The 57,671-nt window shown below is 31.6% G+C and carries 51 protein-coding genes and 1 other RNA gene (1 of these 52 running past the window's edge); 34 read left to right on the forward strand and 18 right to left on the reverse strand.

The window, feature by feature from the left end:
• The first annotated feature begins 327 nt into the window (after positions 1–327).
• The 19 genes from HN894_00880 (at position 328) to HN894_00970 (ending at position 23,518) form a co-directional block, all read left to right on the forward strand.
• Entirely contained in the window at positions 328–1,338 is a 1,011-nt protein-coding gene (locus tag HN894_00880; protein ID MBT7141860.1) for a T9SS type A sorting domain-containing protein, read from the forward strand.
• 247 nt (positions 1,339–1,585) lie between these two features.
• The gene (locus HN894_00885; protein ID MBT7141861.1) at positions 1,586–2,569 is read left to right on the forward strand and encodes an ankyrin repeat domain-containing protein; all 984 of its coding nucleotides are present in this window, start codon (positions 1,586–1,588) and stop codon (positions 2,567–2,569) included.
• Positions 2,538–2,912, forward strand: coding sequence for a response regulator (locus HN894_00890; GenBank protein ID MBT7141862.1), 375 nt, complete (start codon positions 2,538–2,540; stop codon positions 2,910–2,912). The genes HN894_00885 and HN894_00890 overlap by 32 nt, the downstream gene beginning before the upstream one ends.
• An 11-nt stretch (positions 2,913–2,923) precedes the next feature.
• Complete coding sequence (locus tag HN894_00895) at positions 2,924–3,556, forward strand: sigma-70 family RNA polymerase sigma factor (protein MBT7141863.1); 633 nt, start codon at positions 2,924–2,926, stop codon at positions 3,554–3,556.
• Entirely contained in the window at positions 3,553–4,329 is a 777-nt protein-coding gene (locus HN894_00900; protein ID MBT7141864.1) for a hypothetical protein, read from the forward strand. The genes HN894_00895 and HN894_00900 overlap by 4 nt, the downstream gene beginning before the upstream one ends.
• A 333-nt stretch (positions 4,330–4,662) precedes the next feature.
• Positions 4,663–6,609, forward strand: coding sequence for a hypothetical protein (locus HN894_00905; protein ID MBT7141865.1), 1,947 nt, complete (start codon positions 4,663–4,665; stop codon positions 6,607–6,609).
• A 211-nt stretch (positions 6,610–6,820) separates the two neighbouring features.
• Positions 6,821–8,020, forward strand: coding sequence for an AhpC/TSA family protein (locus HN894_00910; protein MBT7141866.1), 1,200 nt, complete (start codon positions 6,821–6,823; stop codon positions 8,018–8,020).
• Positions 8,021–8,071: 51 nt separating this feature from the next.
• Positions 8,072–9,211 (forward strand): UDP-N-acetylglucosamine 2-epimerase (non-hydrolyzing), encoded by a 1,140-nt coding sequence (gene wecB / locus HN894_00915; protein MBT7141867.1) that lies wholly within the window; start codon positions 8,072–8,074, stop codon positions 9,209–9,211.
• A 4-nt stretch (positions 9,212–9,215) separates the two neighbouring features.
• The gene (locus HN894_00920; protein MBT7141868.1) at positions 9,216–11,360 is read left to right on the forward strand and encodes an RNA-binding transcriptional accessory protein; all 2,145 of its coding nucleotides are present in this window, start codon (positions 9,216–9,218) and stop codon (positions 11,358–11,360) included.
• 204 nt (positions 11,361–11,564) lie between these two features.
• Positions 11,565–12,131: an elongation factor P gene (gene efp, locus HN894_00925; GenBank protein MBT7141869.1), complete on the forward strand. Its 567-nt coding sequence runs from the start codon at positions 11,565–11,567 to the stop codon at positions 12,129–12,131.
• 138 nt (positions 12,132–12,269) lie between these two features.
• Positions 12,270–13,496: a SpoIIE family protein phosphatase gene (locus HN894_00930; protein ID MBT7141870.1), complete on the forward strand. Its 1,227-nt coding sequence runs from the start codon at positions 12,270–12,272 to the stop codon at positions 13,494–13,496.
• A 173-nt stretch (positions 13,497–13,669) separates the two neighbouring features.
• Entirely contained in the window at positions 13,670–16,144 is a 2,475-nt protein-coding gene (locus HN894_00935) for a carboxypeptidase-like regulatory domain-containing protein (GenBank protein MBT7141871.1), read from the forward strand.
• A gap of 11 nt (positions 16,145–16,155) precedes the next feature.
• Positions 16,156–17,439 (forward strand): lipopolysaccharide biosynthesis protein, encoded by a 1,284-nt coding sequence (locus tag HN894_00940; protein ID MBT7141872.1) that lies wholly within the window; start codon positions 16,156–16,158, stop codon positions 17,437–17,439.
• Between the two features lie 95 nt (positions 17,440–17,534).
• Positions 17,535–18,809 carry a HAMP domain-containing histidine kinase gene (locus tag HN894_00945; protein MBT7141873.1) on the forward strand — a complete coding sequence of 425 codons (1,275 nt, stop codon included), beginning with the start codon at positions 17,535–17,537 and terminating at the stop codon, positions 18,807–18,809.
• Between the two features lie 280 nt (positions 18,810–19,089).
• A complete protein-coding gene (locus tag HN894_00950; GenBank protein ID MBT7141874.1) occupies positions 19,090–19,281 on the forward strand; it encodes a hypothetical protein in 192 nt (63 codons plus the stop codon).
• 91 nt (positions 19,282–19,372) lie between these two features.
• The gene (locus HN894_00955) at positions 19,373–19,540 is read left to right on the forward strand and encodes a type II toxin-antitoxin system RelE/ParE family toxin (GenBank protein ID MBT7141875.1); all 168 of its coding nucleotides are present in this window, start codon (positions 19,373–19,375) and stop codon (positions 19,538–19,540) included.
• Positions 19,541–19,620: 80 nt separating this feature from the next.
• Positions 19,621–20,904: a tyrosine--tRNA ligase gene (locus HN894_00960; protein MBT7141876.1), complete on the forward strand. Its 1,284-nt coding sequence runs from the start codon at positions 19,621–19,623 to the stop codon at positions 20,902–20,904.
• 104 nt (positions 20,905–21,008) lie between these two features.
• Entirely contained in the window at positions 21,009–22,037 is a 1,029-nt protein-coding gene (locus HN894_00965; protein ID MBT7141877.1) for a hypothetical protein, read from the forward strand.
• A gap of 158 nt (positions 22,038–22,195) precedes the next feature.
• Positions 22,196–23,518, forward strand: coding sequence for an O-antigen ligase family protein (locus HN894_00970; protein ID MBT7141878.1), 1,323 nt, complete (start codon positions 22,196–22,198; stop codon positions 23,516–23,518).
• Positions 23,519–23,552: 34 nt separating this feature from the next.
• Here the strand turns inward: HN894_00970 and nth are convergent, their stop codons facing one another.
• The 4 genes from nth to HN894_00990 form a co-directional block, all read right to left on the reverse strand.
• Positions 23,553–24,194, reverse strand: coding sequence for an endonuclease III (gene nth / locus HN894_00975; GenBank protein MBT7141879.1), 642 nt, complete (start codon positions 24,192–24,194; stop codon positions 23,553–23,555).
• Positions 24,195–24,267: 73 nt separating this feature from the next.
• Positions 24,268–26,415 (reverse strand): T9SS type A sorting domain-containing protein, encoded by a 2,148-nt coding sequence (locus tag HN894_00980; protein MBT7141880.1) that lies wholly within the window; start codon positions 26,413–26,415, stop codon positions 24,268–24,270.
• A 444-nt stretch (positions 26,416–26,859) separates the two neighbouring features.
• On the reverse strand, positions 26,860–30,585 hold the full coding sequence (locus HN894_00985) for a PKD domain-containing protein (GenBank protein MBT7141881.1): 3,726 nt from the start codon (positions 30,583–30,585) through the stop codon (positions 26,860–26,862).
• A 206-nt stretch (positions 30,586–30,791) separates the two neighbouring features.
• Positions 30,792–32,975, reverse strand: coding sequence for a T9SS type A sorting domain-containing protein (locus tag HN894_00990; protein MBT7141882.1), 2,184 nt, complete (start codon positions 32,973–32,975; stop codon positions 30,792–30,794).
• A gap of 480 nt (positions 32,976–33,455) precedes the next feature.
• On the opposite strand from HN894_00990, the gene HN894_00995 reads away from it, so the two are divergent.
• The 3 genes from HN894_00995 (at position 33,456) to trmB (ending at position 34,746) form a co-directional block, all read left to right on the forward strand.
• On the forward strand, positions 33,456–33,680 hold the full coding sequence (locus HN894_00995) for a hypothetical protein (GenBank protein MBT7141883.1): 225 nt from the start codon (positions 33,456–33,458) through the stop codon (positions 33,678–33,680).
• 54 nt (positions 33,681–33,734) lie between these two features.
• The gene (locus tag HN894_01000; GenBank protein ID MBT7141884.1) at positions 33,735–33,962 is read left to right on the forward strand and encodes a hypothetical protein; all 228 of its coding nucleotides are present in this window, start codon (positions 33,735–33,737) and stop codon (positions 33,960–33,962) included.
• A 94-nt stretch (positions 33,963–34,056) separates the two neighbouring features.
• The gene (gene trmB, locus HN894_01005) at positions 34,057–34,746 is read left to right on the forward strand and encodes a tRNA (guanosine(46)-N7)-methyltransferase TrmB (protein MBT7141885.1); all 690 of its coding nucleotides are present in this window, start codon (positions 34,057–34,059) and stop codon (positions 34,744–34,746) included.
• 34 nt (positions 34,747–34,780) lie between these two features.
• Here the strand turns inward: trmB and dtd are convergent, their stop codons facing one another.
• Positions 34,781–35,233 (reverse strand): D-tyrosyl-tRNA(Tyr) deacylase, encoded by a 453-nt coding sequence (gene dtd / locus HN894_01010; GenBank protein ID MBT7141886.1) that lies wholly within the window; start codon positions 35,231–35,233, stop codon positions 34,781–34,783.
• A gap of 88 nt (positions 35,234–35,321) precedes the next feature.
• Between dtd and ssrA the strand changes: the two genes are divergently transcribed.
• The 3 genes from ssrA (at position 35,322) to HN894_01025 (ending at position 37,742) form a co-directional block, all read left to right on the forward strand.
• Positions 35,322–35,720: a transfer-messenger RNA gene (gene ssrA, locus HN894_01015) on the forward strand.
• A 216-nt stretch (positions 35,721–35,936) separates the two neighbouring features.
• A complete protein-coding gene (locus tag HN894_01020) occupies positions 35,937–36,521 on the forward strand; it encodes a sigma-70 family RNA polymerase sigma factor (protein MBT7141887.1) in 585 nt (194 codons plus the stop codon).
• A gap of 3 nt (positions 36,522–36,524) precedes the next feature.
• The gene (locus HN894_01025; GenBank protein MBT7141888.1) at positions 36,525–37,742 is read left to right on the forward strand and encodes a hypothetical protein; all 1,218 of its coding nucleotides are present in this window, start codon (positions 36,525–36,527) and stop codon (positions 37,740–37,742) included.
• Between the two features lie 34 nt (positions 37,743–37,776).
• Here the strand turns inward: HN894_01025 and HN894_01030 are convergent, their stop codons facing one another.
• The 3 genes from HN894_01030 to HN894_01040 form a co-directional block, all read right to left on the reverse strand.
• Complete coding sequence (locus HN894_01030) at positions 37,777–37,986, reverse strand: GTP-binding protein (protein MBT7141889.1); 210 nt, start codon at positions 37,984–37,986, stop codon at positions 37,777–37,779.
• A gap of 63 nt (positions 37,987–38,049) precedes the next feature.
• On the reverse strand, positions 38,050–38,208 hold the full coding sequence (locus HN894_01035; GenBank protein ID MBT7141890.1) for an Arc family DNA-binding protein: 159 nt from the start codon (positions 38,206–38,208) through the stop codon (positions 38,050–38,052).
• A gap of 32 nt (positions 38,209–38,240) precedes the next feature.
• Positions 38,241–39,092 (reverse strand): SPFH domain-containing protein, encoded by an 852-nt coding sequence (locus HN894_01040; GenBank protein MBT7141891.1) that lies wholly within the window; start codon positions 39,090–39,092, stop codon positions 38,241–38,243.
• A gap of 289 nt (positions 39,093–39,381) precedes the next feature.
• Here HN894_01040 and HN894_01045 point away from each other — a divergent pair, with 289 nt between their 5' ends.
• The gene (locus HN894_01045; GenBank protein ID MBT7141892.1) at positions 39,382–40,266 is read left to right on the forward strand and encodes a DMT family transporter; all 885 of its coding nucleotides are present in this window, start codon (positions 39,382–39,384) and stop codon (positions 40,264–40,266) included.
• 28 nt (positions 40,267–40,294) lie between these two features.
• Complete coding sequence (locus tag HN894_01050; protein MBT7141893.1) at positions 40,295–40,795, forward strand: YkgJ family cysteine cluster protein; 501 nt, start codon at positions 40,295–40,297, stop codon at positions 40,793–40,795.
• Between the two features lie 74 nt (positions 40,796–40,869).
• Here HN894_01050 and HN894_01055 read toward each other — a convergent pair whose 3' ends face one another.
• Positions 40,870–41,397 (reverse strand): hypothetical protein, encoded by a 528-nt coding sequence (locus HN894_01055; GenBank protein MBT7141894.1) that lies wholly within the window; start codon positions 41,395–41,397, stop codon positions 40,870–40,872.
• A gap of 183 nt (positions 41,398–41,580) precedes the next feature.
• Between HN894_01055 and HN894_01060 the strand changes: the two genes are divergently transcribed.
• The 7 genes from HN894_01060 (at position 41,581) to HN894_01090 (ending at position 49,804) form a co-directional block, all read left to right on the forward strand.
• Positions 41,581–43,986 (forward strand): TonB-dependent receptor, encoded by a 2,406-nt coding sequence (locus HN894_01060; GenBank protein ID MBT7141895.1) that lies wholly within the window; start codon positions 41,581–41,583, stop codon positions 43,984–43,986.
• 264 nt (positions 43,987–44,250) lie between these two features.
• The gene (locus HN894_01065) at positions 44,251–45,510 is read left to right on the forward strand and encodes a pyridoxal phosphate-dependent aminotransferase family protein (GenBank protein MBT7141896.1); all 1,260 of its coding nucleotides are present in this window, start codon (positions 44,251–44,253) and stop codon (positions 45,508–45,510) included.
• A 40-nt stretch (positions 45,511–45,550) separates the two neighbouring features.
• Positions 45,551–46,258 carry a phosphoadenylyl-sulfate reductase gene (locus HN894_01070; protein MBT7141897.1) on the forward strand — a complete coding sequence of 236 codons (708 nt, stop codon included), beginning with the start codon at positions 45,551–45,553 and terminating at the stop codon, positions 46,256–46,258.
• A gap of 155 nt (positions 46,259–46,413) precedes the next feature.
• Positions 46,414–46,608 (forward strand): hypothetical protein, encoded by a 195-nt coding sequence (locus tag HN894_01075; protein ID MBT7141898.1) that lies wholly within the window; start codon positions 46,414–46,416, stop codon positions 46,606–46,608.
• Positions 46,598–46,855: a DUF5395 family protein gene (locus HN894_01080; GenBank protein ID MBT7141899.1), complete on the forward strand. Its 258-nt coding sequence runs from the start codon at positions 46,598–46,600 to the stop codon at positions 46,853–46,855. Before HN894_01075 ends, HN894_01080 begins: the two co-directional genes overlap by 11 nt.
• Positions 46,856–46,874: 19 nt before the next feature.
• Positions 46,875–48,350: a putative sulfate exporter family transporter gene (locus tag HN894_01085; protein MBT7141900.1), complete on the forward strand. Its 1,476-nt coding sequence runs from the start codon at positions 46,875–46,877 to the stop codon at positions 48,348–48,350.
• Between the two features lie 128 nt (positions 48,351–48,478).
• Positions 48,479–49,804 carry a pyridoxal-phosphate dependent enzyme gene (locus HN894_01090; protein ID MBT7141901.1) on the forward strand — a complete coding sequence of 442 codons (1,326 nt, stop codon included), beginning with the start codon at positions 48,479–48,481 and terminating at the stop codon, positions 49,802–49,804.
• Positions 49,805–49,904: 100 nt separating this feature from the next.
• Here HN894_01090 and HN894_01095 read toward each other — a convergent pair whose 3' ends face one another.
• The 9 genes from HN894_01095 to kbl form a co-directional block, all read right to left on the reverse strand.
• Positions 49,905–51,806, reverse strand: coding sequence for an amidophosphoribosyltransferase (locus tag HN894_01095; GenBank protein ID MBT7141902.1), 1,902 nt, complete (start codon positions 51,804–51,806; stop codon positions 49,905–49,907).
• Positions 51,807–51,847: 41 nt separating this feature from the next.
• Positions 51,848–53,308 carry a cysteine--tRNA ligase gene (locus HN894_01100; GenBank protein ID MBT7141903.1) on the reverse strand — a complete coding sequence of 487 codons (1,461 nt, stop codon included), beginning with the start codon at positions 53,306–53,308 and terminating at the stop codon, positions 51,848–51,850.
• Positions 53,309–53,346: 38 nt separating this feature from the next.
• Positions 53,347–53,676 (reverse strand): type II toxin-antitoxin system PemK/MazF family toxin, encoded by a 330-nt coding sequence (locus HN894_01105; GenBank protein ID MBT7141904.1) that lies wholly within the window; start codon positions 53,674–53,676, stop codon positions 53,347–53,349.
• Entirely contained in the window at positions 53,666–53,923 is a 258-nt protein-coding gene (locus HN894_01110) for a hypothetical protein (GenBank protein ID MBT7141905.1), read from the reverse strand. Before HN894_01110 ends, HN894_01105 begins: the two co-directional genes overlap by 11 nt.
• A gap of 11 nt (positions 53,924–53,934) precedes the next feature.
• Positions 53,935–54,495, reverse strand: a complete 561-nt coding sequence (locus tag HN894_01115; protein ID MBT7141906.1) for a hypothetical protein — start codon at positions 54,493–54,495, stop codon at positions 53,935–53,937.
• A 12-nt stretch (positions 54,496–54,507) separates the two neighbouring features.
• Positions 54,508–54,852: a PD-(D/E)XK nuclease family protein gene (locus HN894_01120; protein ID MBT7141907.1), complete on the reverse strand. Its 345-nt coding sequence runs from the start codon at positions 54,850–54,852 to the stop codon at positions 54,508–54,510.
• Positions 54,853–55,006: 154 nt separating this feature from the next.
• Positions 55,007–55,465 (reverse strand): hypothetical protein, encoded by a 459-nt coding sequence (locus HN894_01125; GenBank protein ID MBT7141908.1) that lies wholly within the window; start codon positions 55,463–55,465, stop codon positions 55,007–55,009.
• 100 nt (positions 55,466–55,565) lie between these two features.
• Positions 55,566–56,534 (reverse strand): YitT family protein, encoded by a 969-nt coding sequence (locus tag HN894_01130; GenBank protein ID MBT7141909.1) that lies wholly within the window; start codon positions 56,532–56,534, stop codon positions 55,566–55,568.
• A gap of 87 nt (positions 56,535–56,621) precedes the next feature.
• Positions 56,622–57,671 carry the 3' portion of a glycine C-acetyltransferase gene (gene kbl, locus HN894_01135; protein MBT7141910.1) on the reverse strand. The gene runs 150 nt beyond the window's last position, so 1,050 of the gene's 1,200 nt are visible here — the last part of the coding sequence; the start codon falls outside the window, past its right edge; it ends in the stop codon at positions 56,622–56,624.

Raw genomic sequence — 57,671 nt, forward strand, 5'->3', positions numbered from 1 at the left:
CGTGAATTTTATTGTTATCGACAATTATCAACAGTTGTTCTCACCAAAATAATTTTGATAAAAATTATAGGCGTTGGCCAGAAAAAATGGCGGGCGGGCGCTGGGATGTGGGTTGTAGCATCATTTTTTCTTGACTTTTTGTTACTTTTGTGTCAAGACAAAAGTAAATGATATGACAATAAACTGAACTTGATATTTCATAATTATAGGGTGAAAGTTAATTTCCAGCACCTCAAAAAAAAAGATTTAGCCTGAATTATGAGAGCAAATCTCCAAATTGTATAAATATTATTACTTTTGCTGATTATTAACTTAAAATTACTTATTATGAAAAAAATTATTCTTAGCCTTTCTTTTCTGACAATAGCACTTACAATCTTTTCTCAAAGCTTTGTCTTGACAGATACTTCAGGAAATAAAATTACAAATTCGAGTATTATTGTCCAAGACTCTGATGACAATAGTATTTTAGCTGTACATGTTCACGTAACCAATGTTACCGGTTCTGATGTTAGTATTAAAGTGAAAAAATATGCACTTGATGTGTTAGAAGGAAGTTCAGATATCTTTTGTTGGTTTGAATGTTACGGACCTATGGTTACAGATTCACCTGATCCAATACAAGCTGCACCTGGTGAAACTTTAACAGATTTTATCGGCGATTATTATTTTAATGACAATTTAGGAACAAGTAAAATAGGCTATACTTTTTACAATCAAGACGACGCAACTGATAGTGTCATGGTAATAGTTTATTACAAAGTTATGCCTACACCAATTTCTACAATCGCAATTGATCCGATAGATACATGTTTTCAGTTTCAGCAAAATCCTGATACTGTAAATTATGGTCGAATTACTCAAGCTATTCTTGTTGATGTTAACGAAGTTGAGATTACATGGGAATTATATTCTCCTCTTAGCACTTATCAGTTAACAAGAACTTATAATTATGTTGACACTGGAGCAGTTCTTGTTAGATTAACTTTAAATTGTAGTTCATCGAAGGGCGAAGTAATTTTAGGAGATGTCATAATGAGCGAATATGTTGATACATCGAGCATTAATATAAATGAAGCAGATATTTTTTCATACAAATGCAATGTTTTCCCAAATCCTGCCGAGGGAAATATTAACTTCGACTATCAATTAGAAAATAATTTGCAGCATTCCTTAATTATTTATAATACCTTAGGAAGCAGAATGAAGAAAATTGAATTGAACAAATTTGCAAATAATCTGAATTTGAATATTTCTGATTGGAAATCAGGAATGTATTTTTATTCAATATTCAAACAAGACGAATCGAAATTCAATGGCAGATTTATTGTAAAATAGAAGTCAAAAATACTTTTTAAAAAAGGGTGCATAGTCAAATGATTATGCACCTTTTTTTTATGAAAAAACTTTGATTTTAAAAAAAAAAATGAAATTTTTTTTATTTTTTTTTCTAACTAATATTCAAACAGTTAACAAGATTATTCAAAAAAAAGTGAAAAAAACACCAAAAAAGTATGTAAGATTTTTGGTGTATTTGTTATTACATAGTGAAAGGGTTCTTTTTTAACTTGTAAAACTTTTTGAAATGTCTATTAACAATATAAATTTTTTGGTCAATTACCGAAATGCAACTTCAGGCAAAACTGCATTAATGGATGCTGCAATAGCAAACAAAATTTCTATTGTACGAAATATTGTTTCTTTAGGAGCCGATTTGAATTTGCAATCTTCAAATGAAGGCAAAACTGCATTGATATATGCGGCACTTAACTCTAACTATAATATGATAAGATATTTGCTGCTTAAAGGAGCAGATGTTAATATTCAGGATAAGAAAGGAGAAACTGCCTTGTCTTATTCAATTCAACATTATTTCGCCGAAAACGATTCAGGAATGAATAATTCTAAAATATCGAAAACCAAAATGTTTGAAATTATAAAATTATTGATAAACAACAAAGCTGATTTAGGCTTAAAAAACAAAAGAAATCAGACTGTAGCCTCAATAGTACGATATTATAAAGACGAAAAATTCTATGAATTCTTAAAAAAATTCTATCAGAAAAATCAAGAAGACCTTACAGAAGCTATACATACAAATAACGAACATCTTGTAAACATAATTCTGCGCCATAAGCATAAAATCAATCAAATTAACCAATATGGAAATACGCCATTAATTGAAGCAGTTTTATCAAGGAATTTGAATATGATAAATCTTTTGATAGAAAAAGATTGCGAAATAAATATGCCCGATGAAAATGGTAACACTGCACTAATGTTTGCCGTAGAAATGGGTTTGTCAGATGCCATTTTAATTTTACTTAAAAACAAAGCAAACAGTTCTAAAATCAACAATGACAATAAATATGCTTTTCTTTTTGCAATCGAAAATCAAGATATTGAAACATTAAAACTACTTACATGCAAAAACAATTCTATTTGCAAATGCTATATCGACAAAAAAGCCTATACCTGTGCTCAAAAGACAAACAATAAAAAGCTAATAGCCCTAATGAATTTTGATAATGAAACCTATGCCACCAAAAATACTTATAGTAGAAGATAATATTGCAAATCAAATATTGATGATTGAGCATCTTAAATATTTTCAAGCAAAAGTAGAAATTGCTAACAATGGATTAGAAGCTTTAGAAATGGTAAAAAATCAATCATTTGATATTGTTCTAATGGATTTAAATATGCCTGTTTTGAGCGGGTTTGAAGCAACAAAGAAAATTAGAGAAATTTATTGCAAAGAATACCTTCCAATTATAGCCGTAACCGGAAATTCATCTAATAATGAAGAAAAAATATGTTTAGAAATAGGAATGAATGCATTTGTTAAGAAACCTTATAGTGCAAAAAAAATAGTTTGCGAAATTGAAAAATTACTTAATATATTTGTTTAGAACATACAAACATGAGCAGAGCAAAAGACATTGAAAAGTTCAAAAAAATTGTGAGTCGAATACAAAAAGGAGATGAAAATGCCCTTAATGGAATTTTTGAAGAATATAGAGATCCATTTGTTTATCAATTCTTGAAAATGTTTGGCGAAGACATAAATACAGCTACAAGTATTTATATAGATGCCTTATTAGCGTTTAAAAAAAATATCGCAGAAAATAAAACCCCAAATTTTACTGCCAAGTTTGAAACTTATCTTTTCAAAATAGGGAAAAATATTTATTTAAACAGTAAACGAGGAAAGAAAATTTCATTAATCGAATATTCAGATCGAATTGAAGAAGAAGTTCAGCAGACTATTTTCGAAGAAGAAGAAACCCAAAAGGTAATTATAACAACAGAAGAAATCATTAAACTTGAAAATGCAATAATCCTGAAACTTGATCAATTAAAATCGAAATGCCAGGAAATATTAAAACAAACCTATTATAATGGAATTAAAGCAGAAGAATTAGCAAATCTTATGGAATTGGAAAGCAAAAATGCCCTTTACACTCAAAGGTCAAGATGCTTGGACATTTTGAGAGAGTTAGTTTTCTCAGATTTGTCGGAATCAGAAATTAATAAACAAATTTTAGAAAAATGAGAATAGACTTATATAATAAAATTGATGACTATATATTAAATAGATTGTCAATTCAGGATCGCAATAAGTTTGAAAAAGCAGTATTAATAGATAATAGCTTAAGAAAGGAATTCAAATTTAGGTTAGCTCTTAAGAGAGTAATAGATACAAGAGAAGAAAATCGTCTTAGACAAAATCTAATGAAGCTAAACCAAATAATGAAGCCTTTCAACAAGTTTTCAATGAATGTCGCAAGGTATAGGAATTTTTTAATAATTACCTCTATTGCAGCATCATTTTCGCTTTTGATAATTGCATATTTTCAAATTCAATTAGCTAACAAAAACTATCAATATCTAAGTTCGTATTATTCGGCACCAAACAACTACTATTTTCCAACTCTTAGGTCTGCCAAAATAGAACAAAAACATTCTGAGACAGTTGATGGAATGTACGCCTATGAAACTCAAAAATATGACATAGCTCTTGAGAAGTTGCAATCGGCATTAGAAAAAGACGAAAACAACCAAAACCTGATGTTTTATTTAGGCTCAACACATTTAATGTTGAAAAATCTTCCGGAAGCTAAAGAATTGTTTCTGAAACTTAAAGATGCTGGAAATAAATTTTATGAAAAATATATAGATTGGTCTTTATGCCTAATATACCTTGAGATTGGAGAAACTGAAAATGCAAAAACAGTGCTTAAAAAAATTGTAGAATCCGATAATAATTTTAGCGAAAATGCTTTAAAATTACTTTCGCAGATTGAAGATACCACCGGCAACGATTAATTGTAGGTGTTTTTTTTCATAGTAACCGGGGGGTTTTTGGTAGATTCCCCCCCTTACTTTTCTCTTCGCACAATGTAAAAATACTGTAAGACAATGCAAATTCATATGAAAAGTAGAATTTCATAATTTGTAGATTTTCATGATTTTATGTTTAGTTTTCAAAGGGGGTATCAATTAGGATGCCTCCTTTTTACATAAGCTTTTCAAAATTGGCAAAAACAAATTCATATGAGTTTGACTTTACACAAAATTTGTTTTATTTTTGAAAAACGAAATAACTTTTGAAAAACGTCTTATTAGAAACTAAAAAATCGTTTATTAAACTAATATGTTATGAAAAACTATATAATACTTCTTTTAATAAATTTATCAATTCAAGGTTTTTCTCAAATTACTTCATACCATTGGCTAAGAACTTTGGGAGCTGATGGCAATGAATTAATTCTTCATTTATCTGAGAATAATTCTGGCTCATGTATTTTATCAATTTCAAGCCCAATGACTGCTTTAGGAGACACCTTGTTATTTGTTGACACTTCGCTAGTTGGTAGCAATAACTATTTATTAGAATTTGATAATTTTGGAAACATAATAAATTCAGTTGGTCATCCTAGTGGTGCATTAAATTATGCAACCTGTAGTGGATTTTGTTTTTATTCAAACTACATGTATTCAATATTTTCTAAGACAATATACAGTCCAATAACATATGGGAGTACAACTACAAATTTGATCACAAACTCTCCTGACATATACATTACAAAACAAGATACCCTTGGTAATCCAATTTCACTTTGCAATTTTGGCAACAGTGGTGATGACCATCCTTCAAAAATATCAATAGATAATAATGGGAACGTCATTGTTGCAGGCTACTACGACAGCCCAGCATTAACCTTCGCAGGCACCACTATTAGCAATTCGGGTAGCGAAGATGCATTTATAGCAAAATACGATTCACTTGGGAACGAGCTTTGGATAAAACGAATTTACTCATCAGACGATGATGAACCGGAAGCGCTTGCTGTGGATGAATTTGGGAATATTTATTATGCACAACGCACAAATTCAAGTTTGTTAAATGTTGATGGGAATTTATTATATGCGAATAATAGCAATGGGGTATCATTTCTAATAAAATTTGGTGCGAATGGTAACTTTGCTTGGAGTAAATTACTTCATTCAAATGCCAGCACAATATATGACCAAAACTTCATTTGTGATGTAAAGATTGATAATTCAAATAATGTTTTAGTTGCCGCATACTCAAGTGCTCTAACATCTTTATTTGATTCAGACACAATATGGGCATCTAATGTTTTTCCAACACAACCTAATTGCCATAATCCGTTGATTGCCAAATTGGATTCATCCGGTTCCATATTATGGAAAAAGTACGCTATTACTGAAACTGCAATAGGTGAATCTATAGAACCAATAATAACTTTTGATAAGGATAATAGTGTATATTTTGATTTTTACTTTGCAGATGATACTGTTTATTTTGATAATGATACAATAATATCACCTTCTCAACCAAATGATATGTTTACAATTCTAAGTAAATTTAATCCTTCCGGGGAAAAACTATGGCACAATATTTTTGAACAACACTTTGCATATCCTCGATTATTATATATTGATGATGCTTATGATATTTATATAAGCGGTGTTTTCAATACCATGCCTTCTATTCAATTTGACAGTCTTGTTTCACCAAGCTTTTATTTAAACAGCAATGATATTTATGTTTTAAAAGCAAGCCAATTCATTCCTGCTCCCGATACCACAAAACAATATATAAATCTGAATCAGGGTTGGTCAATCATTTCGAGCTATGTTGATATATATGTGGCAGATTGTGATTCAGTTTTTGAAGATGTGGCTCCAGATATGGTTCTTATGAAAAACGAAACCGGGCAAACTTTTTGGCCTATGTATAATGTAAACACTATTGGCGATTTGCAAATTGGTGAAGGTTATATTATAAAAATGTACAACTTTAATATCCTTGAAGTAAACGGCATAGCTGTTGTGCCCGAAACAACACCATTGAACTTACAGTCAGGCTGGAATATAATAGGCTACCTCCGCCAAAACCCCGGAGACATCGGCACTATGCTTGCCAACATTTCATCAAATGTATATGTTGTAAAAAATGGCAATGGCTTGGTTTATTGGCCCCTCTACGGAATAAACAACATAGGAAACATGAATCCCGGCGAAGGCTACCAAATAAAAATGACTGCTGCGGATACTTTGCTTTATCCGGCGAATTAGAATCTGGCATCAGTCTCTGTGGGTTTTGAAAACCCACCGTATCTTTTTACGCTATCAAAATATATTCTCTCCCTTTTTTCTTAGGCTATCAAATAAAAATGCTGGCTGCTGATATTTTGCTTTAACCAACTAATTAGAATCTATTCAAAACAAAACTTTCATCATTACTCAAATTTGTATATTTGCCTAATTTTAATCTAAAATATAAGTAATGAAAAAGTATTTGGTTTTTGTTTTGGTTGTTGCGATTTTTAGCAATTGCAGTACCGACAATAGTAATTTTGGAGTATCAGGAAATATTAAAAATGCCGGTGAGAATTGGATATTTCTGTATGATTATGAGGATAGCAGATATATGCGTAAGGCTTTAGATTCTGCAAAAATAGGTAGCGATGGAAATTTTACAGTAAAAGCTCGTTGCGAAAAAACTACTTTTTTCTCTCTGCAAAAAGACAAATCCGATTTTATTTTGCTTCTTATAAATCCTGATGAAGAAGTTAAAATAGATGCCGATTTTTCTAATCTAAATAAAACTTATTCTGTTTCAGGCTCTAAAGAATCAGAGGCTATTAAAGAAGTTGCCGATTCTTCATATTTTTATGACAATGAGATTCAAAAGCTAAACAAAATTTATCAGGATGCACTTGAGGACAAAACAATTGATATAGAGGCTTTAAGAACAAGCTTAGACCAACGATCTGGAATTATTTTGTCAAAGTTCAGAAACTATCTATTGAGCTTTATCAAAAAGAATGAAAGCTCTCTTGTCTCCTTAATGGCGCTGTTTCAAGGCATTGCAGGCAGACAAATTCTTACTGAAAAAAGCGATCTGGCACATTTCGAAAATGTCGAGAGAAATCTAACTAAGTTATATCCTGAATCAAAGCACTTATTGACTCTTAGAAGTTCAATTTCTCAGATGAAGCAAAAGTTTATTGCCGAAGAGCAGCAGAAGATACAAAAGGAACAGCCTCAGGCTTCTGTTGAAATAAATACCATAGCACCCGAAATTAATTTGCCAAGTCCGAATGGAGAAAATATTTCCTTACATTCACTTCGTGGAAAATATGTTTTATTAGATTTTTGGGCTTCATGGTGTGCTCCTTGCCGAAGAGAAAATCCGAATTTGGTAGCAAACTATAATAAATATAAAGACGAAGGTTTTGAGATATATCAAGTTTCCTTAGACAAAGCCGGCAAACGAAGCGATTGGATAAATGCAATTAGAGCTGACAAACTTGATTGGATTCACGTGAGCGATCTTAAATTTTGGCAATGTGTTCCTGCAAAACAATACGGAGTAAAAAGTATTCCATCGAGTTTTCTTATAGACAAAGACGGAAAAGTTATTGCAAAAAATCTGCGTGCTTCTGAACTTGGTAAAAAACTAAAACAGATTTTTAATAAATAGTTTTGCAAATTAGTCTTGATGTCAAAAATCTACAAATTCAAATACAAAAAGATGATAAAACTTTTAACAATAATAGGAGCAAGGCCACAAATAATTAAAGCTTCTGCTTTGAGCAGAAAAATTAAAAGCAATTTTTCAGATAAAATCGAAGAAATAATACTTCATACAGGACAACATTACGACAAAAATATGTCGTCGGTTTTTTTTGAGGAGCTCCAGATTCCTGAACCAAAGTATAATTTGAGTGTTGGTTCATCATCGCATGGCAAACAAACTGCCGAAATGATTAGTGGAATTGAGGAAATTATTTTTAATGAAAAACCCAATTTTATAATTCTATATGGCGATACAAATTCTACGCTCGCCGGCGGAATTGCAGGATCGAAACTTCATATTCCGATAGTTCATATCGAAGCTGGTTTGCGATCTTTCAACAAGTCTATGCCCGAAGAAATAAATAGAATTACTTGCGATCATTGCTCAACATTTCTTTTTTCTCCTACCAAAGCAGGATTAAAAAATTTGATTCGAGAGGGATTTAACGAAAACAACCCTCAACCATATTCAATCGACAATCCTGCAATTTTTCATTGTGGAGATATTATGTACGATAATAGCTTATTTTTCTCGGAAATTGCAAAAAAGAATTCAACAATACTAAAAGACAATCAGCTTGAACCGGGAAAATTTGCATTGATTACAATACATCGCGATAGTAATACAGACAAAAAAGTAAGGTTAGAAGCAATTTTTAAAGCTTTTATTTCAATTCTTACGAATGAAAATATCGATTTTGTTATCCCTTTGCATCCTCGCACACAAAAACTTTTAAAAAGCAATCTTAGCAACCAGACATATAACCAAGTGATTGAACATAAGAATATAAAATTAATTCCTCCAGTTTCATTTTTAGATATGATTGAACTTGAACGAAATTCAAAAATTGTAATTACAGATTCAGGAGGAGTTCAAAAAGAAGCATTTTTCTTTCAAAAACCTTGTGTTATTCTGCGTCCACAAACCGAATGGGTTGAGTTGGTGGAAAATGAAACAGCAATTATTGCCGATGCCGATATTAATAAAATTATTGAAAGTTATAATTTTCTAATTAATAAGAGCGATTTAAATTTTCCTCCAATTTTTGGTGATGGAAATGCTGCCGGTTTCATTTGCAAACAGTTGATAAAATAAAAAAATGATAGAAAAGTATTTTCAAGAAATTTCAAAAGTCCTAAATGTACATGAATCCTGCGTAAAGAACACTTATAATTTATTGAAAGATGGAGCAAGTGTTCCCTTCATTTCTCGATATAGAAAGGAAAAAACCGGTGGATTGGATGAAGTGCAGATTCTTGACATCAAAAATTTATTGGCAGATTTTGAGAAATTGATTGAGAGAAAAAAAAGCATTTTAAGTACAATTGAAAGTCAGGGAAAACTTACTGAAAAATTAAAAATTGAGATTGAACATTGTAAAAGTTTGAACGAACTTGAAGATATTTATTTGCCATTTAAACCTAAGCGGAAAACCCGTGCCACAGTGGCTAAAGAAAATGGACTCGAACCGCTTGCAAAAATAATTATTAGTCAAAATAAAAAGAGTTTAAGTTTTTCATTAGATAAATATAAAACCGAAAAATTTGGCACAAAAGAAAAAATTGTAGCAGGAGCCTGTGATATTATTGCCGAATGGATTAGTGAAAATCAACGAACAAGAAATATTGTAAGGAATCATTTTGCTCGGTCTGCTTCAATTTTTTCTAAAGTAAAAAAAGGAAAAGATGAGGAAGGAATAAAATATAAAGATTATTTCGATTTTGAGGAAAAGTTGGCAAACTGTCCATCTCACAGATTTCTTGCTATTTTTCGAGCTGAAAAAGAAGAAATCTTAAAAGTTGTAATCAAACCAAATGATCAAGAAATTATCGAACAACTTTCAAATTATTATGTAAATGATGACATATCAACAAATGAGTCTTCTAAGCAAGTTGCTATTGCTGTAAAAGATGCCTATAAACGCTTGATTTTTCCAACAATTGAAACTGAGTTTCGAAATCAATCGAAGAAAAATGCTGATGAACAAGCAATTTCCGTTTTCGCAACAAATTTGAAGCAATTACTTTTAAATTCTCCATTAGGGCAAAAAAGAATATTAGCAATAGATCCGGGATACAGAAGTGGTTGCAAAATTGTATGTCTCAATGAACAAGGAAATCTATTACATAACGAGACAATTTATCCTCACAATCCTCAAAATGATACAAAAAAATCTGCCAAAAAAATTGCTTCATTGGTGAATTCATGCAAAATAGATGCTATTGCAATAGGAAATGGAACCGCCAGTCGTGAAACCGAATTTTTCGTAAAAAAACTTCGATTAGATAGAGAAGTTCGGGTTTATGTTGTTAGCGAAGATGGTGCTTCGGTTTATTCTGCGTCAAAAATTGCCAGAGAGGAGTTTCCTCAGTTCGATGTAACTGTGCGTGGTGCAATTTCTATTGGACGAAGACTTATGGATCCTTTGGCAGAACTGGTAAAAATTGAACCCAAAGCCATCGGTATTGGTCAGTATCAGCACGATGTAGATCAAAAACAACTTCAGGAAAGCTTGCAACATGTAACTGAAAGTGTTGTAAATTCAGTAGGTGTAAATTTGAATACTGCGAGTAAGCATTTGTTAAAGTTTGTTTCTGGCTTGTCAGAGAATATTGCGGAAAACATTGTGTCTTACCGAAAAAAGTATGGAGAGTTTCATTCTCGTGAAGAGCTAATGAATATTCCACGATTTGGAACAAAAACTTTTGAGCAATGTGCTGGTTTTTTACGAATCCTAAATGCTGAAAATCAATTAGATAATAGTGCCGTTCATCCGGAAAGCTATCATATTGTTGAAAAAATGGCAAAGAATCTTAAATGTAATATTTCCGATTTAATTGAAAATGAAAAAATTAGAGCAAAAATTAAAGCCGAGAAATATGTTTCTGAGAAAGTTGGATTACCTACAATTTGCGATATTGTCGATGAACTTTCAAAACCCGGGAGAGATCCTCGTTCAATCATTAAAGTTTTCGAATTTGCAAAAGGAATTTATAATATTACAGACCTAAAAGTTGGCATGATAGTTCCGGGAATAATTAATAATATTACAAAATTTGGTGCATTTGTCGATATCGGAATCAAACAAAATGCTTTGATTCATGTGTCAAATCTTGCCGATAAATTTGTGAGCGATCCTGCCGAAATTGTCAGTATTCATCAACATATAAAAGCAAAAATTTTAGAAATTGACATTGAAAGAGAGAGAATTCAATTGTCCTTGAAAGAGCTTGATTTGGAATAGTTTTGGATACCTGATTTAAAGAGATAGTTTTGGAAATATGCAAATGTTTCACCAAGAATAATAGATTCCTTTTCATTTCATACATTGTTCTTAATCTACCACATTAAAATCTTGACGGATAGAAAAAATCTAAAAAAAACAAGTTCTTTTATTACATTCAATAGTTTTCTTTACATTTGTATTTTATTCAAAAAATAGGAGTTTATGGCAAGTACATCAGATTTTAAAAATGGTTTATGTATCGAATTTAATAAAAATCTTTATACAATTGTGCAGTTTCAGCACGTAAAACCTGGTAAAGGACCTGCATTTGTAAGAACTAAACTAAAAAGTTTGATTACAGGGAGAGTAATTGAAAACACATTTTCGGCAGGAGTGAAAATTAATGTTGCACGCATTGAAAGAAGAAAATATCAATTTCTCTATAAAGACGATATGGGTCTGAATTTAATGCACACAGAAACCTACGAACAGATTATAATACAAGAAACTATGATTGAAAAACCTGAACTTTTTAAGGAAGGAACAGAAGTTGAGGTTGTTTTTCATGCTGATACAGAAACTCCACTAACTTGCGAATTGCCTCCGTTTGTAATTATGGATGTAACATATACAGAGCCCGGAGTAAAAGGTGATACATCTTCATCAACTGCACTGAAACCGGCAACTCTTGATACAGGAGCAATTATCAATGTACCTTTGTTTGTGAACGAGGGCGATAAAATAAAAATTGATACAAGAACCGGACAGTATGTCGAGAGAGTAAAATAATTGATTAATTCCTGTGATTTTGGCTTACGTTGCAATTTATAATATTTCAGCAATTGTAGGATAGCCTGAATCTTTTGAAATATTTCATTATTTTAGGAATTAATTTAAAAAATTTGTAGCTATATTTTCTAAAACACTATGGCAAGGGGAAAAAGCAAAAGACTTGAATTTTCAAATTTTAAATTAAATTATCTATTAGATATTACTCGCGCCATTAATGAAAATTATACGGTAGATGAGCTTTTGGTAAGATTTGAAAAACTTTTAATAGAAGAATTGAACATCGGGAAAGTTTTGCTGTATAAAAAAACCAAAAAATGGGAGCAATTTATAGTTTCAGGTATCGACGAGACAAGTATTGAAAATATTGATGTAGAAAAAGATATATGCCGCTTTAAAAAAATGACAAGATGTAGTTTGTCAAGTGACAAAAAACTACGACAATTCGATTTGATTATTCCGGTGTCGCATAAAGAGCAGATTTTAGCCTATGTTTTGATTGGCGATAAAGAGCTGGAAGAGAAGGGAGTAAGTCCAACAATAAAGCATCAGAATTTTATTGATACTATTGCAAACATCATTATCGTTGCAATAGAAAACAAACGATTAGCCAAAGAAAATGTCGATCAGCTCAAAATTAGGCAAGAATTTCTGCTGGCATCGAAAATGCAATCAATGCTAATTCCTGATAGTAATTCCCTTCCAAAAAATGAAAAAATAAATACTGCATCCTTCTATTTGCCACATTTTGAGGTGGGCGGTGATTATTACGATTTCATAGAACTAAACCAAAATGAAATAGGTTTTTGCATTGCCGATGTTTCTGGGAAAGGTATTTCAGCAGCAATATTAATGTCTAATTTTCAGGCAACATTAAGAGCACTATTTACAGATGAAATAAAACTGCCAGATTTGATTGTCAAATTAAACAAAACAGTTCTCGATAATGCCAAGGGAGAAAAGTTTCTTACACTTTTTATTGCAAAATATAACTATCAAACAAGAGAACTTGAGTATATTAATGCAGCGCACAATCCCCCACTTCTCTACGAAGTGGCAAATAAAAAAATGAAATATCTCACCAAGGGCTCAGTTGGGATTGGAATGCTCGATGAAATTCCCAAAATCTCGGTAGGAAATGAAATAATTCAATCAGAAACAAAATTATTGTGTTTCACTGACGGATTGGTTGAAATGGAATATCATAATGATATTGAGTTTGAAGCAGATCAGCTTGAAGAATACTTTGAAAAAGACCTGAACATTAAAAAAACGATTGAAAATATCATAAAAAAGCTTAATATACGTCAAAGACAGGAAACAATTTTCGATGACATTTCAATTATCGGAGTTGAATTTTTTTAGTGCGAAGCTTGTCAAATTTCCTTTTCAAAGGATTCCTAAAACTTATACTATTAATATATTTGATATTCTTAATAATGATGTTTTATCTATTAGAATTTATTGAACCAAACAATTTTTAAAGGAGAATCTACAATAAAATTAATGTAATTTCATTTATTAAATAAATATTTTGCATGAAAAACATTAATACAAATATTTATTTTCTTCACTTATTATTGGTAATTGTTGTTTTTTTATTTTCAAATAATATATTTTCGCAATACACCAAAATCAGAGGGCATATAATCGATTCGAAAACAAAAGAACCAATTCCTTTTGTAAATATAACTTTTCAAAACACCAGAATCGGTACAATTTCAGATTTTGAAGGAAGCTTCTTTTTAGAAACTAAAACTCCCACAGATACAGTTGTTTTTTCATACATTGGATATATATCGCAAAAATATTTTGTTCAAAAATTTAAGCTTTCAACTATAGATATTGAGTTAGTTCCTGAGAATATACTGATAGATGAAATTGTTGTAATGTCCGGCGAAAATCCAGCATTTGCAATTCTTAATAAAATCTACGAAAACAATAAAAATAATAATTCAAACGATTATGATTTTTACAATTGCGAAATTTACAATAAAACTGAGCTCGATGTATATAATTACGACGAAGAATTAAAAAATAAAAAAGCATTCAAGCAATTTCAATTCATTTTCGATTATGTCGATACATCCGTAATCTCCGGGAAATCATATTTGCCAGTTTTGATTTCTGAAAGCATGTCGGATTTTTATTACAGAAAAAGCCCTAAAAAGGAATTAGAAATTGTAAAAGCAAGTAAGATTTCAGGAATTGAAAATCAGAGTTTATCTCAATTTACCGGTCAAATGTATCAGGATTTTAATTTTTATGAAAACCATATAACAATTTTTGACCAACCATTTGTAAGTCCTATAGCAAAATTTGGAAAACTTTATTATCGATATTATCTTATCGACAGTGCGTTTATTGATAGTTTTTGGTGCTATCAAATTTCATTTAAACCCAAACGAAAACAAGAATTTACTTTCACTGGCGATTTTTGGGTGAACGATACTACTTTTGCAATAAAAAAATACAAAATCAGAATTGCTCAGGATGTAAATATAAATTTCATGAACGATTTTGTCGATGAGTCTGAGTATAAAAAAGTTGGAGGAAAATGGTTTTTAGATAGAACAAAATTGTATATAGATTTTAACATTGCTGAACGGACTACAGGATTTCTCGGTAAAAAAACTACTTCATATAGAAATTATCAAATTGGAGAATTGAAAAATTCTGAGATATATTCCAACATGTCGGAGGTAGTAGTTGAAGACCAGGCATTCAAAAAGTCTAATGAATTTTGGGAAAATTCGAGGCACGAAAAGCTATCAATGAAAGAAAAAAAGGTATATCAGATGGTTGATTCTATAAAAAATGTTCCTCTATTTAATACCATAGTAGATTTTATAACAACTTTTGTAACAGGATATTACGTTAAGAATAATTTTGAATTTGGACCATATTATACATTTCTTAGTTTCAACGAAATTGAAGGTGTTAGGTTTAAACTTGGTGGTAGAACCAGCAATAAATTCAGTACAAAACTGATGTTAGATGGCCATATTGCTTATAGTACTGAAGATGAAATAAATATTGGAAAGTTGAAATATGGACTTGGAGCTCAATATATGTTTTCGAAAAATCCACGACAAACTCTTAGGATTCATTATCAGGACGATGTTGAACAACTTGGCAAAAGCCAAAATGCTTTTTTGGACGATAATATTTTGTCTTCAATTTTGCAACGAAATCCTAATTATAAACTTACAAATACTCAGACATTTACATCGTTTTACGAAAAAGAATGGTTTCAGGGATTTTCAAATACTTTAACTTTCACTTATAAGAAAATGTATCCGAGCGATAGCATTCCATTAGTTCAAAATTCGATAGAATACATAAGTTTAATTAGTTCTGAATTGAAGTTCAATACAAGATTTGCCTATAAAGAACGCTTCGTTTATGGAGAGTTTGAAAGGGTAAGTATGGGTTCACTCTATCCTGTCGTAAATTTGAACCTCTCATACGGAATTAACAATCTGTTTAAAAGCGATTTCGAGTATTTAAAAGTTGATTTAAACTATTATCATTGGTTCAATATCAGTACTTTTGGGTGGTTGAAATATACTGTAGATATGGGAAAAATATTTGGAACTTTACCCTATCCACTTTTGCGACTCCATGAAGGAAACGAAACTTATGCTTTAGACGAGTATGCTTTTAATATGATGAATTATTACGAGTTTGTATCAGACCAATATATAAGTTTTTTTGCCGAACATCATTTTATGGGATTGTTTCTGAATAAAATTCCATTATTTAGAAAGCTAAAACTTAGGGAAGTAATCCATGCAAAAGCTCTTGCCGGCAGTTTGAAATCTGAAAATGTTGATTATTTCGATTTCCCATATTCACTTTCCGGTTTAAATAATCCATATTTTGAAGCTGGAATAGGTGTCGAAAATATTATTAAATTTATTAGAGTCGATGCAGTATGGCGATTATCGCATCTCGACAAACCAAATGTTCAGACTTTTGGAATTCGGGCTAAACTTCAAATTTACTTTTAATAGTAGAATTTATGCAGGACTTTATTAAAAAACATTTTGGAAATGAATTTGTCAAAAATGTATTGACCCTATTTTCAGGTTCATTTCTTGCACAACTCATACCATTATTAATTCTCCCTGTTTTAACCAGACTATATTCTACTGAGGTTTTCGCAATTTTTTTTATTTATTCATCTATTGTAATGGTTTTATCCGTTTTGTCAACTTTGCAGATGGAGCTTGCAATAGTTTTACCTTCCAACAGAAAAGATGCAGTTAATGTTCTGATACTCAGTATAATTATTTCGATTGTGGTTTCTTTGGTTTTGTTAGTTATTATCATTTTCTTTTCAAAGGAAATTTCTATACTTATTGGTGAAAAGGGTATTGAAAATTGGTTGTTTTTTGTTCCAATAAGCATATTTTTTCTTGGAATTTTTCAATCGTTTAATTATTGGTGTAATAGAGTAAAAGATTATAAATCAATTTCATACACAAAAGTATGTAAATCGGTTTCTGCTGCAAGTTCCCAAGTTTCTGCCGGACTTATGCCAACAAACAATTTCGGAATGATTGGTGGAATGTTAATTGGACAATTTTTTTCGGCAAGTTTCATAACATTTCGAGTTTTGAAAAACGAAAGAAACTTGTTAGCAGATGTTAGTTTTAGTGATATGCTTAGCTTGGCAAAAAAGTATCGTGATATTCCAAAATTAAATACTTTAATCGGCTTGTTGAATAATTTGTCAAATCATCTTCCAATATTTTTATTGACAAAATTTTTCGGTAGCCATATCACTCCTCATTTTGGGATGGCTCAGAGAATTGTAGGTACTCCAATGGGAATGCTAAGTCAAAGTATTGGGCAGGTTTTTTATCAACAAGCATCAGATATTTACAATAGAGATGGAGATTTGTTCGCTTTTATTAAAAAAGCATACATTAATTTGCTAAAAATATCAATTGTTCCTTTTGGTATTGCTATGATATTTGCACCGATTCTTTTCAATTTATTCCTTGGAGAAGGATGGGAAATCTCAGGACAATTTGCACAAATTTTGGTTCCATGGCTCTTTGTTATGTTCCTGAATTCTCCAATAACATTTGTGATAACCATTTTGAATAAGCAAAAACAAATGTTGGTTTATGATATTTTTCTTATTATATTTAGATTTTTGGCTTTGTTTTGTGGATATTTTTATTTCGACAGTTTTTTTGTTTCCATAATTCTATTTTCGTTGGTAGGCTTGGGTTTTAATGTTTTTTTAATGTTTTATCTGTTTAAAATTTCAAAATCTGTCAATAATGATAGTTGAATAGAGATACCAGAAAATCAATTGTAAATTTTTACTGTCAGTTAATAAATTGTTAAACATTATTATATCTGTATTTTTGCAAATACTTTCGCAAAATGAAAAAGCTCACAATAAAAATAATTATTTTTCTTACAGCCATGGCCCTGACAGGCTTGATTTTTATTCAACTGTTTTGGATAAAAAATGCAGTATCAATTGCCGAACAACAATACGATCATCGGGTAGCTCTGGCACTTCAAAAAGTTGTTGACGATTTGGTAGAACTAAACAACGAAAAATTTAAAGTTGAGCTTGAAGATCATAGCTTGGAATGTACATACTTTAATGCAAAAATTGGAGATGTTATAGATACGGTGGTTGTAGATTCCTTGCTGAATAAGTATTTTGAGATATTTTGTGTTGATACCATCTATGAATATGTAATTGTAAAATGCGATGAGAGTAAAACTCTTTTTGGCGACGATAATATAATTTCAAAAAATATTTCTTTTAGTGCTCACAAAACTTGCTTGTCTTGCATTTGGAAAAAGGAATGCTATAATCTAATAACATTTTTTCCTGAAAAACGCAATTTTATATTATCTGAGCTCTTGATTTGGCTGTTCTTCTCTGGTTTCTTCTTGTTAATAGTCGTTGCCAGTTTCATATTTATAGTTTCAACAATATTTCGACAAAAGAAATTGTCTGAAATAAAAAACGATTTTATAAATAATATGACACATGAGTTCAAAACTCCAATTTCTACAATATCTATGGCAAGCGAGGTTTTATTAAAATCGGATAAACTCTCATCATTCGAAAGAATAAAAAAATATTCTCAAATAATTTTTGATGAAAATTCTCGACTCAGAAAACAGGTTGAAAGAGTTTTGCAAATGGCAATTCTTGATAAAGGAAAATATAATCTCGAAATTGAAACAATTGATATTCATGAACTTATTCAGGAAACTGTAAACAGTTTATGCCTCGATCATTGCGAACTTCCAGTCGAATTAGTTTATAAACTAAAAGCAAAACAAACTGAGGTTGATATAGATGTTTTGCATATTAGCAATGTGATTAACAATTTGGTTGACAATGCAAATAAGTATTCGAAAGAGGAAAAAACTATTAGTATTACAACTAATAACAATAGCAGAGGTATTTTTATCAGTGTTGCAGATAATGGAATTGGAATGACAAAAGATACCTTAAAATATATCTTCGATAAATTTTATAGAGTCCCTACTGGAAATATTCATAATACTAAAGGTTTTGGGCTTGGTTTACACTATGTTAAAAGTATTATTGAAGCACATGGCGGAAAAATACGTGCTCATAGTGAGTTTAATAAAGGTAGCAGGTTTACTGTATTTTTGCCTTTTAGTTGAAATTGATTGTAGGTTAAAAAATCATTTTTAATTTATGATTATCTTTATAGTTTATATTATATTTCAATTAATAGATATAAACATAGGATTAATGAACAGGATTATACTAATAGGAAATGGATTTGATTTTGCACATGGAATGCTAACAATTGACTGAAAAAACTAAATCTGAAACAATGCAATGTCTGTTAAGTATTTGCAATGATTAGAAATATATATTTTTGAAACGTTCATTTTATAAATAAACTGTAAACAGTATTAATTTAAATATTTTGTCATGATTACATCACAAAAATTGCATCCTCAATATCTTAAAAATGCCGAAGGTTTGCATGCGTTCGTAGTTTTGCCCTCTAAAGAATACGAAGAATTACTTGAAGATTACAATGATTTGCTTGTTATTGCAGAAAGACGAGATGAAAAAAAAATATCCCTAACAGAACTAAGAAATGAATTAAAGAGCAATGAGTAGATATAGAATAGAAATTACTCATTCTGTTGAAAAGGATTTTAGGAAAATTGCTAAACATAATATTGATGATATAATCAGCGCTATATAATCTTTGGCAAACGACCCATTTCCAGTAAATAAATGCAAAAAACTAAAAGGAACTGAAAAGAGTTATAGATTAAGAGTTGGAAACTATAGAGTTATATACGAAGTTGAGAATTTAATAAAAGTAGTAACAGTATATCATGTAAGACATAGAAAGGACGTTTATAAAAAATAAACCAATCGAATCTATTATCAGAATATTTATTTATAGATGAACTAAAGCTATTTTTTATCTTTGCCAAAAATTATACGTAGATGAATTTTGTTGAAGAATTAAAATGGCGAGGCATGATACACGATATTATGCCAGGAACAGAAGAGCAGTTCCAAAAAGAAATGTCAAGTGCTTACGTTGGTATTGACCCAACAGCTGATTCCTTGCATATTGGGCATTTGGTTTCGATTATGATGTTGAAGCATATGCAATTGGCTGGACACAAGCCTATTGCACTGATTGGTGGAGCAACAGGAATGATTGGCGATCCATCAGGAAAATCGGTAGAAAGAAACCTCTTAGATGAAAAAACAATTCGTCATAATCAGAGCTGCTTAAAAAAGCAATTGATGAAATTTCTTGATTTCGATTCTGATAATCTGCCAAACTATGCAGAAATTGTGAACAATTATGATTGGATGAAAGAGTTTAGTTTTCTCGATTATGTTCGCGATATTGGAAAACATCTTACAATAAACTATATGCTTGCTAAAGATTCAGTAAAAAAGCGACTTGAAACCGGGCTTTCTTTTACAGAATTTTCATATCAATTAGTGCAAGCATACGATTTTCTTTACCTATATGAAAATAAAAACTGCAAACTTCAAATGGGAGGTTCCGATCAGTGGGGAAATATTACAGCAGGAACTGAACTTATCAGACGAAAAATTCAAGGTGAAGCCTTTGCTTTGACGTGCCCACTAATTACCAAATCGGACGGATCGAAGTTTGGAAAAACTGAGGATGGAAACATTTGGCTTGACCCAAAACTTACATCTCCATATAAATTCTATCAGTTTTGGTTGAATATTTCTGATATTGATGCAGAAAAATATATTAAAATTTTCACCTTACTCACTGAAAATGAAATTGAAGATTTAAAGAAACAACATAGCGAAGCGCCGCATTTACGGCAACTTCAAAAAACTTTAGCTAAGAAAATTACATGTATGGTTCATTGCGAAACCGATTATGATATTGCCATTGATGCTTCACAAATTCTGTTTGGAAAAGGAACTTTCGATACTCTTAAAAAAATTGACGAAAAAACTTTATTAGCAGTTTTTGAAGGAGTTCCAAAATTTAATATTAGTAGAAATCTAATTGAGAATAATGTTAATATTTTGGATTTATTATCGTTTGATACTCAGGTTTTTAAATCGAAAGGAGAAGCAAGAAGAATGATCAAGGGTGGAGGAGTTAGTATCAATAAAATCAAAATTAACGATGCAGAATTATCAATGAATAGCAATTATTTGATTGGCGATAAATATATAGTAGTTCAAAAAGGAAAGAAAAATTACTATCTAATAATATTGGAATAAAATATTTGGTTTTTTTATGAATTTAAAATAATTCTATTTTCATAGAAACAAATTTGAAACGATGAGAGATTTCTTTGTTTCAATCAACAGAAAAAGTATAAAAAATGGATAACACATCGAAAGTAACTTATGATTTTAATTCCTCGGATTTAATAAGTTTTATAATAAAATATATTAAACCCTTATTGATAATTACAATTTCGGGAGCCATAGCTTCTATTATTGTGGCATTGACAATAACTCCTCGATATAAATCGACAGTTGTAATGTTTCCGGCATCTTCTTCCTCAATTTCAAATGATTTATTATCTATGAATAATAATCGGAAAAACATTTTGAAATTTGGAGAAGAAGAGGAAGTTGAACAGATGCTACAGGTGCTGCATTCCGATGGTATTCGAGACAAAATAATTAAGAAATTTGGATTGCTGCAACATTACGAAATTGATTCAACTGCGCAGTTTAAATTGACAAAACTGCACAAAAAGTTTAGCGACAATGTTACTTTCAAAAGAACAGAATTTATGTCGATCGAGATTGAAGTTTTAGATACAGATCCAATAACTGCTGCCAATATTGCTAATACAATTGCATCGCTGGTTGATACAGCTATGAGTAAAATGCAAAAAGATAGGGCAAAAATGGTTCTCAATATTGTAGAGAGACAGTATTTCGATTTGATTGATCAAATAAAAATTCTTGAAGATTCAATAAACATAATTAGGACCAAAGGAATTAATAATTACGAATCACAATCGGAAGTATTTAACGATGCTCTTGCTACAGCAATAATTCAAGGGAAAACTGAAAATATAAAAAAATTGGAAGAAAAAATTGACATCCTATCGAAATATGGTGGGCAGTATGTTGCAATTCGTGATCGCTTAATATATGAAATTGAACGACTTAGTAATTTGAAGCAGAAATATATAGAAGCAAAAATTGATGCAGAACATGAATTGCCCTACAAATATATTGTGGATAGAGCTGTTGCAGCCGAAAAAAAATCGAAACCAATAAGATGGTTGATTGTTAGTTTGTCAACTTTCTCAACTTTTATATTTGCTTTAATATTATTAATTTTAATTGACACCTTGAGAAGTCATCCAATGATTAATAAGAATATTAAATAATTTGCGATACCAAAACTGTCTTTCGTAAACAAATGACAAACCTTATTAGTTTTAAAAATTTTTATAAGTTCTCAATAATTTTCATAATTCTGAATGCAATATTCATGTATAATGAAATTTATTTTTTTGCTTTGATACCATTTTTATTATTAATAGTCATGCTAACTTTTTTTTCTATTGAAAAAGTTGTTCTTTTAATAGTATTTTTCGTTCCACTTTCGGTTCCTCTGTCCGAATTTGTTGGAGATATTGGTATCGACATTTATATGCCAACAGAACCGATCCTATTTGGCATAATGATTTTGTTTATTATCAAAATCCTTTTTGAACAAAAATTTGATAAGAAAATCTTAGTTCATCCAATTTCGATTGCGATATATTTCAATCTGTTTTGGATTTTGTTTACTAGTATTAGTAGCACAATTCCTATGGTTTCATTCAAATTTCTTTTGTCGCGATTATGGTTTGTTGTTGTATTCTATTTCCTTGCAACACAGGTTTTTACTAAAATAAATAATATTAATTATTTCATTTGGTTGTACATTATTCCATTTATTATAGTTATTGCATATTCATTATTTCGCCACAGCACATTTGGTTTGTTCAATCAGGAAGCTTCAAATTGGGTAGTTCGGCCATTCTATAACGACCATACATCATATGGTGCATTGATAGTTATGTTTATTCCTTTATTATTTGGGTTTGTATTTAATAAGATTTATTCTTCACGTACAAAATTTCTAATTTGGGTAGTTATTGTAATATTCTTTACTGCTTTGGTTTTTTCATATACACGTGCTGCGTGGTTGAGTTTAGTAGGGGCAATAGGTGTTTTGACATTGGTAATCTTTAAAATTAAATTTAAATATATTTTGATAGTTGCCGGGATTTTAATTGTTTTTTTAATATCCTTTAGCACTGAAATTTTTGTTGAACTGGAACAAAATAAACAAGATTCATCGGAAGACATTGAAGAGCATATTAAATCTATGTCTAATATTGCTACCGATGCTTCAAATCTTGAACGGATAAATCGCTGGAAATGTGCACTTCGAATGTTTGCTGAAAAACCAATATTGGGGTGGGGACCCGGAACATATATGTTCAATTATGCTCCCTTTCAGTTTTCCTACGAAAAAACTTTTATTAGTACTAATGCTGGTGATATGGGAAATGCTCATAGCGAATATATTGGACCTCTTGCAGAATCCGGAATTTTTGGTTCGTTAAGTTTTCTGATAATTATTTTTGCAACTATTTATACTGCAATAAAAACTTATAAAAAGCTAGAAAACAGTGGAAATAAGATTCTATTATTAACCACTTTATTGGGACTTATTACTTACTATCTTCATGGATTTTTAAATAATTTTCTTGATACCGATAAGGCTTCTGCACCATTTTGGGGATTTACCGCAATTATTGTAGCATTTGATGTTTATCACAATAAGAATAAGGAATCATCGAATATTGAAAAATGATATTTATAAGTTTGATCTACTTAATTTTCAATTTCTATTTGTTGTTTTTTTGAAAAAAATGACAGTATTCAGTTAATCCACATTCTTTGCATTTTGGTTTTCGGGCTACACAAGTGTATCTTCCGTGCAAAATTAACCAATGATGTGCAATTGGAATTTTATCTTTTTCAATAAATTCTACAAGTTGCTTTTCAGTTTCGTAAGGATTTTTGGCATTTTCTGTTAAGCCAATTCTTGCTGATACACGAAAAATATGAGTATCTACAGCCATTTCTGGTTGATTAAAAACTACTGAAAGAATTACATTTGCAGATTTTCTCCCTATCCCAGGCAATTGTTGCAACTTCTCTCTGGTTGAAGGAACTTCTTCATCGAATTTTTCAACTAAAGTGCGAGCCATTCCAATTAGATAATTCGTTTTAGAATTTGGATAAGAGCAGCTTCTAATTAGTGCAAATACCTCATCAAATTCTGCCAAAGCCAAGTTTGAGCATTTTGGAAATTTTGTGAAAAATGCAGGTGTAATAATATTTACTCTTTTATCTGTGCATTGTGCCGAAAGGATTACTGCAACAATTAGTTCATAGGCTGTTTTGTAATGAAGTTCGGTTTCTGCAACAGGTTTATGTATTTCAAAGTAGTTAATAACATTTTTAAATCTATCCGCTTTTTTCATAATACAAAAAAATACCCCCACGAATTTCTCGTGAGGGTATTGATTATTTTAATAAGTTATCTTAAAATTTTGATTATTTCTGAATTATCATGCTTTTTGTTGAAACAAAGTTTTCTGCTTCAATTTTGTAATAATATGTACCTGAAGCATAATGACCTGAATTGAATTCGATAAGATATTCTCCTGCATCATAATTTTCAGAAACTAATATTTCTAATAGTTCACCAACTGGATTGTACAATTTTATTTGAACATCAGAAGATTCAGCTAAAAAGAATTTAATAGTAGTTGTCTGACTAAATGGATTAGGCATGTTTTGGTACAAGGCACTTAAAGAATTAGTAAGAGCTGTTGCTTTAAATTCTTCAACAACACTTATTCCATTGTTTGTAAAAAATTCGTCGCCTTCTATCCAGCTAACTACTTCAAGTTGATATTCATCATTTGTAGCATAGTCCCACAGAACAATTGAATAATTCTCACCATCTACTATTCCTTCAATTTCGTCTGTTGTAAAATCATCTCCCCAGATTGCTATTGAGATATTCTCTCCTGTATAAACAGTGCTTCCGAGCAATTTACCATCTAAATTGAATACTCCTATTTCGCTATTTTGTGATGGAGTAGTATCCCATGCTTTTGAAGGAATTCCAAGAGTCATATTGTTTCCAGTATTTGAAGTTTCGGTATATCTAACTGGTGTTGGAATGAAAACTTCTGTTTTAGAGGAAACTGAGTTTGCAAGGTAAGTAAGAGTTACAGCAAGATCAGTTTTAATCTGATATCCTTGTCCAGGATCTAAATCACCAATTGCGTTGATACCGTAGAATGGCCAATAAACCATACCCAGCGCATCTTTTACAATAATAGTATTTGCTACAATTTGACTTAGTAATGTTTCAACTGAAGCAGGTGATTGACGTAAGTATCCAAAAATACTCCATCCTTCTGGAATACTTATAGGTGAAAGTTCTGGAACAACTGCATATCCAACTACAGAAAGTGTTTGAGTTGTAGTCATTTTAACTTGATATCCTTCGCCAATAGTTAAATCACCAATAGCATTAATAAAGTATAATGGCCAGTAAACCATTCCTAAACCGTCTTTTACGATTATTACCTCAGATGCAATAGCTGCAAAAGCAGAATCTAAAGAAGGTTCGAATGGATCAATGTATGTTGAAATGATATTCCAACCAGTATTTATGACGATATCCTGAGTTTGAGAAGTTATTGCACTTAATGAAGCAACACCGCTCATGCCATTTCCAACAAAGTATGCATCATTAGGGAATGCTCCTGATAAATCATAAGTCGCATCAGCATCAAATTCAGAGGCTGTGGTTACATCCCAAATTTTCCATTTAAATTCTTCGTTAGCTGCAAATCCGTCAAAACCTACATCTGCTCCCCAAGCTGATAAGAATAAGTTGTTACCGTTTGTTTCGTAATAAACATATCCACCGCAAACTAAATCTCCATTTGCATCATTGAAGAATACACCTAAATAGCTGCCATCAGCAATAGGAGTGCCATCAATCGTAATATTTGCAGATACAGGTACAAGAATTGTATGATTAGTTGATGTAACTGTTGGTTCAGGCCATGGTAATCCAGAAGATATAACCACAGTATATGTAACAAGAGCGGTACAATTTGGATCAACAAGTGAATAAACATAACAACTTACATCATAACTGCCAGCAGCAGCAAATGTGTGAGTTGCATCTATTCCTGATGCTACATTACCATCATCAAAGTCCCAATCAACTGCATATTCTGCAAGGTCTATATTGGCAATTGTAGCAAAATAGTATTGCATATTACCTTGATCAGTAAAAGTAAAGTCTGCATCGGCATTACAAGGATAATTTAGTGTTGTAAACGTACTTGGTCCTGCCCAATCACTACAATCCGAACTTACGTACCAATCATAAGTTGTAGATGGCAACAGTCCAATTAATTGGTAATTTGTAGTTGTAATACCGGAAATTAGGGTTCCTGAACCTAATGAAAAACCAGTTGTACCCCACTCAATAAACCAAGTTGAGGAAGTTCCATTTTCTGTCCACTCCAAATCAGCAGTTGTTGTTGTGATGTTTGTTTCAATTAAATCTGTTGGTATAGGACAGGTCGTCTGTGCAAAAATACTACTCGAATACCCGAAAGTGAATAAAAGAGTTAGCACTAATAAAATTTTTGTAAAATTTTTCTTTTCCATACTTATTAATTTAGTTATTTATTTGTCTATTTAGTTAATATTTAATCTATTATAAATTTATTTATAGTCAATTTGTACTATTCATATAAATGTTTTTATCAAAAAAATTAATCATCTAAATTATGCTAATAATTTTATAAAACCAAACATTATATTAAAAAAAATTATTTTTTAACATTTGCAAGGTATTAGGTTCAACTTAATAATCCAATATTAGCGAAATTTTCGAAATACAAAAAAAAGTTATATATTTCTGAATATGTATAGTTTACTCGTATTGATTAAGGATTTTTCTTTAACAATTTAGTGCTTTAAGAACGCTAATTTTGTTACGAGATTAATTTGATAAAGTTAAATTGTTTGTGAATTTTATTAAATTCAAAAAAAACCTCACAATCGGAATTGTGAGGTTTTGAATTAATTAATATTTTGCTTAAAATCAGATTATTTCTGAATTAATAAGCTTTTAGTCGAAACAAAATTCTCTGTTTCAATTCTGTAAAAATACGTACCTGAAGAGTATTTGTCAGAACTAAACCCTATTGAATGTTCACCTTCTTCATAATTTTCTGAAACTAATACATCAAGAAGTTCTCCTACTGAATTATATAATTTCACTTTAACGTTGGCAGATTTCGCTAAGAAAAATCCAATAGTTGTTGAATGACTAAATGGATTTGGAACATTTTGATACAGTGAGCTTAACATTTGAATAGCTGATGTAGTTTTAAATTCTTTTACAACACTTATTCCATTGTTCACGAAATTCTCATCTCCTTCAAGCCAGCTCAGAACTTCAAGTTTATATTCCTTTTTTGAAACTTGATCCCAAAGAATAATTGAATATGATTCTCCATTTTCAATCCCTTCAATTTCATCTGTTGTAAAATCGTCTCCCCAAATAGCAATTGAGATATTTTCGCCAGAGTAAACCGTGCTTCCGAGTAGTTCTCCTTGATTGTTAAAAATACCAATTTCACTATTTATGGCAGGTACTAAATCCCATGCTTGTTGTGGAATTCCAAGAGTCATGTTGTTACCCGTATTGGAAACATTTGTATATTTAGATGGGCTTGGAATTAAAATTTCGGATTTAAGTGAAATCGAGTTTGCAGGATATGTAAGTACAATAGCAAGATCGGTTTTTATCTGATATCCTTGACCAGGAATTAGATTTCCTATACTATTGATTCCGTATAGAGGCCAATAAACCAGACCAATAGCATTCTTAACGATTGTAATATTGTTCACAATTGGATTTAACAGAGTTTCAATTGATGCCGGTGATTGACGTAAGTAGCCAAAAATACTCCATCCAAAAGGAATATTAATAGGTGTGATTTCAGGTACAACTGCTGCTCCTTCTACAGTAAGAGTTTGTGTTGAATTCATTTTTACTTGATATCCTTCTCCAATAGCCATGTACCCAATACTATTAATTCCGTAGAGTGGCCAATAAACCATTCCAATGCCATTTTTTACAATTACCACTTCTGAGGCAATTACCGTAAAAACAGAATCTAATGCAGGTTCAAATGGGTCAATATAAGTTGAAATAATATTCCAACCTGAGTTGATTATCATGTCTTGGGTTTCAATACTATTTGCACTCAAGGAGACTATACCGCTCATTCCATTAGCAACAAAAAAAGCATCGTTAGGGAGTACTCCAGACATATTATAGGCCGCTGTAGCATCAAATTCGATGGCTGTTGTTATATCCCAGATTTTCCATTTAAATTCTTCGCCATTTGCAAAACCGTCGAATCCAATATCTGCTCCCCATGCGGTAATAAACGAATTATTTCCTGAGGTTGTTTCATAATATGTATATCCTCCACAAACTAAATCTCCGATAGAATCATTGTAGAAAACACCTATATAGCTGCCATCTGAGACAGCAATTCCATCAATTGTAATATTTGCTGATATAGGAATCAAAATTGTGTGATTGGAAGAAGTAATAGTAGGATCTGTCCATGGTGCTGGCATTGATACAACAATAGTATAAGTTACTATATTAAGACATGAAGTATCAGAGTATGAATATACAAAACAACTAACATCGTAACTTCCGGGCAAAGCAAAAGTATGGATTGTTGATAAACCATATGCAGAGTTTCCATCATCGAAATCCCAATCAACGCCAAATTCACTGAGGTTTATATTTGCAATAGTTGTAAAGTCGAAAGTCATGTTCCCTTGGTCAGTGAAAGTAAAATCTGCATCAGCAGTACAAGGAATTGAGACATTTATTTGAATCCAATAATCTATCTGATCCCAGCATGTAGGATCGTTCACATCTTCAATCAAGCAAGATACTAAATATGTACCCGAAGCCGAATAAGTATGGCTAATATTGTTATTGCTATTATTAACAACTACTCCATCGCCAAAGTCCCAAGTAATATTATAAGCGCTTGCAGAATAAGGAGTTAATGTGTAGAATGAATATTCTCCATTTCCTAAATCCGTCCAATCATAATCTGCGTTCACTGTGCAAGTAGATCCGGCACTAGTGTAAATCCATTGTCCTTGTGTGTCATTACAATTAGGATTATTAAGGTCTTCTACATAAACTTCAACATAATATGAACCTGCTGCAGGATAAGTATGATAAACCCAGTCTGCACCTGATGTCATTGTCCCATCACCAAATGTCCATTCAACATAATAACCTGAGCTGTTATAAATATAGTTTGTGTACATACCCATTTCCAGTCCGTTTTCTTCCCACCAGGTGAAAGAAGCATCTACAATACAAGGTATAGAATCTGTACTAAAAATATCTAATTCGTAATTTCCAAACGAATTGGTATAACCATATACTTTTACGTAATAGGTTCCAATATTAAGATTTGCAAATTCTAATTGCGACTGCAATCCACAGAAATCATCATTATAACCAATTTGAGTTCCTCCGCAAGCATCCCATACCTCTAATTTTGTGTCGAAAGCTGAGTCTGAGTTACATAGAGAAACTGTAACAAGTGGATATAGGCTGTCCACTTCAAAATAATACCACATTTCTCCATAGGAAATGATAGAACCGCTTACAAATGGATCGTTTACATATCCATAATCAAGAGCTGCTGAACAACCTGTAGGAATAACAACTGTATCGCAAGAAACTGTAACAGATCCTCCGGTGGGATTCACGCCACCTAAACCATCTGAAAATACTAAATTTCCAACTCCGTCATAGATGTCATATGAGTTTTCATATGCCCAGCTTCCTGGAGAATAACTTGTACTTATTATATCTCCAGTTAAAACGTTCAAGGTGTATATTCCAGGTCCATAGCCAGTTAATAATGTTGCATTAGGGATAACTAAAGTTCCATTAACACTGATGTTTAACATTCCTCCATTCCATCCATCGCCATAATCATCATTTAGTGCAATTATATAATCGCATCCTAAAGATGAAACTGCAATTGTACTAGTGTATGAATCTGTACATGATGTATCATTCAAATCAGTAACTGTGCATGTTACATCATAAGTACCATCATTTGAGTATGTATAGCTAAGATTGTCGGCATTGCTAGCTGATCCTCCGTCTCCAAAGTCCCATGAAACAAAATAGCCGGCACTTGCAAATTGAGTATTAAGTGCAAAATCGTAGCTCATAAAGCCAGACGGATACCATGAAAACATGGCATCTACAATACAACCAGATGTTACTATATTAACAGAATAGTCTTCAACTTCGCCATATGTAAATATTGTACATGGATCGCTTGTGTCGAAGCTTGAATCAAATAGAACAATTCTCATAGTTGTTACTCCTGCAATTGCATTTGCTGGAGCAAGAATGGATGCATTAAATGTTGAGCCAGCATTAATTGTATTATGCACTTCGCCTGCGTCCATGAAATCACCATCTTGATTCCAGTCGATATAAACTTTGACATCATCTGTTGAATACAAGTTTGATACTGTTACAGATAGAGGCGAACCTAAAACAAAATTTACATCGTTCGAAAATGTGGTGAAATCTGTATATCCTCCATTATCAACAAAGGATGAATTACTAATTGAGCCAAAATTTACATTGCTGATGTACTCATAGGATTGAGAAGCACTTCCAGCGCTACAATAAATTTGCCCAAATGTGCTAATTGTCATAGCAATTAGCAAAATGAATAACATTAAATTTTTTTTCATACGCGATAATTTGATTAATTAGTTATAAATAAATTGAAATACAAAAGTATAATTTACTAGTGAGCAAGACTGTTAAAAAATCAATATAGTTGCAGTTTTTTATTATTTGAGGTTTTTCTATTTTTCCGACAAAAAAAATACCCCCACAAAGTATTGTGAGGGTATTAATATCATCAATTCAAATTATAAAATTCGAATTTTAAGCTTTATTTCTGAATCAACAAGCTTTTTGTATCTGTAAAGTTATTGCTGATTATTTTGTAATGGTATGCACCAGAAGCAAATTTATCAGCATTAAATTCTATAGTATGCTCTCCAGATTCAAATTCTTGCGAAACTAATACTTCAAGTAATTCTCCAACAACATTGTAAATTCCAATGTGAACATCAGATTTTTCTGCTAAAAAGAATCCTATAGTTGTAGTAGTACTAAATGGATTTGGTACATTTTGAAGCAATTCAGAAGAGTTTGAAATGAATGATGAGGTTTTAAACTCCCCAACAACACTTATTCCATTTTCTAAATATTGCTCATTTCCTTCAATCCAATTTGTAACTTCAAGATGATATTCTTCATTCATGAGTTGATCCCATAAAACGATAGAATATGTTTCACCATTTGAAATACCTTCTTTTGAATTAGTTGAGAAATCGTCTCCCCAAATAGCTACAGAAAGGTTAGATCCTGTAAAAACAGAACTTCCTAAAAGATCGCCATTTTGGTTGAAAATACCTATCTCACTATTTATTGAAGGTAGAATTTCCCATGCTTGTTGTGGTATTCCTAAAATCATATTGCTTCCGGTATTTTGGATGTCATTATAATTTATAGGGATTGGCACATAAACATCAGACTTAGTACTTGTTACAGTATTGGCTGGATATGTCAGAATATCTGTAGCATCCATTTTGAATTGATATCCTTGTCCAGGAACCATATTGCCAATTGCATTAATTCCATACAATGGCCAGTAAACCATACCAAAACTATTTTTGATAATTGTAATATTATTTACTATTGGATTCAGCATAACATCAATTGGTGCTGCAGAATGACGTAAATAACCAATTATACTCCACCCTGAAGGAATTGTAATTGGTGTTAATTCAGGAGCAACCATAAGACCAGTTATTGAAATGACTTGTGTTGAAAACATTTTAACCTGATATCCTTCGCCTATTGTAAAATCTCCAATAGCATTGATACCATAAGCAGGCCAATAAACCATTCCATATCCGTCTTTAACTAATTCAATTTCAGAAGAAACAGAAGCAAAGACTGAATCAACTCCAGGTTCGAATGGATCTATGTAAGTCGAAACAATGTTCCAACCTAAATCTGCTATAAGGTCCTGAGTCTGAACAGTTATTGCGCTCAATGATTGAATTCCGCTCATACCATTTGCCACAAAGAATGCATCATTAGGGAATGCACCAGATAAATTGTAAATTGCACTAGCATCAAATTCAGTTGCTGATGTTAGATCCCAAATTTTCCATTTGAATTCTTCGCCAGTGGCAAATCCATCAAATCCTATATCGGCACCCCATGCGGTAATGAACATATTATTTCCAGTTAAGGACTCGTAATATGTATATCCACCACAAATTAAGTCGCCATTTGCATCATTAAAGAACACACCAACGTAACTTCCATCAGAAATTGGTATTCCATCAACAGTAATACCAGCTAATGATGGTACTAAGATTGTATGGTTTGTGCCAGTTAATGCTGGTAATGTCCATGGTGCAGAGCTTGATACAATTACATCGTAAGTTACTACATCAGTACAAGTAGGATCTAATAATGAAGTAACTGTACATTCAACGAAATAAGTACCTGGAGCAGCAAATGAATGTGTAATATTCATACCTGAACCAAAGTTTCCATCATAGAAATCCCAATCAATAGAAAATTCATTAGAGCTGAATGTTCCAACAGTTGCAAAATCAAAGGTCATATTGCCTTGGTCAACCCAAGAAAAATCTGCATCTACATTACAGATACTGATTGTTTCTGTATATGAATCAAAGCAAGTAGGATCATAAGGGTCGGTTACAGTACAAGTTACATCATATAAGCCACCAAAAGAATATGTGTAGCTTACATAATCGGCATTGCTTGCCATTCCTCCATCTCCAAAATCCCAATCAATAATGTAGCCAGCACTTGCATATTGATTTACTAATTCAAAATCGAAAGTGTAGTTTCCAATATCATACCAATTAAACATGGCATCTAAGCCACATAGTGGGTTAAGAGGAACTGGATTAGTTTCGCCAAACTCTTCAGTTGCTATTTCAGACGAAATAGAAACAATGGGAGCTTGGCCAAATGTGCTAAAGGCTAAAGCAAATAACACACTAAATAGCATTAATGTTTTTTTCATACGCAATTAGTTTTAGTTAATAAAAAAATAAATACAAATATAGATATTTGAAGTTTCATTTACAAAGTATATTCCATTTTTCACAAATATTTAGGATTTTAACCTAATACATTTTAAGACTACAATGATTTTTGTTTTGTTGCAAAGAGTACAATTTAAAAATACTATTTCTTTTTTGAAGAAAATATTATTTCGATTTTCCATCAATTGAAGATTTCAATGAACTAATAATTAACACCAAAATTCAATCTAAAACACCAAATTTTACTTTATTGGAACGAAGCAAATAGTTTGAATATTAATATGTTTAACAATAATTTGGATATTATTACACTTCATACAAAATTATGTTACAATTTATGTTCATTATTAACTCTAATATTTATATTCTTCTCTTTTTAATTTCTGACAAAAAGTAACTTAGTTTTCGGAAATATTTAATAATTACTTATTTTTACGCCTGAAAAATAATATCAAATTATGAAAAAAATTACAATACTATTTGCTTTTCTTTTATTAATCGGGTTCTCAATATCTTCTTGTAAAGAGTGTGCAACTTGTTACATAAGTGTCCCGAGCGGCATTGACACTACTCCTGAGAAGTTTTGTGGTACGAATTCTGAAGTGTCCGATTTTGAAAAACAATATGCTGAAGATGCAGCATCCATTCCTGGAGTTGGAAATTCTGCTGTTTGCAGTAGATAAAGTTTGAGTTTCTCAGTTTTGAATATTAGATTGTAATTCTTTAATTCTATTATAATGAATAAAAAACCACTCGTTGCCTTAATTTTTGTCTTTTTTCTATTCTATTTTTCTTCATGCAAAAAGTGCACAACTTGCGAAATACAAAATGTAAATGGAGAAACTGAAGCTGCATACGATGAATTTTGTGGTACTAATACAGAAATAGAAAATTTTATTGACGATTTAGAGATTAGTGCAGAACAACTTGGTGGAGTTGGTACAGTAGTTTGTACATCCTATTAATTTGTATGCGTTCCAGTTTTTTCAAGTTAAGACTATTATTTCTAAAAAATAAATAGAAAAATTTGCATAATCATTTTCTGTCAAAATCAGATAGATGGCTAAAAGGAAACTTCAAAGGTTTGCAGATATTAAGCAATTTGATAATGTTGTTGATATTGAAATCTCAGATATTTTAAATCAAGATTTTGAACTAAAATTATTATGGAAGAGCAAATTCTTTAACAATTCAAACCCAATTGTTCTTGAACTTGCATGCGGAAAAGGAGAATATACTATTGGTCTTGCCGAAAAAATTCCTGAAAAGAATTTTATTGGGATTGATAAAAAAGGGGCAAGGATGTGGGTAGGAGCAAAATATGCTTTAGATAACAAACTACAGAATGTAGCATTCATCAGAACAAGGATAGAATTGTTAGCATCGTTTTTTGGGAAAAATGAAGTTGATGAAATTTGGATAACTTTTCCCGATCCTCAGCTTAAAAGTAGTAAAAAACGCTTAACATCAGCTCGTTTTTTAAATTTGTATAGGAACATAATAAAGCCAAGCTCAATAATTCATCTCAAAACCGATAGTCAGGAATTATTCGATTTTACAAACAAAATGATAGAATTCAACAAGCTAAACCTTTTGTTCTCAACCAATAATGTCGAAAATGCAAATCTATTTTCAGATATTTTATCAATAAAAACAAATTATGAGAATATTTTTCTTGAAGAAGGAAAAAAAATCAAATACTTGAAGTTTGAATTAAATAAAGAACAAAAAGTCATTCCTTTTGACTAATTTGGAATTAACAAAATTGTTGAAGGGATAATTATTATTCTTTGTTTTTTGTATCAATAATTATTGTTACAGGCCCACTATTTATTAGTTTAACATCCATCATTGCTCCAAATTCTCCAACTTTTGGCTTTTTACCGATATCAATAGCTATTTGACCAACGAAGTTTTCATAAAATGGTATTGCAATTTCGGGTTTTGCAGCATTTATGTACGATGGACGATTTCCTTTCTTCGTTTTAGAATGAAGAGTAAATTGGCTGATAATCAGAACCTCTCCATTAGTTTCTTTCAATGACAAATTCATTTTTCCTTCTTCATCGTTAAAGATTCTAAGATTTGAAATTTTGTTTGACAGCCATTTAATATCTTCCAGATTATCTGCACATTCAATTCCGATTAAAATTAAAAGCCCATCTTTAATTTCTGAAAATATATTTTTATTAATTGTTACCGAAGCTTCTGAAACTCTTTGGATTACAGCTTTCATATTAATGTATTAAAACAAAATGAAAATATTGTTCAATAATAATAAATTTTTCGATAATTTCTTTTTGTATCTTTGCATAAAAATTCATGGGGCTGATTTGGCTTTGACAGCAAGATGAATTGATTTGTAAGCATGTCGAGCAACGCAACTAACTCGTTAAACTTTTTGCAACTTTTTAAACGGCGAAAATAACTACGCTCTCGCAGCATAATCTTGCCAGGCACGATTAGCTAAATTCCTCGCTCAAGGAGTGAGGAACGAGATGTCTCGCAAACAATGCTTCCCGGTGGTTGTTTGCACATGGGGCACCATTCACATTGGGATAGTTTGGGTAGATTTTTCGATGCCCTTGCGAAATTCAGAAAATAAGGAAACAATAGATTGTTCTTTTTCAGTTGTTTCTCGAAAAAATTTTAAAGGACTAAACATGTAGAAAGCATTTTGGTTTCTTGTTTGGACCAGGGTTCGACTCCCTGCAGCTCCACCTTTTTTATTTAGTTCTCCTTAACTTCAATTTTCTATTGAAGTTTTTTTTTCGCCATACTTGCCATCAATTTCAAAAGTATTATATGAGATTTTTATAAAAAAACAAAAAATTTATGGAAATTGAAAACAAATTGTATCCATTAATAAAAGTGTTTAAATATCTTTGAAATGTAAAATTTGAAAATAAAAACTTGAAGTAGTTCCAAATATTTGGCATTTGTTCGGCAACAAAAATATAACAAAAATATCTGATATAGAGCTTATTATCAGTTACAAAAAAAGTAACAATCACTCAATCGTGGGCGAGTTGTTCAAACGCTATACTCAATTTGTTTTTTTAGTTTGCATGAAATACTTAAAAAATGAAGAAGATAGCAAAGACGCAATGATGCAAATTTATGAAAAACTTTTTGTAGATCTGAAAAAGCATAATATTGCAAATTTCAAATCGTGGCTTCATGTTGTTACGAAAAATTTTTGTTTGTTGAAAATTCGTAGCAGTAAAACAAAGGTACAGTTTTCGGAATCTATTATTATCGATGATGAAAGTGATTTAATAGAAGATTTTAGTTTTTTTCATAAAGATATTGAAAATGGAAAAGAAGAAAAATTGCAAAGCTTGGAAAAAGCTATCGAAAGTTTAAACGAAAAACAAAAGAAGTGTATAGAAATGTTCTATCTTCAAGAAAAGTGTTATAACGAAATTGCTGATGCGACCGGCTTCAGTCTGAAAAACGTTAAAAGTTTTATTCAAAACGGAAAAAGAAATATTAAAATGAAACTCCAAAAAGATTATTCTTAAGTAATGAAAACCAAATACGATAATATTTTCTCAAAATCAGAATGTGTTTCAATAGATATGAAACAAAAATATCTTGAAAATAAATTAGATTCGAAAGAGATGTTTTTGGTTGAAAAACATTTGCTTGATTGCGAAATGTGTTCCGATGAGATGGAAGGATTGTCTTATTTGAAAAATATTAATCAACTCAAAGATATTAATGAGAAGATTGTCTTACCTGGCATTTTCAATAATAATTATGAAAAGCCTAAAACTATAAGGCTAAATAGCTGGAAAAAAGTTATTTCGATTGCTGCTATGGTAGTTGTTATTTCAGGGATTTTTGTAATTGTAAATAATTTAGTTGAGAAAAACCAATCTGAATATATGGCCGTTGAAACCGAAAGTGAAATTGACAGCTCTCAGAATATCCATTTTGAGGATCTATATGAAATGACTGTAGTTGAAGAAAAGATTGAAAAAGAATTTAAGGGAATAGAAAAACAAGAACTCAATAAACAAGAAATTGAAAAACCCGAAATTGAAGATTATAAAGAGCTACAAATAGTTGAAAACGTAGAAGTTGTTGAAAATCAGTTGAGCGTGATGGATGAAGATATTACAGAAGAAGAATCTGATTATGAAAATGAAATCTATGAAATATCAGAAGAAGAAAATGAAAATCTGAAAAAACCTAAAAGCAATCAATCTTTTGAGAAATCTTCTCAGAAATCGATAAGTGCAAATGTGCCGGAGGCAAGAAGATTTAAAGCTGTTCAACCAGCATCGGAAAGTGTTGAAGAAACCAAGAGCCCAAAAAATCATTTTCAAATCTCAAATATTAGTGAGAAAAAAAGGAGCAAAAGCCATATCAAGGAGCAGACAAATGAAAAGAGCGATTTGGATAAAGCTATGAATAAATATAATGCCGGAAAATATAAATCGGCATTAAAAATACTCAGCAAAGAAATATCAAAACAAGAAGACAATTTTCAAGCTATATATTTTTCAGCACTTTGCTACTTTGAAACTGAAAAATATGATGAAGCTTTAAACAATTTAGACAAAATAATTTTGGCAAAAAGTCCTAATTATTTAGTGAAAGCACAAATAAAAAAAGCTGAAATTCTGATTGTGCAAAAAAAATATGAAGAAGCAAAATCTATATTACATCAGATTATTCAAAAAAATGGTGAGCTTCAACATAAGGCAATCGAATTGTTGGAAACTATTACTAATTGAAATTCAGCTTTTCTGCTCTTATCCTTATAATTATTTAGTTTGTAAAGAAATCGAGTACATTTCCCAATTTGTTGCTTTTTTCGCTATAAAGTTCTGTAAACGAACACTTCGTGCAAGTTACAGTTGTAAACCTTTTGTTTTGTATGTTGAATATTTTTGTAACAAAACTTCCTGTAGTTCTTATTTCTCCTAATTCGCAAATGCTGCTTCCGCATTTCGGGCATTTGTATTTTATTTTGTTCATGGGTTTTTATTTAGATTAAAAAAAAGTTGTTTAAGATTACTCAAAACTTTGAAAAAAGGTAATTTATTTTTCTTTTTTTAATCGTTTTGTGTCTTTTAAAGATTTATGTAAAATCCATTCGAGCTGTCCATTAATACTACGGAATTCATCGGAAGCCCATTTTTCTATTGCCTCCATCATATCAGGATTTAGCCTCAAAAGGAAAGTTTTTTTCTTTGCCATTTTAATTGCTTTTTGATATTCTTAAATATCAACTAGTGTAAAGTTCCTGCATTGATAACCGGTGTTGCGTCTTTGTCAGAACATAAAACTATCATAAGATTGCTAACCATCGTTGCTTTTTTCTCTTCTTCCAATTCAATAATATTTTTCTCGGAAAGTTGCTCTAAGGCTGTTTCTACCATGCTCACAGCTCCCTCAACAATTTTGAAACGTGCAGCAACTATTGCTGTGGCTTGTTGTCGGCGAAGCATTGCACCGGCAATTTCCGATGCGTATGCAAGATATGCAATTCTTGCTTCCATAACCTGAATTCCGGCAATTTCAAGTCTTTCAGTAAGTTCCGCTTCAAGAACATGATTCACCTCCTCGCCTCCAGAGCGTAAAGTGATATCTGCTTCCTGATCATCAAAATTATCATAAGGATAGTGTCCTGCCAATTTTCTGATTGCTGCTTCGCTCTGAATCGAAACAAAATGTTCATAATTGTCAACCTCAAATGCTGCCTTAAAAGTTTCTTCAACTCGCCATACCAGTACAATTCCAATCATTATTGGATTTCCAATTTTGTCGTTCACCTTAATTGGTTCACTATCGAGATTTCTTGCTCGCAATGATATTTTTTTCTTAACAAAAAATGGATTTACACAAAAAAAACCGTTTTGTTTTACCGTACCTTTATAGTTGCCAAATAAAATTAAAACTGATGATTCATTGGGATTTATAACAAGTAGTCCCGCAATAATGAGCAAAGCTACAGGTAACAGAAGGATGAACCATAATACTTTCATTGCAGCTACTCCAAAAATTCCAATTCCTAATACAATTATTAATATGGTTAACCATAAATAACCTGAGGACGGATTGTATTCTTTTTCTTTTTTCATTTTAGTAATTTTAAATTGATATTAAAATAATATTAAATTCATATTAATTCGATACTTAAATGATTTCAAAAAGTTACATAAAATGAATTTTTTTTCTGATATTTTAAATGCATAAATGGAATTCTAATTATTTGAAAAAGAAATTTACTTTTGCAGAAAAGTAAGAACTATATATTTCTTTCAATTATTTAATAATGTGGCTCAAATTGAAATTATTACATTGCTTTTGTTGTTTAAGTAAAACTGAATGTAAATTAAAGAAATTTCATATTCTGAAAAAGTAAATTTAATGAGAAGCTCAAAAATAATTGTTTATACTGGAGTCATTATTGCCACTATCATTTGGAGTTTGTCATTTATTTGGTACAAAGAAATATTTGAATACTTAAAACCAATTTCAACAGTATTTCTACGACTGATTATATCCACAATTTTTTTGGCAATCATTTCTATTTTTCTTAGGAAATTGCAAAAAATTGAACGCAGACATTATAAAATATTTGTTTTGCTAACACTTTTCGAACCGTTTTTATATTTTCTTGGCGAAAGTGTTGGATTGCAATATGTTTCTTCAAGTTTGGGAGCAATTGTAATTTCAACAATTCCGCTTTTTATGCCTTTCGCTGCCTACTATTTTTTGAAGGAAAGACTTTCGAAGTGGAATTTTTTAGGAATAATAATTTCATTATCGGGAGTTTTGTTAGTGATATTTAGCGGTAATCATGAAGTAAGTGGAGCTGTTACGGGCATTTTAATAATGCTTATTGCTGTAGTCTCAGCAATTTTTTATAACGTAATTTTGATAAGACTCACAAAGCATTATAGTGTTTTTACAATTATTACATATCAAAACGGATTAGGGGCAATCTATTTTTTGCCGGTATTTTTCATCTTCGAGTACAATCACTTTCAGCAGGTGGAATTTTCAATTGGACTTTTGACACCGCTATTAGAGTTGTCTCTGCTGGCTTCGGGCTTTGCTTTCATATTTTTTACATTAGCGATGAAAAAATTGGGCGTTTCGAAAGCCAATGTTTTTATAAATCTTATTCCCGTTTTTACAGCAGTATTTGCATATTTTATGCTCGACGAACCATTAGGTTTTATAAAATTGGCTGGGATAGGATTAGTAATTTCTGGACTATTTTTGTCTCAATTGAGATTGAAAAAGTAGATAGTTGTAACTTAAACTGTTGAAATAAATGAATTTAGAGAGCCTGAAAATAAATGCTCAAAAAGAGTATCAATCAAATAAGGACTTTTTCAAGAGGTTAAAAAGAAAAAAACCCAAGAGATTAGATGAAATTGTAAACAATTTGCATCAGCAGAAATTTCAGGAAATTGATTGTTTAGATTGTGCAAATTGCTGTACTACAATAAGCCCGACTTTGTACAATAAAGATATTGAAAAATTGTCTAAGCATTTGAGAATAAAACCTTCAGAGTTTTTTGAAAAGTATCTGAGTGTCGATTCAGAAAATGACTTTGTTTTCAAAAATTCACCTTGTCCTTTTTTACAAAGCGACAATTATTGTAGAGTATATGAATATAGACCAAAAGCATGTCGGGAATATCCTCACACCGATAGGAAAAAGTTTTTTCAACTTTTAGATTTAAGTTTGAAAAATACATTTGTATGTCCAGCAGTGTTTGAAATAGTGCAAGAACTCAAAAAAGCTGACCTGTCTAATCAAAAAAAATAATTGATTAATTGACAAATAAAAAAGGCTGATTTAACAAAATCAGCCTTTTTTTAAATTATTCGAGAAATGAATTATTACTCTCTATTTTGCATTTCTTGTCTTCTTTTTTGTCTTTCTTCTTTTGTCATAGTAGATTTTCCACCTTTAGCTCCTGCTGCTGCTCCACCTGCTTTGTTTGCTTTGCTTGGTCTCATCAACCAAATAAAATGGGTAGTAGTTTTTTCAGTTACTGTGTATGCATTAGATATCTCCAAGCCTTTGGTATTTAATACATTAACAACATCAACTAATGAACCAGTTTCTAAGACTGCGTCGAAAGTTTTTTTCGCTTCCTGATCTCTTTCAGAATCAGTAAACAATTCTTTGTCTTTTCCATAATCAACTGTAATATCCCATTTGCCAGACTGTTCAACTGCTTTCAACAGAACATAACTTCCTCTTCGTTCTTTTTTCTCTTTAGCAGGTTTGTCACCTTTTTGCTTTTGAGTTTTTCCCTTCTGCCCTTGTTGTTGGTCTGCTTTTGGATTTTGACCCATACATTGCGAAGCTAAAAGACTAAAGCTAAGTAACAATACCAATATCACACTTCTGTAATTACTCATAATTTTAATTTTTTTAATTTAACATCAAATCTCTGAACGACAAAAGTCGCTTTTATATTTAAAAAAACAAAATATTTTTAAACTATTATTGCAATTTCATATTTTTTTATCTTTGAAGAGTATTATTCAAAAAGTCTGATACTGGCAAGAATTTTGCTAATGAACTAAATTTCATTTTTTTATATGTATAAATATTCAATAATATTTTTCACCTTATTAACTATATGTTCCAATATTTTTAGTCAGACTATTACCGTTGTAGAAAAATTCAGTGGAAATCCGATTGAAAATGTAGCAATTTACAATAAAAATAGAAACATTTCTACTTTGACTAAAAGTGATGGCAAAGCAGATATTTGCTTTTTCTCACTTTCAGATAGTCTCTATTTTCAACATAGAAGATACAAACCTTTAGTTTTGAATAATGAATACATCAAAAAAGTAAATTATATTGTTTCTCTCGAAGTCGAAAATTTTCTATTAGAGGAATTCGTTGTATCTGCTTCAAAATCAAAGGAGAAAAAAAATAGTGTTGCATATATGACAGATTTTATAGATTCTCGCAACATATCTATTCTTTCATCAAACACTTCTGCCGAAATTTTATCTGAAACAGGAAACATTATTGTGCAGAAATCGCAGGGTGGAGGTGGTAGTCCTATCATTCGTGGTTTTGAGGCTAATAAAATATTACTTGTCTTCGATGGAGTTCGAATGAATAATGCAATTTATAGGAGCGGACATTTGCAAAATGCAATTACAATAGATAATTCGATTTTAGAAAAGACCGAAATTGTCTATGGACCTTCGTCAGTTATGTATGGAAGCGACGCAATTGGTGGGGTAATAAGTTACAGCACAAAAGAGCCAAAACTTTCGACAAATGAAAGTACGATTTCTGATGGAAGAGTCGAACTAAGCCTACTTTCGCATGGGGGCAGAAAGGGACATATTGATTATACTTTTGGTAAAAGTAAATTTGCCTCTCTTTCCAGCATAACTGTAAATTCTTTTGCTGATATTGTAATTGGAGAAAATAGAAAAAATTATGAAGATGATTTCGGAAAATGTTTTCATTTAGTGGAGACTTTTAGCGGGCACGATTCTACTTTAATAAATAATAATCCAAATGTTTTATTTGGAACAGCTTATAAACAATACGATTTTTTGCAAAAGTTCTTAATTCAAATTTCTGAAAAAGAAAAACTTATAACGAATTTTCAATTTTCAAATTCAAGTTCAATAAATAGGTACGACAAATTGAATGATTATGATGGAGAAAATCTTAAATATGCAGAATATTATTATGGTCCACAAAAGCGCTTTTTAAGTTCAATTGAATTAAATTCAAAAAAAAGCAATAAATGGTTTAGTGAATATACAGGAATTTTGAGTTGGCAAAAAATTGATGAAGATAGAATAAGCCGAAAATTTGGAATTGAAGATAGACTAATTCAAAATGAAGACTTAAAAATCTTAACAGGAACTTTAGATTTATTGAAAAATTACTCAGATTCAAATGTGATTAATTATGGTTTTGAGATAAACTATAATTTGCTTTCGTCCACGGCAAAATATGTCAATATTTTTGAATCTGAAAGTTTCCTTGCCCAAACCCGATATCCCGATGGTGGAAGTTTTACTCAAAATTACTCTACATATTTTCGATATAAATTTTATTTAAGCGATAAGAATATTTTTTCTTTAGGGTTCAGATATAGTCTATCAAAATTAAAATCTGAGTTTAAGGACTCAAGCTTTATTAATCTTCCATTCAGCTCAATAAATATTTTAACAGGTGCACCAACCGGAAGTTTTAGTTTTATCCATCGATTTTCGAATGATTTTCGGATTAATACAATTATTTCTACAGCTTATAGAATTCCAAATGTTGATGATTATGGGAAAATTCGCGAAAAAATTGGCTTAGTTACAATACCAAACGACAAGCTAAAACCAGAATATGCCTATAATTTTGAGCTTGGATTAGTTAAAAAAATCTATAAGAAATTTGAATTTCAAGCTGTTGTATATAGTACATTTTTAACTGATGCAATAGTTAGATCGTTCTATACTATAAATGGAGAAGATTCAATTGTTTACGATGGCGAAATGTGCAGAATTATAACAAATGTAAATGCAGACAAAGCTTTAATTTCCGGAGCTTCAATCTCTTTGAAAGCACAACTATCGAAAAATATTTCGCTAAAAAGTAATATTAATTTTACAAAAGGTAGAACCTTGACGGATACAATAAACCAACCATTAGGGCATATTCCTCCTGTTTTTTCACAAACAAATATTACGCATACATATAAAAAGATTAATTCTCAAATAAGCTTTATTTACCATGCTTGGAAACATATAGAAGACTTTTCTATTTATGGTGAAGACAACGAGTCTGAGGCAACAGAACTTGGATTTCCATCATGGTATTCTTTCAATGCAAAAATTTCTTACGAAATAAATGAGTTTGCGAAAGTCAACTTATCTGCAAATAATATATTAGACCAATATTACAAAGTATTTGCATCAGGAGTGAGCTCGCCAGGAAGGAATTTTACAATTTCATTTGTGGCTTCATTTTAATATAGCTCTCGCATTCCTATATAAATTTACTGTGTTGTATTATTTCTTATGTATATTTTGCATTGTCATAATGAAAATATTCTTTTCCGAAAAAATTCGTTAAACGTCTATAATACAGTTAACTAAAGGTGCTGTCCAAGTGGTGTAAACCTTTTATACTTTAAAAAATGTCCATCCTTTCTGGTAAGTGCGAAACTCAAATATAAAAACTTAAAATTTGTTACTGAAATAATTTTCTATTAAATAAATTAATTATAAAAAGAAGTGGATATTTTTGAAAAACTGAAAGCAAAACAAACTCCATTAGGAAAATATCAGACGGTTGGCGATGGATATTTTATGTTTCCAAAACTTGAGGGAGAAATAAAACCTCGAATGAGTTTCAGAGGACGAGAAGTTTTGACATGGAGCTTAAATAATTACATTGGATTAGCAAACGATCCTGAAGTAAGAAAAGCAGATGAAGACGGTGCAAAAGAATGGGGACTGGCTTACCCAATGGGAGCAAGAATCATGTCGGGGCAGACAGAAATGCACGAAGAACTCGAAAACAGATTAGCACAGTTTGTTGGAAAAGAAAAAGCATATCTTTTGAATTATGGATATCAAGGAATGGTTTCGATTATTGATTCATTAGTCGATAGGAACGATGTAATTGTTTACGATTCAGAATCACATGCCTGTATATTAGACGGATTAAGGCTACATCTCGGAAAACGATTTGTTTATCCTCACAACGATTTGAAAAATCTTGATAAAGAACTGGAGCGAGCTACAAAAATTACTGAAAAAACCAAAGGTGGAATATTAATTATTACAGAAGGAGTATTCGGTATGTCTGGCGATTTAGGTAAGCTAAATGAGATAAACAAACTCAAAGAAAAATACGATTTTAGAATGTTGGTTGATGATGCCCATGGTTTTGGTACAATGGGAAATACTGGTGCCGGTACTGGCGAGCACTTAAATGTGCAGGACGGTGTTGATATTTACTTCGGAACATTTGCAAAATCGATGGCTGGAATTGGTGCATTTGTTGCTTCCGATAAGGCAATCGTTGATATGTTACGTTTTAGCATGAGATCGCAAATTTTTGCTAAATCGCTTCCTATGCCTATGGTAGTTGGTGCTTTAAAGCGTTTGGAACTTTTACAAAACAAACCAGAATTACGAAATAAATTGTGGGATGTTGTAAATGCACTTCAAAATGGTTTACGAGAAAAAGGTTTTAATATTGGAAATACAGAATCTCCTGTAACACCTGTTTTCTTTTCTGGAAACGTTGCACAAGGAACAAATGTTTTGATTGATTTACGAGAGAACTATAGTATATTTTGCTCAATTGTTGTTTATCCGGTTGTCCCGAAAGGAGTTATTATGCTTCGTCTTATTCCAACTGCCGAACATACTTTAGAAGATGTAGAATATACAATAAATGCTTTTGCTGAAATCAAGGAAAAACTTGAGAAAGGACACTACAATGCCGAGGAAGTTACCGGAATAGAAGAAATTTCAAAAGGTTAAACTACAGACATTAGAATTTTATCATCTTAATTTCTAAAACATGGATTTGAAGAGTTTAAATAATTATTTCAAAAATGAAAAACCGGAAAGTTTATTAGAATGGTGCATTTCTGAACTTTATCCGAATGTTGCAATGACAACCTCATTTCAGATTTCAGGACTGGTTATTATTCATATGATAAAAAAAATTATGCCTGATTTTCCAATTGTGTTTATCGACACTTCATACCATTTTCCTGAAACAATTGAATATAAAAACAAATTGGTTGAAGAATGGGATTTAAATTTAGTAACAGTAAACTCAAATTCAGTAAATGGCAAAAATGAAATAAATCACGATAAAGAACTCTATAAAACGGATACTGAGCTATGTTGCAAGCTAAATAAAATTGATCCTCAGAAAAAATATATGAAAGAATCTGGGATTATAAATTGGATTTCCGGCTTGCGAAAAGATCAGGGTGAAACCCGGGCAAGTCATGATATGTTTATGAAAGACAAGTGCGGATATGTCAGAATTCATCCATTAGTTTATTGGACATGGAACGATGTGTGGGAATATATTAGAATAAATAAAATTCCTTACAATATTCTATACGATTTTGGATACACATCAATAGGCTGTTCGCATTGCACAAGCCCAAATACAATTGGCTCGGGAGAGAGAAATGGCAGATGGAAAAATTCTACAAAAAAAGAATGTGGATTGCATATCGAACTTCTTGAAAACAATTCAAAAATCAGTTAGACAACATAAATTGAATTGAATATATAGTTCATTATGAAAAGCGAAATTTGAAATATTTTCAAAAAATATATGAATCTGTTGCAAATTTCGCTTTTACTATTTTTAGAAAGAACTAATAAGTTATTTATTTTGAATGATAATTATTGAAATAAAAAATGGAAAATAATCACGATAAACAAAAGAGTACATTATCGTTAATGGATAATGAACAAATGGTAGATGTATTTGATAATCCGGAACCATGGTCGAAAATTGAAACTAAATTGGTTGTATATTCATTCATTGCTGCAATAATATCGCTTGTTGTATTTGGCTTTTTTGTGAACAAGTATTTACTAAATGCCATATAAAATAGAACTCAAGCTAACTATGAATGGAGCTGATTGGCAAGCCGAAAACAATGAAATAAATGTATCTGCTCCAACACTTCCAGAATTGGATACAAAAATCGGCAAAGTCTTGAAAAATAGCAATATATATAAAAATGTGAAATTGTTTCATATATATATGTATTTCGACCAGGAAACAATCCCAGAGTGGATACGACAGTATTCAAATCATTATTTTAATCGAATATTGGAAATAGAAAATAATTGAAAAAATAATTATCAAAAATATGGAAAAAAGACGCTGGTATTCCGGAATTACAAGCACAGAAGATTGGTGGTCAGTTTGGCTTGCTTTCTTTTTTATTTTTCTTGGTTTGTGTTCATTATTTGGAGTCGATTTGGTAGGATGGATTGCATATCCTTCAAAATGGTCTGGCTTTGGAGAAAATAATGGACTTTTTTCAGCTATCAAACCACTTGGGAAATCATATCAGGCTATTGGTTTTTTAGGAAGTATCCTCTTTACTTATGTGGCATTTTCTATTCCATTGACCATTGCCGCACGATTTATGAAATGGGATGTTAAACAATTCTTCTTTGGTTGGACAATAATTTTTGCCTTTACATATTTGATTTGGATAATTGGTCATCATGCGTTTTTTGCTGCAAATACCTTAAATAAAGAGAAATACGATATGTCGATGGTGCTATCGCTTGGTGGTGGTGCTTCTTTTATAATTGCTTTAATTGTTGGATTAATAATTGGCAATTTTTTTAAGAAATTTGCAAAATATCTTAGCGTAGCTGCAAAACCAGAACTTTTCATTAAAATTGCGATAGTTTTTTTAGGAGTAAAAGTTGGATATCTTGCCTTCAAAGCATCAGGATTTATTTTCGATTTAGCAATTGCCGGTGCTGCCGCAACTATAGTTGCCTATCTGATTTTTTGGCCCGGGACTTATCTAATAGCCCGAAAGGTTTTCAAACTACCCCGTAAAACATCTGCTGTAATTTCTTCCGGAATTTCAATTTGTGGTGTTTCGGCAGCAGTTGCCACAGCTGGGGCTGTACGTGCAAAACCGCTGATTCCTATTATGGTTTCTGCTTTAATAGTTGTTTATGCAGTTATAGAATTAGTAATTATTCCACCATTGTTCACCGCAACAATGATTGAAGAGCCAGTGGTTGCCGGTGCAGCAATGGGCATGGCAATAAAAACAGATGGAGCCGATGCCGCTGCAGGAGCAATCATGGACGAACTCATGCGTAACAAAAAATTGGAAATGGATGGAACTGCATGGGAGGAAGGATTTATTACAACAAGTGCAATAATGACAAAAATCTGGATAGATATGTTCATTGGAATATGGGCATTTGTTCTTGCAATGATTTGGGTTTATAAAATAGACCGAACACCTGGTGAAAAAGTTCATGCTTCTGAAATTTGGCATCGTTTCCCAAAATTTGTAATAGGATATTTTCTTTCTTGGTTCATATATCTGGGAATTTTGTTTATAGATAAAGAACTTGCCGATCCAGCAAAAATTGGAGCTGTTCCAGTAGAAAAAGGTATGCGAAAATTGTTTTTTATGCTGACTTTTTTTAGTATTGGAGTAAATACTGATTTTAAGAAACTTGCTGAGGCACGATTCGGAAAAATTATCTTTCTATATTTAATTGCTTTGTTTGTTTTTATCTTACCTGTTGCAATTGGTATTGCCTGGATTTTTCATCATGGAATGAAAGTGCCTGTAATTCAGTAAAGTGAAAAGTAAGTTAAAAAATAAATTTTATATTATTATTAAAACTTTTGATGTGTGATTTTTACTGAAGAAAATCACATTTCAAAAATGTCGAAAAAATTAATAAATCCCTTCAAAAATAAGTAAGTATGTCAAAAGTAGATGGAAAATTTCATTTAAAATGTAAAAAATGTAATCATATAATAAACGATTTTGCGGAATGGTTTTCTTTCAAACAAAAATGTCCCGAATGTGAAAATAAATGGGTAGATGTTGAATACTCAAGAAATGTTCAAGATGTAGTTGAAAAAATAAAACAAAACGAAAAAAAACCTGAAAGTTTTTGGCAATATTTCGATTTTCTGCCATTAATGGAAAAGAGCAATATTATATCGCAAGGCGAAGGGGTAATCCCAGTTGATAGATGGGATTTTTTCGAAGAGTTTGCGAAACAAAAATACAATATCAATTGCAAAGTTTTTGCCTACAGAAACGATTTGAACGGAGGAACCGGAACATTTAAAGATGTTGCAGCAGCTATGGCAGCCAGTGTTCTGAAAGAAAATGGTGTTAAGCAATATGCTGTTGCAAGTACCGGAAATATTGCAACAGCATTTTCGCACTATCTTGCACTTGCCGGAATTTCTCTTTCGGTTTTCATTCCGAGCGATGCCCTAAAAGCTCATGAATCAGAAATAAGTAGCTACGGACAACGAGTATTTAGAGTTAATGGAGATTATGCTAAAGCTAAGAAAATTGCAGCAGAATATTCCGAAAAATATGACATTTTACTTTCCGGCGGAAACACTGATCCTATGCGTGTTGAGGCAAAAAAAACTATGGTTTTCGAATGGTTGAGGATTTTAGGAGAATTGCCAACAGTTTATATTCAGGCTCTAAGTGGCGGAACTGGGCCAATTGCCATTGACAAGGCATGTGAGGATATAAAAGATCTTGGATTGTTTTCTGAGCTACCACGCTTTATAATGGTGCAGCCCGACAAATGCGACCCAATGACTGCCGGCTGGGAAAAGGCAAAAGCAAATAATTTTCCTGATGGATGGGAAAACGATTATCCAATTTTAGAAAACCCTGTTACAGCTATTCCAACTTTAGCGACCGGCAATCCTGCAACTTATCCAATTATCAGCCAATTAGTTAGAAAAAGTAATGGAGAAATTATTTCATTTTCAGAGGATGATGCCATTGATGTAGCTCGTCTCATAGCTTTCGAAACAAATAATCAAATAGGACCGGCATCGACCATTGCTGTGGGTGGATTTTTCAATTCTCTTAAAAAAGGGCTCATTAAAGATAATGATTTAGTAATGATAAATGTCGGTGAAGGAGTGAAAAGAGCTCCAGAATTTATGGAACAAATGATTTATACTACAAAAACCATTGACTCTATCAACGACTGTGAACCTTCTGATAGAATGAAACATAGGAATAAACTTTGGGAGAAGTTTGTTTAGGAAATAAGCCTCTATATATTATCTTATAGGCACTATTTAGCAAAGGGAAAATTAACTTATTTTGAACTCCAACCGCACAATTATCGAATCGTGAGTTATTTCAATACGACCTCACGTCATTCTTCTCAATATAATTAATAAAAGAATTATTCACCGCTTTGTTGCCGCCTGGTGTAGGGTAATTCCCTGTGAAATACCAATCTCCTAAATCGTTTGGACAAGACTTGTGAAGGTTTTCGATAGATTGATATACAATTTCAACTTCTGCTTTGGTATTTTTGGGTTTCAAAAGTTCAGAAATTTTTGCAGAAATTTGTTCGGCAGTAAATGGTTTGTAAATATTTTTTACATAGTTGATTATTTGTTCTTTAGGCAAATTCTTTTGAGCAATAGATTTAGTGTAAACATTATCAATCACTGCTTTTTGATTGGTTTCTTTGAGGAGCTCAATAGCTGCCTGAAAAGCTATAAAATCGCCAAGTTTAGCCATGTCAATTCCATAACAATCGGGATATCGAATTTGTGGGGCAGACGAAACAACAATTATTTTTTTTGGCCCGAGCCTATCCAAAATTCTTATTATGCTTTGTTTCAGTGTAGTACCTCTTACTATTGAATCGTCAATGATTACGAGTTTATCTTTACCCGGTTTTAAAGCACCATAGGTGATGTCATATACGTGTCCTACTAAATCGTTTCTGCCTTTGTCATTAGAAATGAACGTACGTAGTTTAATATCTTTTATAGCAATTTTTTCTACTCTGATGCGGCGATTGACAATTTTATCCAAAACATTTTGGTCAATCTTATCTTTTAGTTTAAGAATTTCCTGCTTTTTTCCTTCGTCAATTTTCTCTTCAAGGCTTTTTATCATGCCAAAAAAGGCAGTTTCAGCAGTATTTGGAATATATGAAAATACGGTATTTTCAAAATCGCCATCAATAGCTTTAATTATTGCGGGTGTAATCAATTCTCCCAGTTTTTTCCGCTCGTTGTATATCACTTTGTCGCTTCCTCGCGAAAAATATATTCTCTCGAAGGAGCAGGATTTTCTCTCAAGAGGAATTCTTATTTGTTTCTCACAAATGTGTCCGTTTCTTTTAATAATCAGAGCATTGCCAGGCTGAAGCTCATTCACTTGTTCAAAATCTACATTCAAAACAGTCTGAATTACAGGACGTTCCGATGCAACCACAGCAATTTCATCATCGTGATAATAAAATGCCGGACGAATTCCATTAGGATCTCTGCACACAAAAGCATCGCCATGCCCAAGAAGTCCTGCAATTGTATAACCTCCATCCCAATCTTTGCTCGATTCCATCAATACTTTTTGAATATCAAGTTCTTTGGCAATTTTTTCAGAAATATCTTCATTAACAAAACCTTCATTTTTATATTTCGCAAAAAGTTGCTGATTTTCTTCATCAAGATGAAGTCCTACTTTTTCGAGAATTGTAACAGTGTCTGAGTAATCTTTAGGATGTTGTCCGAATTTGATGAGCGACGAAAATAATTCATCAACATTAGTCAGATTAAAATTTCCTGCCATAACCAAATTTCGGGTTTTCCAATTATTTTCTCGCATCACTGGATGCACATTTTCGATATTATTTTTCCCGAAAGTGCCGTATCGGAGATGCCCTAAATACAAATCGGCAGCATAGGGCAAATTTTCCCTTGCCCAGTTTGCGTCTTTCAGAAGTTTCGATGGGGAATTTTCATATTTCGAAAAGATTTCTTTTATGTGAGAGAAAACATCTTTGATAGGTTCCGATTTATTTGAGCGATAGCTATGGATATATTTTTTCCCGGGATTAATATCCATTTTTAGACTTGCAATTCCGGCTCCGTCTTGTCCACGATTGTGCTGTTTTTCCATCATTAAATACAGTTTGTTCAAACCATACATCCAAGTTCCATATTTGAACTGATAGTGTTCTAATGGCTTCAACAATCTAATTAAGGCTATTCCGCATTCATGTTTTATTATATCGCTCATTTCTTTTAGTTTTAGCTATTTTTTTTCAACAAATATTTGGATTATTCCAGTTCCCACTCAAATCCGTCTTTTTTATCTTTTATTTTTACTCCTTGTTTCAACAATTCATTTCTAATCTTGTCGGAAGTTTCAAAATCTTTATTCCTTTTTGCTTCTAAGCGAAGGTTCAGAAGCAAGTTTATAACTGCATCGAATTTGTCGTTTTTATCATCACTACCTAATTCTTCTTCACTTATTCCCAAAATATCGTAAATAAAGACTTTAAATAATTTGCTCAATTTCTCCAAATCTGTTTCGCTAATGCTATCGTTTCCGGCAGCAATATTGTTTACAAGTTTCACTGCATCGAAAAGGTGCGATATCAAAATCGGCGTGTTCATATCGTCGTCCATTGCTGCATAGCACTTTTCTTCAATCGAATCAATATTGACCGATGACGATTTTTGTGGAATAATTTTTTCTAAAGTTTTAATTCCTGCCAAAAGTTTGTTCAAACCTTTTTCGGAAGCAGCAAGAGCCTCGTTCGAAAAATCGAGAGTACTTCGGTAGTGTGCCTGAAGAATAAAAAAACGAACAGTCATTGCACTATATTCTTTTTCTATGAGCTTGTGAGTGCCTGTGAAAAATTCTTCGAGAGTGATGAAATTTCCGAGAGATTTCCCCATTTTCTGGCCATTAATAGTAATCATATTGTTGTGCATCCAGTATTTAACCGAATCGTAATTATTTGCAGCTTTCGATTGTGCAATTTCGCATTCGTGATGCGGAAACAGCAGGTCTAATCCACCTCCGTGAATATCGAATTTTTCGCCAAGATATTTAGTGCTCATAACCGAACATTCGAGATGCCAACCCGGAAAACCTTCGCTCCATTGAGAATTCCATCTCATAATATGTTCCGGTGCTGCTTTTTTCCAAAGGGCAAAATCGAATGGATTTTTTTTCTCGTCTTGTCCGTCTAACTGGCGTGTATTTGTTTTTAGGTCGTCTAAAACTCTGCCCGAAAGTTTTCCGTAATCGAAGTCCTGATTATATTTTTCAACATCGAAATACACAGAACCATTTTTTTCGTAGGCATATCCATTTTCCAGAATTTTCGAAATCATTTCTTGTTGTTCGAGAATATGCCCTGAGGCGCGAGGTTCAATACTCGGTTTCAGCACATTAAGTTGCTCCATATTTTCGTGATATCTATCAGAAAAATACTGAACTACTTCCATAGGTTCAATTTGTTCGAGCCTTGCTTTTTTTGCAATTTTATCTTCTCCTTCGTCGGCATCGTTTTCGAGATGGCCAACATCTGTTATGTTTCTGATATAGCGAACTTTATAGCCAAGATGTTTTAAATATCTGAATAGTATGTCGAAAGTTATGGCAGGCCGTGCATGTCCCAAATGTGCATCGCCATAAACTGTTGGTCCGCAAACATACATCCCAACAAATCCATCAATTATTGATTTAAAATCTTCTTTTTTTCGTGTTAATGTATTGAATATTTGCATTTATTAATTTTTGATTATTTATTGATTTTTGATTATTTTCAATCAATTTCAAATAGTATTTTTAGTTTGTCAGTCATTATTTTATGATAAGAATCTGGCAATTTCCCTAATTCTCTTTTTATCAGGTTTGTTGGTATCGTAACAATGCGGTGAAGCTTTATTGTGGAATTTGTCTTTAAGCCCGTATTTTTAATATTTGTTATTCTTATATCCGTTTTTCCTGTTGTTTTAGAAATTTGGCTTGTAATAAAAGCTATTACGACATGATTATATTTATCTATTTTATCTGTTAAACAAATTGCAGGTCTAACTTTCAAATCTGAAAAATTATCAAATGGAAACGGAACTAACACTATTTTATACTTCATGGCCAAAAGATTTTCCGTCTGAAAGTGAATAGATATCTTCTTCCGGTGCATTTAAAAAGCTAAATGCAGAATTATTTGAGATTGATTTTAACCATAATTTTTCATCAATTTCATCAGATTTATCATTCTCTTCGGGAAGTAAAATTAATACTCGCACGCTTTTCTTAAGAAATTGCTTATTAATAGTTTTGTCAATTTTCAAGATATTATTATTATCAATAATTCCCGTTGTTTCTACTACTTTCATAATATTTTGATTTACTGTATTCTCATTTTGCAAAATTCGTCAATGTGGACTTTATTTTCCTCTGCAAATTTAAAAAGATGAGTTGCAATTTCATCTGCAAATTTTTCTCTTATATCTATTAGAATTTTCATTAAAGTTTCAATTTTGTTGAAATGATCTTGATAGTTTTCCCAGCATATCCAATGCTTACTATTCAGATTCTTATCCATAAATAAATTCTTCTTTTTAATATTCTCATCTATATCTTTTTGGTCAAAATTACCGTTTTGTGTATGTATCCAAATACCAAAAAGAAGATTCTTAGATAATCCTTCATAGCTTGCTGAAATGTCATAAGAACCAGAAGTGAAAATATGAAGTTTTGAATAGGTGTCAAATACATCATCTAATCGAATTGTCCATTCGAGTTTTTTTTCTTCGATTTTGCTTTCAATCTTAATCTTTACTGCTTTCCAAAAATCAGTAATAAGCTTCTTTTTTATCTCCTCCATTTGTTCAGAAACCTCAAAAGCAGCTTTGAAATTTTCACTTTTTGTAATAAAATTGAATATTGCTTCTTTGTATTCGCTCATTTGTTTTCTTTTTTAGAATGTTTCAATAATTTCAAGATACTGGTTTACAGCCACTTTCACTTTTTCAGGCTTAATTAAAGGTAATGAATTAATTAGCATTTCACGAATATGATTTCGATAGCTCATCAATTTCAGTGTTCCGTCTTCATCAAGTTGCTTAAATATTTCATTCTCAATTGAAATTTCTGATGGTTTTTTGCCATCTTTTGTTAAATAAATGAGTAAGATTTTAGTGTTGTCATTTTTAGTTTTCAAATAATCGTAATATCGTTCGAGTTGTCGTGGTTGGTCTTCCGCATCAATTTTGTTTTCTATACATATTAAAAATGGATTTTCCGCTCCATAGTGTTCAATCAAAATATCTAATCTGCCAAAAGCAGTTGTTTTTTCTGTATTTAGTGCCTCTAAGAAAACAGTTCAAAATTAAAAACATCTCTTTTTGCGATATTTCTATTTTTTTCATTTGTTTAATACAAAAGCATTTACTGCATGAAAGAAAATAGAAATCTCATCAAAAATTTATTATTTTATAAAAATTGCCTGTTTTCTTAGAACCACTATTTACAAAAAAATAATCCTTGTCAATTTCTTTAAGAATTTTTTTGCAATCATTTTCTTTTTCAAAAAGTTGTGAAATGAAATTCCGAAAAAACAAATCGCCCTGACAATGAGAACCGTTTATATCCAACAAATTTGCAAGAAAAGGCGAATGAGTTATTTCTTCATTAGTTTTAAGGTTTCGAAGAATTGAAAAAATATTATAGTCGAAAGCTAAATGTTTAGAAAGCCTAACATAGATAGATTTTATTGCATTTAAACCTGAGAACAAATTTCCGTAGCGCTGTCGGTCATTCTCAATTTTGAGTTTTTCGACACTCTTGTGATGTTTTTCAAAACGCTCAAGAAAATATTTTATGTCAGAAAATGAGACTGGTTCTACTATATTTATATTTCGATTTGCATTTGTCATTTTTTCACCTCATTGAATACGGAAATATTCTATTCTGAATTAATAAACGAAGTATAATTCGTAATTAGCAACTCATAATTCATAATTCATTAACTCATAACTACTTAATAGCCTTCTTCTTAATCATCCCACCTTTTGCATCTTTTATGCTGTGCATTACCACAAAAGCGTCTTTGTCAATTTTGTCGATTTCTGTTTGTAGTTTTGCAACTTCAAGCCTGGTTATCAAGGTATAAATAATCTGTGTTTCCTCCAAATTATCACCATTCATGGTATTTCCTCTTTTCCCATTATAAATTGTGCAACCCATTCCTAATTTTTCAATTATTGCAACTCTAATTTCTTCGCTTTTTTCCGAAATAATTGTTACACCAAGAAATTCTTCGATACCGGAAACAACAAAATCGACAGTTTTAGATGCGGCAAGATAAGTAAGCATTGCATATAATGAAATTTCAACAGAAAAGACATAAGCCGCAAATCCAAAAATTACAACATTGAAAAGCATAATAACATCGCCGATTGTCATAGATGTTTTTCTGCTTACAAAAACCGCAAGAATTTCGGTACCATCGATAACCGCACCTCCACGGATTGCCAAACCAATTCCGGCACCGAGAAAAAATCCACCGAAAACGGCAATCAACAATTTGTCATTAGTTACTATGGGAAATGGCACAAAATGAACTGTAAGAGCAAGCAAAATAATTGCAATTATACTCTTAAAAGCAAATTGTTTAGAAATTGTGGAAAAGGCCAAAAACAAAAAAGGAAGATTAATTGCAACAATTAGTAGCGACAATGGAATTTCAGTCAATTCAGCTATTATCAGCGAAATTCCCATAACTCCTCCATCGATAAACAAATTTGGAAGCAAAAATCCTTTTAGCCCAAAGCCAGCAGATAGAACACCCAAAACTGCAAAAAAAATATCATGTATTATATGAGTGAATTCGACTTTTGCAACATTTATTTTTTCCTGATACTGCTTTGGCGACAGCTTGTCTTTTTGTTTTTTAAGCCGGCGTTTAACAGTTTCAACAATTATATAATAATATATTGGGTTCATATTGTGTGTTTTATAAATTCTTTAAATTTTTGAAATTTCTTCTTTTTTATAAACCCTAAATTCTGATTTCGAAATCAACAAAACTAATTAGATTGCTCCTAATTTTTTTCCAACTTTTTTGAATTTTTCAATAGCAAATTCAATATTTTCTGTCGAATGAGCAGCAGTAATTTGAACTCTAATTCGCGATTTTCCTTTCGGAACTATAGGATAATAAAATCCAATTACATAGATTCCTTCTTCTAAAAGTTCGTCGGCAAATTCTTGCGAAAGTCTGGCATCGTTTGGCAGATGCCCAAACAAAATTGGTGTAATTGGATGTGTTCCCGGAACAATTGTGAATCCGGCATTTTCCATTCCTTGTCTGAAAAGCTTTGTGTTTTCAGCGAGTTTGTCGCGCAGTGCCGTAGTTTCGTTCAGAATATTCAGAACTTCGACAGTTGCCCCGGCAATTGCAGGTGCTAAAGAGTTTGAAAATAAATATGGTCGTGAGCGTTGTCGCAAAAAGTCGATTATTTCCTTTTTCCCGGAAACGCAACCTCCTGAAGCACCTCCAAGAGCTTTTCCAAAAGTGGTGGTTATGATATCAACTCGTCCCATCGAATTGCAAAATTCTGCACTTCCTCGACCGGTTTTGCCAACAAATCCGCTTGCATGCGAATCGTCAACCAAAACTAAAGCTTCATATTTATCTGCCAAATCGCAAATCTGGTCAATAGAAGCAATAATTCCATCCATCGAAAAAACGCCATCGGTAACTATCATTTTGAAGCGACAATCTTTTGCCTCCTTAAGTTTTGCTTCAAGATCAGACATATCATTGTTTTTGTATCTGAATCGTTGAGCTTTACAAAGTCGAATGCCATCAATTATTGAAGCATGGTTGAGCTCGTCTGAAATGATTGCAGATTTTTCGTCTAATAATGGTTCAAAAACTCCACCGTTGGCATCGAATGCCGATGAATAAAGGATAGTGTCTTCTGTGCCCAAAAATTCAGTCAATTTGTTTTCGAGCTCTTTATGAACTTCTTGAGTTCCGCAAATAAATCGAACAGAGGCCATTCCAAATCCGAATTTGAAAAAGTTGTAATTTGCGGCAGCCATCACTCTGGGTTCCGAAGAAAGTCCCAAATAATT

The sequence above is a fragment of the Bacteroidota bacterium genome (assembly GCA_018692315.1).
GTDB lineage: Bacteria > Bacteroidota > Bacteroidia > Bacteroidales > JABHKC01 > JABHKC01.

Coding starts and splice junctions, on each gene's coding strand:
- HN894_00880 (MBT7141860.1), top strand. CDS start 328: ATGAAAAAAATTATTCTTAGCCTTTCTTTTCTGACAATAGCACTTACA.
- HN894_00885 (MBT7141861.1), top strand. CDS start 1,586: ATGTCTATTAACAATATAAATTTTTTGGTCAATTACCGAAATGCAACT.
- HN894_00890 (MBT7141862.1), top strand. CDS start 2,538: ATGCCACCAAAAATACTTATAGTAGAAGATAATATTGCAAATCAAATA.
- HN894_00895 (MBT7141863.1), top strand. CDS start 2,924: ATGAGCAGAGCAAAAGACATTGAAAAGTTCAAAAAAATTGTGAGTCGA.
- HN894_00900 (MBT7141864.1), top strand. CDS start 3,553: ATGAGAATAGACTTATATAATAAAATTGATGACTATATATTAAATAGA.
- HN894_00905 (MBT7141865.1), top strand. CDS start 4,663: ATGAAAAACTATATAATACTTCTTTTAATAAATTTATCAATTCAAGGT.
- HN894_00910 (MBT7141866.1), top strand. CDS start 6,821: ATGAAAAAGTATTTGGTTTTTGTTTTGGTTGTTGCGATTTTTAGCAAT.
- wecB (MBT7141867.1), top strand. CDS start 8,072: ATGATAAAACTTTTAACAATAATAGGAGCAAGGCCACAAATAATTAAA.
- HN894_00920 (MBT7141868.1), top strand. CDS start 9,216: ATGATAGAAAAGTATTTTCAAGAAATTTCAAAAGTCCTAAATGTACAT.
- efp (MBT7141869.1), top strand. CDS start 11,565: ATGGCAAGTACATCAGATTTTAAAAATGGTTTATGTATCGAATTTAAT.
- HN894_00930 (MBT7141870.1), top strand. CDS start 12,270: ATGGCAAGGGGAAAAAGCAAAAGACTTGAATTTTCAAATTTTAAATTA.
- HN894_00935 (MBT7141871.1), top strand. CDS start 13,670: ATGAAAAACATTAATACAAATATTTATTTTCTTCACTTATTATTGGTA.
- HN894_00940 (MBT7141872.1), top strand. CDS start 16,156: ATGCAGGACTTTATTAAAAAACATTTTGGAAATGAATTTGTCAAAAAT.
- HN894_00945 (MBT7141873.1), top strand. CDS start 17,535: ATGAAAAAGCTCACAATAAAAATAATTATTTTTCTTACAGCCATGGCC.
- HN894_00960 (MBT7141876.1), top strand. CDS start 19,621: ATGAATTTTGTTGAAGAATTAAAATGGCGAGGCATGATACACGATATT.
- HN894_00965 (MBT7141877.1), top strand. CDS start 21,009: ATGGATAACACATCGAAAGTAACTTATGATTTTAATTCCTCGGATTTA.
- HN894_00970 (MBT7141878.1), top strand. CDS start 22,196: ATGCTAACTTTTTTTTCTATTGAAAAAGTTGTTCTTTTAATAGTATTT.
- nth (MBT7141879.1), bottom strand. CDS start 24,194: ATGAAAAAAGCGGATAGATTTAAAAATGTTATTAACTACTTTGAAATA.
- HN894_00980 (MBT7141880.1), bottom strand. CDS start 26,415: ATGGAAAAGAAAAATTTTACAAAAATTTTATTAGTGCTAACTCTTTTA.
- HN894_00985 (MBT7141881.1), bottom strand. CDS start 30,585: ATGAAAAAAAATTTAATGTTATTCATTTTGCTAATTGCTATGACAATT.
- HN894_00990 (MBT7141882.1), bottom strand. CDS start 32,975: ATGAAAAAAACATTAATGCTATTTAGTGTGTTATTTGCTTTAGCCTTT.
- HN894_00995 (MBT7141883.1), top strand. CDS start 33,456: ATGAAAAAAATTACAATACTATTTGCTTTTCTTTTATTAATCGGGTTC.
- HN894_01000 (MBT7141884.1), top strand. CDS start 33,735: ATGAATAAAAAACCACTCGTTGCCTTAATTTTTGTCTTTTTTCTATTC.
- trmB (MBT7141885.1), top strand. CDS start 34,057: ATGGCTAAAAGGAAACTTCAAAGGTTTGCAGATATTAAGCAATTTGAT.
- dtd (MBT7141886.1), bottom strand. CDS start 35,233: ATGAAAGCTGTAATCCAAAGAGTTTCAGAAGCTTCGGTAACAATTAAT.
- HN894_01025 (MBT7141888.1), top strand. CDS start 36,525: ATGAAAACCAAATACGATAATATTTTCTCAAAATCAGAATGTGTTTCA.
- HN894_01030 (MBT7141889.1), bottom strand. CDS start 37,986: ATGAACAAAATAAAATACAAATGCCCGAAATGCGGAAGCAGCATTTGC.
- HN894_01035 (MBT7141890.1), bottom strand. CDS start 38,208: ATGGCAAAGAAAAAAACTTTCCTTTTGAGGCTAAATCCTGATATGATG.
- HN894_01040 (MBT7141891.1), bottom strand. CDS start 39,092: ATGAAAAAAGAAAAAGAATACAATCCGTCCTCAGGTTATTTATGGTTA.
- HN894_01045 (MBT7141892.1), top strand. CDS start 39,382: ATGAGAAGCTCAAAAATAATTGTTTATACTGGAGTCATTATTGCCACT.
- HN894_01050 (MBT7141893.1), top strand. CDS start 40,295: ATGAATTTAGAGAGCCTGAAAATAAATGCTCAAAAAGAGTATCAATCA.
- HN894_01055 (MBT7141894.1), bottom strand. CDS start 41,397: ATGAGTAATTACAGAAGTGTGATATTGGTATTGTTACTTAGCTTTAGT.
- HN894_01060 (MBT7141895.1), top strand. CDS start 41,581: ATGTATAAATATTCAATAATATTTTTCACCTTATTAACTATATGTTCC.
- HN894_01070 (MBT7141897.1), top strand. CDS start 45,551: ATGGATTTGAAGAGTTTAAATAATTATTTCAAAAATGAAAAACCGGAA.
- HN894_01075 (MBT7141898.1), top strand. CDS start 46,414: ATGGAAAATAATCACGATAAACAAAAGAGTACATTATCGTTAATGGAT.
- HN894_01080 (MBT7141899.1), top strand. CDS start 46,598: ATGCCATATAAAATAGAACTCAAGCTAACTATGAATGGAGCTGATTGG.
- HN894_01085 (MBT7141900.1), top strand. CDS start 46,875: ATGGAAAAAAGACGCTGGTATTCCGGAATTACAAGCACAGAAGATTGG.
- HN894_01090 (MBT7141901.1), top strand. CDS start 48,479: ATGTCAAAAGTAGATGGAAAATTTCATTTAAAATGTAAAAAATGTAAT.
- HN894_01095 (MBT7141902.1), bottom strand. CDS start 51,806: ATGAGCGATATAATAAAACATGAATGCGGAATAGCCTTAATTAGATTG.
- HN894_01100 (MBT7141903.1), bottom strand. CDS start 53,308: ATGCAAATATTCAATACATTAACACGAAAAAAAGAAGATTTTAAATCA.
- HN894_01105 (MBT7141904.1), bottom strand. CDS start 53,676: ATGAAGTATAAAATAGTGTTAGTTCCGTTTCCATTTGATAATTTTTCA.
- HN894_01110 (MBT7141905.1), bottom strand. CDS start 53,923: ATGAAAGTAGTAGAAACAACGGGAATTATTGATAATAATAATATCTTG.
- HN894_01115 (MBT7141906.1), bottom strand. CDS start 54,495: ATGAGCGAATACAAAGAAGCAATATTCAATTTTATTACAAAAAGTGAA.
- HN894_01125 (MBT7141908.1), bottom strand. CDS start 55,465: ATGACAAATGCAAATCGAAATATAAATATAGTAGAACCAGTCTCATTT.
- HN894_01130 (MBT7141909.1), bottom strand. CDS start 56,534: ATGAACCCAATATATTATTATATAATTGTTGAAACTGTTAAACGCCGG.